Source organism: Acidovorax sp. Root219, from assembly GCF_001428665.1.
Taxonomy (GTDB): domain Bacteria; phylum Pseudomonadota; class Gammaproteobacteria; order Burkholderiales; family Burkholderiaceae_C; genus Acidovorax.
This window is the reverse complement of sequence record NZ_LMIJ01000011.1, coordinates 779,161-832,684: the sequence shown is the minus strand read 5'-3', so window position 1 is coordinate 832,684 and position 53,524 is coordinate 779,161. Positions and strand designations below refer to the sequence as shown.

The window sequence follows — 53,524 nt, the reverse complement described above, 5'->3', positions numbered from 1 at the left end:
ATCCTTCCCCCACGGAGAGAGACAAGCACCATGTTCCCCAAGAATGCCTGGTACGTCGCCTGCACCCCCGACGAGATTGCCGACAAACCCCTGGGCCGCACCATCTGCGGCGAGAAGATGGTCTTCTACCGCCCGGCACCCGACCAGGTCGCCGCGCTCGACGACTTCTGCCCCCACCGCGGCGCGCCCCTGTCGCTGGGCACCGTCTGCGATGGCCAATTGATGTGCGGCTACCACGGGCTGCGCGTGGGCTGCGATGGCAAGGCCGTCTCGATGCCGGGCCAGCGCGTGCAGGGCTTTCCGCGCACGCGCAGTTTTCCGGTGGTGGAGCGCTACGGCTTCATCTGGGTCTGGCCCGGCGATGCCGCGCAGGCCGACCCGGCGAAGATCCACCACCTCGCATGGGCCGAGAGCCCCGAGTGGGCCTACGGCGGCGGGCTGTACCACATTGCCTGCGACTACCGGCTGATGGTCGACAACCTGATGGACCTGACGCACGAGACCTATGTGCATTCCAACAGCATCGGCCAGAAGGAGATCGACGAGGCGCCTTGCAAGACCCGCGTCGAGGGCGACGAGGTCATCACCAGCCGTTTCATGGAAGGTATCCAGGCGCCCCCGTTCTGGCAGATGGCGCTGCGCATGAACGGCCTGCCCGACGACCAGCCCGTGGACCGCTGGCAGATCTGCCACTTCACGCCACCGAGCCACGTGCTGATCGAAGTGGGCGTGGCGCTCGCCGGCCACGGCGGCTACGAAGCCCCGGCGGACAAGAAGGCGTCGAGCATCGTCGTGGACTTCATCACGCCCGAGACCGAGACCTCGATCCACTACTTCTGGGGCATGGCGCGCCACTTCAAACCCGACGATCCGGCCCTCACCGCGCAGATCCGCGAAGGCCAGGGCAAGATCTTTTCCGAAGACCGCGAAATGCTGGAGCTGCAGCAGCTGAACCTGCTGCGCCACCCCGAGCGCAAGCTGCTCATGCTCAACATTGACGCAGGCGGCGTGCAATCGCGCAAGGTGATCGACCGCACCCTGGCGGCGGAGCAGGCAGCATGACGACCGCGCAGGAAACCCTGCAGGTGCGCGTGGTGCGCAAGCAGGCCGAGGCCGAGGGCATCGCCAGCTTCGAACTGGCCCGCACCGATGGTGCGCCGCTGCCGGCCTTCAGCGCCGGCTCGCACATCGACGTGCACGTGCCCGGCGGCCTCACACGCCAGTATTCGCTGTGCAACAGCGCAGGCGAGCAGCACCGCTACCGCATCGCCGTGCTGCGCGACGCAGCCTCGCGCGGTGGCTCTGCCGGCATGCACGATGCCGTGCACGAAGGTGACGTGATCACCATCAGCACGCCGCGCAACCATTTCGAGCTGCACCCCGCGCAGCGCACCCTGCTGCTGGCGGGTGGCATCGGCGTGACACCGCTCTTGTGCATGGCAGAGCGCCTGGCCAACACCGGCGCCGACTTCACGCTGCACTACTGCACCCGTTCATTGGCACGCACGGCGTTCACCCAGGAGATTGCCGCATCCGCCATGGCGCCCCACGTGCAGGTGCACACCGACGAGGGCGGGCCCGAGCAGAAGCTCGACCTCATGGCCGTACTGGCCGACGTCGCACCGGACGCGCGCCTGTACGTCTGCGGCCCCGCCGGCTTCATCGACCATGTGGTGAACACCGCCCAGAACCTGGGCTGGCCGGCGGACCGCATTCACCTCGAATACTTCGGTGCGCCGGCACAGGACACCTCGGGCGATGGCGAGTTCGAGGTGCGCATCGCCAGCACCGGCAGCACTTACACCATACCGGCCGGTATCTCCATCGTCGATGCGCTGCGCCCCCAGGGCGTGGACATCATGACCTCGTGCGAGCAGGGGGTGTGCGGCACCTGCCTTACGCGCGTGCTCGAAGGCGAGGTGGACCACCGCGACATGTACCTCACCGAGGAGGAGCGGGCCAGCAACGAGCAGTGCATGCCCTGCTGCTCGCGGGCCAAGGGCAAGCTGCTGGTGCTGGATCTCTAGAAGCTACTCAGCTTCGGCCGCGCGGATGGTGTCGCGGCCATGGCGGTCCTTGGCCCGTCCCAGATCGGTGTCGAGCGCGCGCGCCAGCTTGTCGGTGGCACCGATGAAGGCGTTGGCCATCTTGTCGGCCTCGTCCGTCACCGTGACGGGTTGGCGGCCCGTGACGCGAGCCTCGATACGGCAGCGCTTGTCCTTGGCGCCGGACTTGCCGGCATCGACATCGGACAGGAATACCTCCAGCCGCGTCACATGGTCCTGGAAGCGCGCCAGGCGGGTCTTGGCTTCGTCTGTCACCCATTGGGCCAGGGATTCGCTGCCGTTGATGTGGTCGTCGGTGTTGACTTGTACTTGCATGCGGGGCTCCTTGGGGTGGTTGCGAGAAAAAGGCGGCGGCGACAGGCCGCAGCCATGGCCCCATGGTGGCACCAAAGGCGCCACAGCGCGAATCGGCCGGGTAAGAACCTGTTAAACACAGGTTCTTACAACTTGTCCAGCGCGACGGCGGTGGGCCAGGGCATGCCCGAAGGCAGCGCCGCCGCCTCGGCCACGCGGTTCTGCAAGCGCAGGGCGGCTGGGTCGCCGGGACAGCGTTGCAGCAACTGGTCGAGGAGAGCCGCAGCCGTGGCCGCATCGCCCCCGTGGAAGGCATCCAGGGCTGCGGCAGACAGCGCGCAGACCTCGCGGTCCGCGCATAGCGTGAAGACGCGTACCGACTCGGCCCGGCCCTTGACGATGACCTCGTCCAGCACGCGCACGGGCAGGGTGGCCGGCAGTTGCCGCGCCGTGGCCTGCGACAGCAGGATGCCCGTGCCGAAGGCCTTGTTCGCGCCCTCCAGGCGCGCCGCAAGGTTCACCGCATCGCCGATCACCGTGTACGAAAAGCGCTGCTGCGAGCCCACGTTGCCCACCACCACCCGACCGGTGTGCAAGCCGATGCGCATTTGCAGCGGCGGCAGGCCGCGCGCGCGCAGACCGGCCACCAGCGGCTCCATGGCCTTTTGCATGTCCAGGGCCGCGTGCACCGCATGCTCGGCATGCTGCGCATCGTCGAGCGGCGCACCCCAGAAGGCCATCACGGCGTCGCCTATGAACTTGTCCACCGTGCCGCCGCTGGCGTGGATGATGGGCGTCATGGCGTCGAAGTAGCCGGAGAGCAGTTCCACCGTCTGCTCGGCGCTGAGCTGCTCGGACAAGGTCGTGAAATTGGCCAGGTCGGTGAACATGATGGTCACCTCGCGCACCTCGCCGCCCAGGCGCATCAGCCCGGGCTCGGCCACCAGGCGCGCCACCACGGCGGGCGGCACGTACTGGGCGAACATGGCGCGGGTCTGCTGGGCTCTTTGGCGCACCGTGGCGTAAATGACCAGCGCGGTAGCGCTCGTCAACCCCAGGGCAGCAGCCATGGGCATCAACGGCGGCCACCACAACCGTGCGTAGGCGAACAACAGCCACGAAGCGAGCCCCATGGCCACCACCAAGGCCGCCATCAGCACGATCGCCCAGCCCGTGTGCAGGCGTCGACCGGCCCATACCACCAGAGGGATCATCAGGAGCACCAGCACGGGCGTCCAATGGCCAGGTGCGCTGCGCAGGCCATCGCCCGCAAGCAGGTTGTCCAGCTGCGTGGCCTGCAGTTCCACGCCGGGAAAAAGGCGATCGCCCCCGACAGAACCGAAGGGCGAATTGAACAGGTCCGCGCGCGCATTCTCAAGCTCCGATGCGCTTAGCGCGGACCGCCCGACCAGCACGATCTTGCCCTTGAAAAAGCCAGGCGGCAGCAGCCCGGGCTCCAGCGCCTGGTAGTACGAGCGCGTGTCAAAGGTGCCGCGCGGGCCCCGGTAGGCCAGCCACTCGGCGGGCCGCAGGTCGTTGGCCCCAGCGCCCGCCACCCGGCGCGCCAACTGCATGGCCAGGCTGTCGGACTCACCGAAGGCGCGGCGCACCACGAAGTCGTCGTCGGGCTGCACCAGCGCGCTGCCCGCCCGGCCGCCCGCAGCCAGCAACCGCTGCAGTGGCGGCACATCGGTCCACAGCGTGGAATTGCCGCTGTCGATCTTCTCCCGCGCCGAAGCCAGGGCCACGGGCGCGGCAACGGCCACGGCGCGCTCCAGCGCCGCGTCCTCCTCTTCGCTGGTCGGGTCGGCAAACACCACGTCCATGCCGATCGCGGCAGCCCCGTCCGCATGCACACGCTCGATCAGGCGCGCATGCAGGCTGCGTGGAAAGGGCCAGTGCTGCTGCAGCTCCTGGAAGGTGGGCTCATCGATCGCGAGGATCACCACGGGATAGGCGCCCCGCTGGGGCGCCGAAAGCGCTGTGAGCACGTCGAAGGTCTTGAACTCCAGCGCATGCCAGGGCCGGGTGAACGTGGCAGCCCAGGCGAGCAGCAGCACCAGCGCGCTGGCGGCGAGCGCCAGGACCGCTTCGCGCCATGCACTCCTAGAAACGGTAGCGCGCATCGATCACGTACCGCACGGACTGGCGGTCGGAACGGTCTCCGAACAGGTTCAGCACCCCCGCGCCCACCACCCAGTGCTTGTCCTGCGTTTCCCAGTAGCCCGCGATGTCCAGGTTCCAGCCCGGCGGGCGGCGCGTGAGGTTCTGCTTGTCCTCGAAGCGCTCGGACCGGTAGACCGCCCGGGCGCTCAGGTACACACGCTGCGCGCTGGCCCAGGTAGCCCCGATCACCGCCGAGTGGCGCGGTATGTAGGGGATGCGCAGGTCGCGCACCAGGCTGTTGCTGGTGCTGTCCAGGTACTGGCTGCGGCTGTGCTGGAACAGGTACTTGGCATAGCCCGACCACTGGCGGCTGAACATGCGGTTCACGCCCGCGCCCAGGGCCTGCAGGCTGCCCTCCTCGAATCCCGGGGTGCCTTCGAGCACATCGGTGGTCGACAGGTTGATCATTTGCGCGTTGCGCATCTCCTCCAGGAAAGGCATGCTGGGCGTGCGCAGGTCCACCCCGATCACGCCGGGGTTGCGCACGCGCAGGTGGTCGGCGCGCAGGCTCACGAAGGTGCGTTCGTCGACCTCCATGCCCAGCTGCGCCACCGTGCGCCGATGGCGGCCACCGGCCTCCACCAAGCGGTCTTCGACCGGAATGCCGGCCGTCTCCACGCTGGTGAGCGTGGACGCACTCAGCGGGCGCAGCCAGTCCTGGTAGGCCATGCGCAGCGTGCTGCCCACCGCCGGGGTGAACACCAGGCCCACGCGCGGGGTGGCCACCCGCTGCGTGTCCGCGCGGCGCGCCTGGCTCGATTCGCTGACGTCCCGCACCAGCAGGCCCACCGCATTGCCCCCGCGCACCCGGTGGCGGATCTGCTGCAGCCCCAGCGCACCATCGAGCAGCAGGTCCGGCGTGAACTGCTGGCTGCCGGCCAGGGTCAGACCGGTGTAGCGCCGGTCGATCTCGTTGACGCCGGCAAACACCATGATGTCGGGGGCCACGGCGCTGTCCCGGCGGATCAGGGGGCCGTAGCCGCTGACTTCGCTGGATTGTTTTTCCGCCACATGCTCCAGCGTCACGCTCAGGCGCTGGCCGGGCTGCGGGTCCACCGTGTGGCGCAGCTGCAGATCGGTGAAGGCCTTGTCGGGCGAGGCCTTGAGGCCCATGAGGGCCGCCAGCGGCTGGAACAGAAACAGGGTGGGGTAGTTCTCGGAGCGCGTGTGCTCCGTGCTGCGCCCCAGCTTGAGCCAGGTTTGCTGCACCGGGCTCCAGCGGTAGGACAGCCCCGCCATCCCCAGGCGCACCCGGTTGCTTCCCGTGGTCTGCAGCACGTCGGACCCATCGCCCCAGAGGTCCAGCCGGTTGCGCCCCTGCAGCGACACGTCAAACTGGTTGGCATACACGAACAGGTTCAGGCGCTCGGTGGGCTGCATGCCCAGCCCCAGCGTCAGCACGTCGGCCCCCACGTCGGCGCCTCCCGTGGAGTCGTGAAACGCCGGTACGTTGAACACCCCCACGTCGATCGGAAAGCGCTTGCTGCGTGCGTTCTGCGCCTTGAAGAACCAGGACACCGGCACCTGGCTGTTGTCCATTCCATTGAGCGTGAGCGAGGGCGCGCGCATGCGGTAGAACTCGCGGTCCAGCATCATGCCCAGAGCACCGTGGCTGCCCGGCCGCTGCAGCAGCGAGGAATGCAGCTGGCTGGCGCCAAAAGCCATGGGGTCGGTCAGAAAGCCCTGGAACAGGGCCGAGTTCTTGTTGAACTCGCCACGGTAGCGGTCGGCCAGGAACAGGTGGCTGCCGCCCCAATACGGCGAAAAGCTTTTTTGCGCCAGCTCCAGTGCCCAGTCCTCCATGCCGAAGAAGGCCAGCGAAGCGCCCAGGTTGGCGCTGCCCTTCTGGTCATTGGCCACCTGGTTGAGCGACTTGAGGTAGGGCATGCGCTGCACGGCCGCGCGGGCGGACTCGACGGCATCGCCGGGCTGGAACAGATCGGTCTGGATCTGCGCCAGCAGCAGGTAGGGCAAGGGGTCCTTGTCGTCGAGGGCACTTGCCTGGCGCAGCGTGGCCAGCGCATCGGGCGTGCGTCCGAGCTGGTAGTAAGCCACCGCCGTCCAGACCTTGGCACGCGCATAGCGCGGCTCCATCACGCCGGCGCGCAGGAAGTCGCCGAGCGCGGCCTGCGGCCTGCCCTGCTTGAGGTGCATCAGCCCCTGCCCGGTGAGCGCCACATAGTCGGCAGGGTTGTCGCGCAGGGCGACTTCAAACGCCTGCCCTGCCTCGGTGAACTGGTTGACAAAGGTTTCGAGCGTGCCCCGCTCGCCCTGCGCCCCCGGCGTCTGCGCATCGAGTGCCAGCGCCTGGCCCAGTGCCTTGCGTGCAGGGCCGGTCTCCTCGCGCTCCACATGTGCGCTGCCCAGACCCTGCCAGACCCGTGCGTCGCCGGGCATGCGCGCCGTGGCCTCGGTGTAGGCCGCAATGGCCGCCGGCCCATTGCCCTGGCGGCGGGCCAGCTCGGCGCGCACCAGCGCCAGGCCCCCGTCGCTTGCGTCGCTGGTTTCCGCCAGCGTGGCCTGCGCCTCTTCGACCCTGTCAGTGAGCAATTGCACGCGCGCCAACTGGGCCACCAGGGCCGGATGGGCAGGCCAATGCTGCGTGAGCGCCGTGCGCAGGGTGTTCACGGCCGCAGGTCCATCGCCGTCGAGCAGTTGCAGATCCGACTGCATGAGCCAGGCGGCCAGCACGGGCGGCTGGCCCGCGCCGTCGACCTGCTGCGCAAGCCGGGCGCGGGCGGTCTGCAGGTCACCCGCCTGCAGCGCCACGGCGGACTCCATGGCGGCTGCCCAGACGGCGGGCACCTGGCTGCGCACCTGGGCCAATGCGGCGGCTGCAGCGGCCGCATCGCGGGCAGCCAGCGCGCGCCGCACCGGGTCCAGCGCGGCAGGCATGCCACCATCGGTATGGCCCTGCGCCGCGAGCGAAGGCAGCGGATCGGCGCGCAGCGCATTCACCCACTGGATGCGGTCGCGCGGCTGGCTCAGCACCATCTTCACCGGGGCCTGGCCCACATCGGCGTAGGCGGCCTCGTTGGCGGCCACCGACACCTGACCCTGGGCGTTGCCGAACTCCACCGTGCCCGAGAGCACGGTGATCAGCGTGCGGCCATCGCCAGCGACCTCGATGTCCCAGTCCGTGCCACGGATCGCGGCCGTGGCGGCGGGCGTTTCCAGCGTGAGGCGGCTGCCGTCGGCGCGGCGCGTCTGCGTCCAGGCCCGGCCGGCGCTGAGCATCAGCGTGGTCATGGGCTGCGCAGGCGTGGCCACCGCCTTGACCTGCAGCACCGTGTTCTGGTGCAGGCGCAACTGGGTGTCGTCGGCAAACAGCAGGGCCATGCGTGCGGCGTCGCGCGTGCGCACGAAGTCGCCGGGCGCCAGCGCCTGGGCCTGGCGTGCCGGCTTCCAATCCGGCGTGGCCGCAGCGCGCTGGTCGCCCGGGCCTTGCAGGCCCACGATCTCGGCCGCCGCACCCGGCGGCACGGCGGCATGGCTCGGGGGCCAGGCCAGGGCCAGGAACATGGTGAGCGCGGAAAGCTGCATCGAGGGGTGGCGCATGGAGAAGCCTTGTTTTCCTATGGGGCGGGCAGCGGCCGACGCAGGTGCGGCCACGAACGGGCAGGCCGCAGCCCGTCACACCCGGTTACCGAAATTATCGGGAACGAGGGCGGGCCGCAGCACACCAGGCACCAACGGCAACCCGCCATTTCATGAAGAAAGCCACATTTCATAGCACCGGGTGGCGCAGCCACAGGCGTGCACGGCCCTTTCCTACAGACGGCGCAGGGTGCGGGTGCTACAACGTAAATACCTATTGCCTTGCATGCGCAGCCTCTGGTGCACATGCCTATGGAGCCCCCACCCATGCCCGCCGCCCCCCGCCTCAAGATTGGCCTGTCCGCCTGTTTCCAGCATGCCGACCCCACCCGCTCCCTGTTCACCAACAAGACCCTGCAGTATGTGGAGCAGTCCATCGCGCACTGGCTGATGTCGGCCGGGGCCATGGTGGTGATGGTGCCCTGCCCCACGGGCGAAACAGCACGCGGCGACGTGACGCTGGCCCACTATGCCGATTGGCTCGATGGCGTGGTGATGCACGGCGGTGCGGACGTGTGGCCGGGCAACTACGGCGAGGAGCCGCTGCGGGAAGAATGGGTGGGCGACCGCGTGCGCGACCTGTACGACCTGGCGGTGGTCAAGGCTTTTGCCGAAGTGCGCAAGCCCATCTTCGGCGTCTGCCGGGGCCTGCAATTGATCAACGTGGCCTTCGGCGGTGCGCTGTACCAGGACATCGAGTTCCAGCACCCCGGCGCCCAGCAGCACCGCAACGCCACCACCTACGACCAGCATTTCCACGACATCGAAATCGTGCCCGGCACGCGCCTGGCGCAGCTCTATCCAGAAAAGCCCCGGGCACGCGTCAACAGTATCCACCACCAGGGCATCAAGCGCGTGGCGCCGGACTTCGAGGTGGAGGCCCTGAGCGAACCGGATGGCGTGCCCGAAGCCATTCGCCTCAAGCCTGCCCCCGGGCGCGGCTACATCGCCGCCACGCAATGGCACCCCGAGTTCCACAAGGTGGGCTCCGATACGCTGGACGACACCGCCATCCTCGAGGATTTTCTCACTGCATGCACCAAGGCCAAGGCGCAAGCGCCGGCGGAGCCCCATGCCTCGCCCTTGCGTGACCGCGCCACCCGGCTGCTGCGGCGGGCGCTGCGCAAGGACCGGCAGAAGGCCGGGGAGCAATGATGGCGGGGCTGCGCCACTGGCCGCTAAAAAAATAGCAAAAGCGCCCAATTGTTCTCACCTGGCGATGCCTGCGGACCGCCGGCATCTTCTGCCGCAGCCCAACATCCTGGATACTTGGCGCCTGTTGAGCCCCTATCCAGCGAGAAGCGAGCCCGCACCATGAGTATCTTCGACCGCCTTCTGGGCGGTATGCGCAAGACGACGGACCGTCCAGACGCCCCCCCCGCACGTGCCGCAGACCCCCTGGAGCGGCGCAAGCACAGGCGTGTCAATGCGCGAAAAGGCACCAGGGTGCTGATCATCGACGACTCGCCGACCGTGGTCGCCGTCCTGCGCAAGACGCTGCTCTCGGCAGGCTATGAAACGCGCGAGGCGCTGGATGCAGAGAAGGGCCTGGCCCTGATCGCCGAGGAACCACCCGACCTGGTCTTTCTCGACATCATCCTCCCGGGCATGAACGGGTTCAATGCACTGCGCACCATTCGCAGGCTGCCTGCCTCGCAGCACATCCCGGTGATCATGATCAGCGGCAACGAGCACGCCACCGAGCAGTTCTATGCCAATCGGATCGGCGCTGACGATTTCATGAAAAAGCCGTTCTCGCGCCATGAGATCTTCGCCCGCATCGAGGCCTTGCTTGACGCGCAGCTCATTCCCCGGCGCAGTGGTGGCGCGCCGGGCGGTGCCGCCACAGACGTGCCGCCCGCCCCGTTCTGATCCCCCAGCAGCCCTGAGCGACCCCGCTTTGCTCTGACCGTTCTGACAGCCGCCGCAGCCGACCCACAACCCCAGGCTGATCAACGCCCACACATCACACGTTCGCCGCCCTTCGAGGAACAGCAGCGCGTGCGCCTCCAAAGTGCCTTCGCACCCACCTGGGTAAAAAAAAGCTGGACGCTCGGCCAATAACGGGGCAAGGTGCTCTCGTAGCTTCGGCAGACGGTCCCGGTCACAACGGGTCTCCTCTGCTTTTCTTCCGGCTTTGAGAGGAGGACACCATGCGAGCAACCGAGCGAAATCGACCGAGGCGACACCCGATGGAGAGCCTGCGCCCATCCCCTGCCAGCGCGTGCGCACCCCACCGAAAGCGCTACGCAGCGGCACTGGCCCTGGCGGCCGGCATGCTGGCATGGCCGACGCTGGCAGGCACACTCACCGGCACGCTGCAGTCGCAGATTCAGCTCACGGCGGGCTGCGTGATCGCGGGGAGCTCCGGCAACGCCTCCGGCGTGAACTTCGGCCTGCTGGACTTCGGCACCAGGCCCAGCACCTTCACGGGCATCGTCAACGCCACGGCCTCCGGCGGCGAGAGCGTCTCGGGCCCCACGCAGATCGTGTGCTCACCCGATGTGCTGGGGATCAGCATCCTGGTGGGCCCGGGCTCTTACGCTGGCCAGGGGGGCTCCATCGGCGCCGGCAGCCGCGCCATGCGCAACGGTAGCACGGCGGCCTACATCCCGTATGACGTGTTCCGCGACCCGGCGCACAGCCAAGCCTATCCGACCGGAGCGGCGATCACGGGGATCACGGTGCCAGCCAATGGCGTGGCCTTTGCGCTGCCCATCTATGGCCAGATCAACAAGTCAGACCCCTCGGCGCTGCCGGCGGGCATGTACACGGATACGCTGCAGATCACGCTGACCTACTGATCTCCGGGCGCCGGACCACCGGTCGCAACCACCAGGAGACAGAGGCAGCAGGGGAATGGGTGTGCGAAGAGCGCGGGAGCGCCAATGAGGATTTGCATTCGATCGTATGACTAGGCGGGAGCCGCAGACAGTGCTGTAGCACGGCAAGGCGAACCAACGACGTTAGACGGTTGAAGGCAAATCCGCATCACACCACAGGCCGTGGCGGGCGGCCGAGGGAGCATCATCCATGGTTCAAGAAATGCATGCGCGTGCAGGAAGAGGCTCGCGCGCCAGAAGCCAGGCCAGCCCGCAGGTGGCCATCGTGCTGCCGTTGCTGTGCACGTCACTGGCAGCGATGGCCGCGACGGCGCCCACCAGCCCCTCCTTTGCGGTGAACGCCTCCGTCGTGAGCGGCTGCATCGTGTCCGGCAACTCCTCGCAGGTGACGGGCGTGCCCTTCGGCTCGGTCAACTTCGGCACGCACTCCGCGGTCAGCACCGGCACGGTCACCGCCATGGCCAGCAACGACATGGGGATGCAGGCCCAACTGGTGTGCACGGCCGGCACGGCGGCGCAGGTCAGCGTGAACGGTGGGCTGAACCTGCAGGGCGCACAGCGCCGCCTGTCCAACGGGGCCGGCCAGTTCATCCCGTACACGCTGTCGCTGGTGGCCGGCACGGTGACCGCCCTGGCGCCCAACGTGGCAGTCGGCATCACTATGGGCACAACACCGACGGCCCTGCCCATCCGGGGCAATCTGGTCCTGCCCGGCTCCGCCGCCATGGCCGGCACCTATGTGGACACGGTGCAGGTGACCGTGACATGGTGAGCACGCACCACCTCACGGCTTTCCCTTCTGCCGTCGCCTGGCTGCGCACCGCGCGCTGCATGGCCTTCGCGCTCGCTGCCTGCGCTGGCTGGGCGCATGCAGCCACCCCGCTGATGATCTGGCCGGTCGATCCCGTGATCACCGAGGAACAGCAGGCCGTGGCCGTCTGGCTGGAAAACCGCGGCACCGCCGCCGTCTCTCTGCAGGTCCGGGTACTGGACTGGAGCCAGACCGATGGCGAGGAATTCTTCTCGGCGCAAAAGGACGTGGTGGCCAGCCCGCCCATCAGCCTGGTGCCGGCCGGCAAACGGCAGATGGTGCGACTGATCGCCGCCCGGCGCCCACCCACGGGCCTGGAGGATGCCTACCGGGTGGTGATCGACGAGCTGCCCGCCCCCGGCGACCCGGCGCAAATGCCTGCAGGCGCGGAAACCGGCATGGGCATCCGCCTGAACGTGCGCTACGCCATCCCGTTGTTCGTCTATGGCGAGGGCGCGCAGCCGTTTCGGCCGACCAAGCCCCTGCTGGCTGGCGGCAAGGGCAAGCCCTTGCCGCCCTCCCTGACTTGGCAGGCCACGAAGCAGGGCAACCGGCACCAGCTCGTGGTGCGAAACCAGGGGGCGGGCCACGCCCGCCTGACCTCCGTGCAATGGAATGCCGGCAGCCGGGGCGCCATCTCCATCAATGAAGGACTCATGGGCTATGTGCTGCCAGGCAGCCAGATGCAGTGGGAGCTGGAGGCGCCACCGCCGGCCAACCCGGAGCTCAAGGCCACGATCAACGGGGTTGAAACCCTGGTTCCCCGTGCACCGCGATGAACGCCCTGGCTTCTTGGCCCGCGCGGGCCGCGCCCTGGTGCTCGGTGCCTTCCTTCCTGCGCAGCTTTCTGCGGGCACTTATCCGCCGCCGCCCTCGGCGCCGGATGCAGCCGCGCAACCCGTGGTGCTGTACCTCGATGTCGAGGTCAACGGCCAGGCGTCCGGGGCGCTGGTGGAAGTGCTGCAGCGCGGCCCCCATTTCGAGATCGAAGCGCAGACCTTGCGCCAGATGCATGTGCAAAACGGCCAGCCCGCGGGCGCCCGGGTCGCGGTGGATGCGCTGCCCGGCGTCACGGCCGACTACGACGCCCTGGGCCAGCGGCTGCGCCTGTCCGTGCCCGCACAGTGGCTTCCCATGCAGCGCCTGGCCGACGAGACGCCCGAGGAAACACCCACCAGCGTCACCGGCAGCGGCATGCTGTTCAACTATGACCTCTACACGAGCCACTCGCGCGCGCAGTCGCTCACCTCGCTGTGGTCCGAACAACGCTACTTCAATCCCCGCGGCGTAGCCTCCAACACCGGCATCGTCCGCCTGCATTCCAGCGGCGCAAGCCGCGGCTACATACGCTACGACACGCGCTGGACGAGCGTGGACAACGCCAGGGCCACGGAGACCACCTACGGAGACCTGGTGACGGACTCGCTGCCCTGGACCACCTCCGTGCGCATGGCCGGCGTGCAGTGGGCGCGCAACTTCGGCGTGCGCCCCGACCTCATCACCTATCCCCTGCCCGAGTTCGCCGGCCAGGCCGCCCTGCCTTCGGCCGTGGACCTGTTCGTCAACGGCTTCAAGGCCGCCAGCCACCGCGTGGCCCCCGGGCCGTTCACGCTGGGCGAGCTTCCTGTGGTCAGCGGTGCCGGCACGGCCTCGGTAGTGACCACCGACGCCCTTGGGCGTCAGGTCCAGACAACCATTCCGTTCTATGTGAACCGGGAGCTGCTGCGCCCCGGCTGGACGGACTACTCCCTCTCGTTGGGCACCTTGCGCAGGGCCTATGGGCTGCGCAGCTTTGCCTATGGCCGGCCGATTGCCGCAGGCGTGTACCGCCAGGGCCTGTCGGACCGCGTCACCCTGGAAGCCCAGGCGCAGTTGGGCAAGGGGCTTGGCGTGGTGGGCATCGGCGGCATGGCCGGCCTGGGCATGCTGGGCATCGCCAATGCCTCCCTGACACGCGGCACCACGGCGCGCTCTGGCAGTGGCTGGCAGTATTCCGCAGGCTGGCAATACCATACGCCGCGCGCAGGCTTCTCCTACCAGCAGACCGGCCGCGACGCGCGCTTCGGCGACGCCAGCACCTATGCCGACGACGGCTACCAGCTGTCCCTGCGATCACGCCAGTTGAGCGTGAGCTGGAACCTGGGCACGGGCTCGGTCACGGGGGGCTGGCTGGACATGCGCAATGCCAGGAACGAGCGCAACCGCCTGGCGTTCGCCAGCTACAACCTGCCGATCGCAGGCAACACCTTCCTCTCGGTCACGGCGGGGCGTACGGTGGAAACCCGGGAAAACCAGTTGCGGCTGCAGCTCACCTATTTCCTGGGCGACCGCTCTACGGCCCAACTGGCCACGTCGAAGAACCGCGAATCCACCCAGACCTATGCCAGCTACCAGCGCACCATGCCCACCGAAGGCGGCTATGGCTGGAACGTGGCGCAGACGCTCTCGGGCGGCCCCCAGCGCTACAGCCAGGCCGCTCTGCAGTACCGCAACAGCACGCTGAGTGTGGAGGGTGGGGTCAGTGCCAGCCCTGGCCAGACCATGCAGTGGGGCACGCTGTCGGGCTCGCTGGGCAGCATCGACGGGCACCTGTTCGCGGCCAACCGCGTGTACGACGGCTTCGCGCTCGTCTCTACCCAGGGCATGCCCGACGTGCCCATCCTGTACGAGAACCAGTTGGCCGGCCACACCAACGCCCAGGGCTACCTGCTGGTGCCCAGCGTACCCGCCTACTACCCGGGGCGCTACGCGGTGGACCCGCTCACCCTGCCGGCCGACGTGCACATTCCGGCGCTGGAGCGGCGCATGTCCGTCTCGCGCAATGCCGGCATGCTGGTGGAGCTGCCGGTGCTCAAGCTGCGCACGGCCACCATCACGCTGGTGGATGCGCAGGGCACGCCCATGAAGGCCGGCAGCGCCGTGCTCCACACGCCGGGCAACATGCAGACCGTGGTGGGCTGGGATGGCGTGGTCTACCTCACCGTGCTGCGGCCCCAGAACGCCCTGCAGGTGCGCACCCCCGAGGGCGAGCTTTGCAAGGCCGACTTTTCCGAAGCGGCGTATGCGTCATCGCGTGACCTGATCGTCCGCTGCCTGCCCACCACCCCGCGCCCCCAGGAAGGAGCTGTGCGATGACAACCCTCTACACCCTGCTGCAGCGCTGGCGCAGCCTGTGGGCCTGCCTGGTGCTGGCCTCATGCCCGGTGCAGGTATTGGCCATTTGCGCCGCTACCGAGACCAGCGGTGCGCTGGGCACCCACCCTTCGCAGCGGGTGCGCAGCGGCTCACCCATCACCACCACGGCAGACTTCAAGCTCGGCTGCGGATCGGTGGTGCTGGCGCTGTTTGCCACGCCTACGCTCAAGGCCAAGATCACCACCGCCACCTCCGGCCTCACGCTGAAGAACACGCTGAACAGCGCCATCACCATTCCCTACCAAATCAGCCCGGTGGGCGGCGGTACCTTCACCTCCGGGCTGTTGATACTTGACCTCAATGGCATCAACGCGGTTTCGCTGCTGAGCAACAACAGCGCCACCATCGGCATCAAGATCAGCACGCTGGCGGGCGCCAACGTGCCGGCAGGCACCTACACGGACAGCATCACCGTCAACTGGACCTATGCGAACATCTGCGAAGGCATTGCCGTGGGCTCTGCCTGCGTGGGCAACGTGCGCAACGGCAATGAGGATCGCACCCTGACCGTGACCCTGGTGGTCATCAACGATTGCACCATCACGGCGCCGGACATCCAGTTCGGTTCGGCGCCCCTGCCCAGCGGATTCAGCGCCGTCTCGCAGAGTATTTCCCTGCTGTGCACCAAGGGCATGACCTACTCGGTGGGGCTGGACATGGGCGGCCAAGCCAATGGCACGCGGCGGCAGATGGCCAGTGGCAGCAACCGGCTGCAGTACAACATCTTCAAGCCCGATATCAGTGTCTGGGGCAGCGTCGGCACGGCGCGCGCTGCGGGCCTGGGCATGGCCGACGGCCTGACCCTGCAGGTGATGCCCTACACCGCGAGCGTCTATGCGGACCAGCCGAACGTGCCCGTGGGCACCTACACCGACAGCGTAAAGGTGGACGTGGAGTTCTGAACGGCACCGCCGGGCAACGCCCAATACCCCTGCACTGGTCAAACCGCGCAATTCACTGTAAATTCATACAGTGAATTTACAATCCAAGCTGGCCATGCTGGCCGACGCCGCCAAGTACGACGCCTCCTGCGCTTCGAGCGGCGCCGCACCCCGCGATTCGCTGGGCGGGCGCGGCATGGGGTCCACCGAGGGCATGGGCATCTGCCACAGCTATGCGCCCGACGGGCGCTGCATCTCGCTGCTCAAGATCTTGCTGACCAACTTCTGCCAGTACGACTGCCTGTACTGCGTGAACCGGGTCAGCAGCAATGTGGCCCGCGCCCGCTTCACGGTGCAGGAGGTGGTGGACCTCACGCTGGACTTCTACCGGCGCAACTGCATCGAGGGGCTGTTCCTTTCGAGCGGCATCATCCAGAGCCCCGACTACACCATGGAGCAGGTGGTGGAGGTGGCGCGCGTGCTGCGCGAGGAGCACGATTTTCGCGGCTACATCCACCTGAAGACCATCCCCGATGCCTCGCCCGAGCTCATGGAGCGCGCCGGCCGCCATGCCGACCGGTTGAGCATCAACGTGGAGCTGCCCACGCCCGAAGGGCTCACGGCCCTGGCGCCGCAAAAGGACGGCGCGGCCATTGCACGCTCGATGGCGCGCATGGCGGTGCACATCGAGGACGCGCGGCAGGCGCGCAAGGAGCAGGCTGCCGCCAAGGTAGTGTCCATGCCCGCTTCGGTGCGCGCCCGCCGGGCCCCGGCACCGCACTTCGCGCCGGGCGGCCAGAGCACGCAGATGATCGTCGGCGCCGACGCCACCGACGACCGCACCATCCTGGCCACCAGCGCCGGGCTGTACGGCGTGCACCGGCTGCGGCGCGTGTACTACTCGGCCTTTAGCCCCATCCCCGATGCGGCGCGCGCGCTGCCGCTGATTGCACCGCCCACCGTGCGCGAGCACCGGCTCTACCAGGCCGACTGGCTGATGCGCTTTTACGGCTTCGCACACGGCGAGATCGTTCCCGCAGGCCAGGACGGCATGCTGGCACTGGACATGGACCCCAAGCTCGCCTGGGCGATTGCGCACCGCGAGCGCTTTCCTGTGAACCTGAACACCGCGCCGCGCGAGCTGATGCTGCGCGTGCCCGGCTTCGGCGTGCAGACGGTGGACCGCCTGCTGGCCGCGCGCCGCGTGCGCAGCCTGCGGCACGCCGACCTGGCGCGGCTGCACGTACCGCTCAAGAAGGTGCTGCCCTTCGTGGAAGCGGCCGACTACCGGCCCGGCCGCACGCTGGATGCGACCGATCTGGCCGCCCGCATGGCCCCGCCGCCGACGCAGCGCGGCCTTTTCGATTGAGACAAGCCACCATGGCACTGCACACCATCACCCTCGCACATGCCACCGACTGGCCGGGCTTTCGCCAGGCCGCACGCACGCTAGTGCAGGCCGGGGTGCCGCCACAGGAGGTGGAGTGGTTCACCGCGCAAGGCGCTGCACAGGACCTGTTCGCCGCGCCCGCACCATCGGGCCTGCCCCTGGATGCGCTGCCACGGCAGGCAGGAGGCCCGGCGCCGCGGGTGCCCGAGGATTTTCTGCGCCTGTGCGAACGCCTGGTGCTGCACCGCAACCCGGCGCGCTTTGCGCTCATGTACCGGCTGCTGTGGCGCATGTCCCACGAACGCGGGCTGCGCCACGACCCGCTCGATACCGACCGCATGCAGGCCCACCACATGGTGCGCGCCGTGGCGCGCGACATGCACAAGATGCACGCCTTCGTGCGCTTTCGCCCGGTGACCGACGGCGAGGGCCGCACCGTGCAGGTGGCCTGGTTCGAGCCCGACCATTTCATCACCGAAGCCAATGCCGGCTTCTTCGTGCGGCGCTTCACGCAGATGCACTGGGCCATCCTCACGCCCGATGCCAGCGTGCGCTGGGACGGCGCGCAATTGCACACTGGCCCCGGCGGCCAGCGCAGCGACGCACCACCGCCCGATGCGGGCGAGGCCCTGTGGCTCACCTACTACCGCCACATCTTCAACCCCGCTCGCCTGAAGACCGACATGATGCGCAAGGAGATGCCGCAGCGCTACTGGCACAACCTGCCCGAAGCCGCGCTGATCACCGAACTGACGCGCGGTGCCCACGAGCGCAGCGCGCGCATGGTGGAGGCCGAGGCCACCACGCCGCGCAAGGCCATCGCACCCCTTATCCCGTCACACGCGCACGCATCGCGCTGAACTGCGGCGCCAGCTCGGCCGCCGTCCAGCGCCAGGGCAAGGCGTTCGCGCGCCAGATGCCGCCCAGCACCTGCAGCCGCAGCACGCGCTGCGCGCCGGGCCAGCGTGCACGCGAGGCCTCGTCCCAGAGCAGCTCGGCGCGGGCGGCCACATGCAGCAGGCCACCGTCCTCGTAGTCCACCCACAGCAGCCCGGCCTGCGGGTGCAGCGCGAGGTTACCCAGAGTGTTGAAGAACAGGTTGCCGGGGTAGTCGGGCAGTGTCAACGCCAGTCCCTGCTCCGTGTGCTCGGCATGAACGAAACCCGGTTCGCCGCCGCGGTGCGACACGTCCACGCCTTCGTTGCGCCGTGTGCCCGGCTGTGCGGCCGAGGCACTGGCGATGAACATCGTGTCGCTGCGCGCAATCAGGCCCAGCGCGGCGGCATCGAGCCCCGCGCCCAGCACCTGGGCCGGTGCCGGGGGCGTCACCACCGCGCGCAGGCAGGGCGCTCGCGCCTGGATGTACTTGGGGCAGTTGCCAAAGCTCTGCGCCACGCCCACTTCCAGCCCGCGGGCACCGAATGCAGCCACCCGTCCGTTCATGCGGTTGCGCCGGCGGGTGTGCGGCTCCAGCCCGAGCACGCCCACCGGCGCACCAGGTACCAGCCGGGCCAGCACCGGGTCGGCGGCATCGGGCGCCACGGCCAGGTGCATGGACCCGGCATCGGGCGTGTGCACGAAACCGGGCGGCCCGGCCACCATGGTCGCCCAGGGCTGGCCATGATCATCGAGCGCGCCCAGCAGCAAGGTGGGCAGTTTCTCGAACAGTTCGCGGTGCTGGTCGGGCATCTGGTCGCGCAGCACCACGGGCCCGACGGCGGCCATGCGCTCGCGCACGCCCACACGCTCCTGCAGGGCCTGCTCGCCCACGTGAAAGGCGGCGGCGGGCGCGGCGCTCATGCCGGCACCGCAGCGTCAGGGGCTGGCAGGCGGTCGGCCAGGGGCACATAGCCCGGCAGAGCCTCGACCCGCGCGACCCAGGCGGCGATGCGTGGGTACGCCGCCAGCGAGAGCCCGCCGATCGGCGCCTGCGAGGTGTAGCTCACCATGGCGATGTCGGCCAGCGTGGGAGCGCCACCGCCCAGCAGCCAGTCGCGGCCTTCGAGCGCGGGCTCCATGAAGTCGAACAGCCGGCGGCCGATGGCCAGTGCCGCCTCGCTGGGTTCGCGGCCTGTGATGGCGGCAAAACGTGCGCTCGATGCCCCGGGCGCCAGCATGCCGGCCGCCAGGCTGAACCAGCGCTGCAGGGCGGCCTGGCCCACCGGGTCCTGCGGGATCCAGTGGCTGCCAGGTGCATAGCGCTGCACCAGGTAGACCAGGATGCCGTTGCTGTCGGACAGCACCAGATCGCCATCGACCAGCACCGGGATCTGGCCCAGCGGGTTGCGCGCCAGGTGGGCGGCCTGGCGGTGCTCGCCGGCGATCACGTCCACATGGACCAGCGCATGGGGCAGGCCGAGCATGGACAGCATGAGCTCGACCCGGTGGCTGTGGCCCGAGATGGGCATGCGGTAGAGCGTGAGGGGTGCGGAGGGTGCCATGGTGGAAGGTCCTTGTCAGAGGGGGAAACACAGAGGACTCCACGATATCCATTGCCAAACCTGCCGTGAATAGCCATAGTGCGGCAATCAAAATTGCGGATGTCGCAACAATGGACCATCTTGACACCCTGCGCTGCTTCGTCGCCGTGGCCGATGCGGGGGGCTTTGCCGCCGCCGCGCGGCGCCTGGGGGTGTCGGCCACGGCCGTCACGCGCGCCATTGCGGCGCTGGAAGCGCGCCTGTCGGTGCTGCTGTTTCAGCGCAGCACGCGCACCGTGCGGCTGACCGAGGCGGGCGAGCGCTTCTTGGCCGACTGCCGCCCCATCCTCACCGACCTGCAGGAGGCCGAGCAGGCCGCCAGCGGCGGGCAGGCCGAGCCCCGGGGCCTGCTGGCCATCACCGCGCCGCAGATGTTCGGCATGCGGCATGTGGCGCCCGTCGTGCAGGCCTTCCTGCACGCGCAGCCGCGCGTGCAGGTGCGCACGCTGTTCGTGAACCGGCTGGTGCACCTGCTTGAAGAGGGCATGGACGTGGCGATCCGCATCGCCCACCTGCCGGACTCGGGCCTCACCGCCGTGCAGGTGGGTGCGCTGCGCCGGCTGGTGGTGGCCTCGCCCGCCTACCTGGCGCAGCACGGCGAGCCGCGCCACCCCGATGAACTGGTAGCTCACCGCGCCATCGGCTTCTCGTTCGACAACAACAGCGTCTCGCCGTGGAAGTTCAAGGGGGGCGTGGTGGGCCAGCCGCATTTCAGCTGGATCAGCAACAGCAACGAGGTGGACATCGCCGCCGCCGAATCGGGCCTGGGCCTCACGCGCTGCCTCGCCTACCAGGCGGCGCAGGGCGTGCGCGCGGGCCGGCTGCGCGTGGTGCTGGCCGCACACGAGCCGCCGCCCGTGCCCGTGCACATCGTCTACCCGGCGGGGCGGCGCGCGCCGGCCAAGGTGCGGGCCTTCGTGGAATTCGCGCGCGAGCGGCTGTCAGCCGAGCCCGTGCTGCAGGGCCGAGGCCTCACCCGAAGGGCCTGAGAACAGGTTCTGAAAAGATCTGCCGATAGCGCGAGGGCGCCGGCAACCGGTGCAGGCGGAAATGCCGGCGCAGCGATTCGGGCGAGCCCAGGCCAGCCAGGTCGGCCACCGCGTCGATGGGCATGGTCGGGTGGGTTTCCAGCAGTTCCTTGGCGATGGCCACACGCTCGCGCACCAGCCAGTCCTGCGGCGACAGGCCCGTGCTGTCCTTGAAGCGGCGCTGCAGTGTGCGCCGGCTCATCTGCGCAAACGCCGCCATGGAATCCACCGTGTGCGCCTGGCGGGCGTTCTCGCGCAGCCAGTCGAGCAGGCGCGCGATGCTGCTCTCCTCGGCGGACGGCATGGGCCGCGGCACGAACTGCGCCTGCCCGCCATCGCGGTGCGGCGACATCACGAGCCGCTGCGCCACGGTGTTCGCCACGCGCGCGCCATGGTCGCGCCGCACCAGGTGCAGCAGCATGTCCAGGCCCGCGGCGGAACCCGCTGAAGTAATGGCCTGGCCTTCGTCCACATACAGCGCCGAGACATCCACCGTGATGTCGGGGAACTCGCTGGCCAAGCGCTCGGCATGGCGCCAGTGCGTGGTGGCGCGCCGGCCTGCGAGCAGCCCCGCATGCGCGAGCACGAACACGCCCGAGCAGATGGAGCAGATGCGCGCGCCGCGCCGCCAGGCACGCTGCAAAGCCCGCAGCAGCACCTCGGGCGGGCGCTCGGCCGCATCGCGCCAGCCGGGCACCACGATGGTGTCGGCGCGCGCCAGCATGGCCAGGCCATGCGGCGCCTGCACCTGCACACCGCCCATGGCGCGCAGCGGGCCGGGCTCCACCGCGCACACGGCGTAGCGGTACCAGTCCACCGCTTCCAGCTCGGGCCGCTCCAGCGCGAAGAGCTCGACCGCGCAGCCGAATTCGAAGGTACACAGGCGGTCGTAGGCCAGGATCGCGACAAGGTGGGGCATGGCGCAATGTTACCGAAGATTGTCATTGCGGCCACTGGCCGGAGTGGCCCCCCCTGGCGACACTGGAGGCATCTGAAACGCTATTCAAGGAGCCAGTTGCCATGACCTCTTCCCCCAGCGCCGTGGGCGCCATCCCCGCAGCCCACAGCACCGCAGCGCTGGCGCATTTCGAGGCCGCCTTCGCTTTCGAGACCGATTGCTGGGACGTGCACGACGCCATGGACCGCGGCGTGCAGGACTTCGTGCTGCTGGACGTGCGCAGCCACGCGCTGTACGAGGCCGGCCATGTGCTTGGCGCGGTGAGCCTGCCGCACGCCAAGATCATCGAAGCGAAGATGGCCGCCTATGCGCCCGGCACGCTGTTCGTCGTCTATTGCGCAGGCCCGCACTGCAATGGCGCGCACCGCAGCGCCGTGCGGCTGGCGCGGCTGGGCCGGCCGGTGAAGCTGATGATCGGCGGGGTGACGGGCTGGCTCGACGAAGGCTTCAGCCTGGAAAAGGGTGCGCAGGGCGGTTGAACGCCCGGCAGGTCAGCCCGGCGCGTAGAGCACGTCCGAGCGCAGCACGTACTTCGTGCCCTCGGTGACGGCCTGGCCTTCGTGCCAGGTGTCGTGGATGAAAAGCAGAGCCGCACCGGTGGCTGGCTGCACCACGAAATCCCTGAAATCGGTGTCCCCGCCCGCAAAGCCCGCATTGAGGTAGACCAGCAGCGTGAGCCGGCTGGTCATGCCCGCTTCGGTCCAGGGCCCGTCCTTGTGCATCTTGAAGCGCTGGCCCGGGGCATAGCGGTAAAAGCGCAGCTCCTTGGGCAGGCCTTGCGCCTCTTCTCCATCGAGCAGTGGCAAGGCCACGCCCTGCAACCGCTGCCACAGGAGGGCCACCCAGGCGGCGGACTCGACCAGCACCCGGTCGTTGTTGCGCACCAGGGGCATGGCCCTGGGACCACCGGCCGTGCGCACGCCGGCGGCCTCGAAGCCCTCGCGCTCGGCCAGCGCGATGAGCTCATCGCACTCGCCACCCGACAGGAAGCCGGGGATGGAAAAGGCCCGGTCTGAATGCGCAACCGCCTGCAGGCCAGCCATCGCAAGGCTCAATGGTGGTGGCCGTGGTCGCCGTGCACATGGCGGTGGGCGATCTCCTCGGCGCTGGCGGCGCGCACGCTCGCCACCTTGCACGAGAAGCGCAGCGCCTGGCCGGCCAGCGGGTGGTTGCCGTCCAGCAGCACTTCAGGGCCCTTGATCTTGACCACGTTGAACACGGCGGGCTGGCCATCGGTGCCAACACCCTGCAGTTGGCCGCCGACCTTCACGCCCGGGGGGAACTCTGATTTGGGGATGGTGCGCACCAGGCCTTCGTCGCGTGCGCCAAAGGCCTCTTCCACGGCCAGGTCCAGCGTGGTGCTGAAGCCGGCGGCCTGGCCTTCGAGGGCGGCCTCGACCTTGGGGAAGATGTTCTCGTAGCCGCCGTGCAGGTAGGACAGGTTGCCCGCGTCCAGGGGCTTGCCCTCGGGCGTGGTGACCTTGTAGGCGATGGTGACGGCGGTGTCTTTGGCGATGTTCATGGATGGCGCGCTTTCATGCAAGGAATAGCAGGGGGCGGCATGGCCGCTGCCCTGCGGATCGGAATGCAGGATTGTCCACGACCCGAACCACCCCTGCCCAAGCAGGGGTGGCGCCCCTCAAACGGCCGCAGGCACCTCGTCCTCGGCCTGGCCCGGGTAGCGCGCAAAACGCCGTGCCTCGGTACCGTGCACCGGGTCGCTGTCGGGCCAGGGCCAGCCGCCGAACTGGGTGCGGCGGTAGTCCTGCATGGCCTGCATGATCTCCTGCTGCGTGTTCATCACGAAGGGGCCGTACTGCGCCACGGGTTCGCCGATGGGGCGGCCCTGCAGCACCAGGCACTCGGCCACGGTGGCGCCGGTGTTGGTCAGCAGCCATTCCTGGCGGGCGTCTATCTCCAGCGCGGCATGGCCCTGCACCTCCTGCGGGCCCACGCGCAGGCCATCGCCCACGAAGAAGTAGAGCATGCGGCGCGTGCCCGCACCCAGCGCGGCCGGCATGGGCCACTGGGCACCGGGGTCCAGGCGCAGCGTCCAGATCGCCACGTCGGCGCCGGGCTGCGAGGCCCAGGACTCGGGTGGCGGCGCCAGCGGTTCCGGCGCAGCGGGCAGGGCGCCGGCCACCACGGTGGCGGTGGTCGTGCGGCCGGCCTCGTCGTGGTGCACCAGGCGCGGGATGCGCTCGTTCCAGAGCATGGTGAAGTGCGGCTCCACCATCTTGTGGCGTGCAGGCAGGTTCAGCCAGATCTGGAACAGCTCCAGCGGGTTCGGCTCGGTGGCGCTCAGCAGCGGGAACATCTCGGAATGCACGATGCCCTTGCCGGCTGTGACCCACTGCACATCGCCGCCGCCGAAGCGCGCGGCGGCACCCAGCGAGTCGGAATGGTCAATGAGCCCCTTGCGCACCAGCGTCACGGTCTCGAAGCCTCGGTGCGGGTGGCCGGGAAAGCCGGGCACGGTGTCGCCGTGGTACATGCTCCAGCCGTCCTTGCGGCTGAAGTCGCTGCCGATCTGGCGGTCGTCCACCGGCACGGCCGGGCCGAAGGCCGCGTTGCCGGCAGGGTAGGCGTCGTCGTGGTGCGCGCAGAACAGGAACGGGTCGAGCGTAGGCCACAGCGGGCCGAGCGGCTGGCTTTGCAGGATGGGCGTGGGGTGGTTGTTCGACATGGGGCCTCCTTCGGTGGTGCGCCGTCGTGATCGTGAGCGGCATGCCCGCAACAGATGGGGACATTGCAGCGCCACAGAAGTGCCAGCGGTGGAACGGTGCGGTGCATGCCGCAGGACAATCTGCGGGCTGACCGCGCGATTCTAGGGACAAGCGCACCGGCCCGCTGGCAGCGCCCTCACTTCACGCGAACACCGTTTGCGCGCCCTCGGCGGGCAACGCAGCGCCAGCCCGCCCAGAGCGGCGGCCACGCCCGCCGCCACGCCATGTCGGGTGCAGGCTCAGGGGGCCTTGCGGCGGTATGTCGCCTTCATGAATTCCTTCCAGCTGCCATCGGGCTGCTGGGTGGAGGAGGTCAATGTGCGCTCGTTGGGGCCCAGGAGGGTGATGGTGTCGCGGTATTTAGCGGTGCTGCCGTCGCCGGCGAAGCTCGGGCCTTCGGTCTCGAGCGGGAGCACCTTTTCGGTGGCATCGAGCGTGCCGCAATAGACCCACATATGGGCCATCATCGAGCCGACCCAGGTGCCGATGAAGACCGCCTTCTCGGGGTCGTAGCCCAGGGTGATGAGCATGCGCGCGTCGCCGCCGCCGGGCATGGTGCCCGTGCCTTCGCCCAGCACCCAAAGCTCCCCGAGCTGGCGCACATGCTCGGTGCCTGTGCTGGTCATGGGCGGCTCACCGGGCCCAGCGTCGCAGGTGGATTCGCAGGTCCAGTCGCCGAGCAACTGCTGCAGCCAGCGGTGCTGCGCCTGGGGTTCGGGATTCAGCATGGGGAGTCTCCTTGGGGGCTGGCTTACATGGCCAGGCCATCGTGGTGGTGCACGGGGATGGCGTCGAGGTCCACGCCGTCGAGCGTGCGCAGGTTCACGGCCGCCATCTTGTGGCCTGCGGGGTGCGTGCCTTCGCCATGGGTATGGATGCCGCAGGCCGGGCAGAAGCGGTGCTCTATGACGTGCTTGTGGAAGGTGTAGCTGGCCAGGTTCGCCTCGGGGGTGGTCAGCCGCAACTGGCCGTGCGGCACGAACCACAGCAGCGAGCCGCGCCGCCGGCACATGGTGCAGTTGCAAGCCAAAGCGCTGTCGATGGTGCCTTCCACTTCGAACGCCACCTTGCCGCAGTGGCAGCGTCCCCGGTACCGCACGGGTCCAGCTCCTGGTGCGGAGGCGTCCGTCATTGGGGCACCACCACCATCCACGACACGCCAAAGCGGTCGGCGACCATGCCAAAGGCGGGCGAGAAAAAGGTCTTGCCCAGCGGCATCTGCACCTGGCCGCCCGCAGCGAGCGCATCGAAGAGGCGTTTGGCCTCGGTCTCGGTTTCGGGGCTCAGCGACAGCGAGATGCCCTGGAAGCTGGGCTTTCCCGAACCCATGCCGTCCGACGCCATGACCTGGGTGTCGCCCACGTTGAACGAGGCGTGCATGACCATCTCGGGCTGGGGCCCTGCGCCGGGGCTGCCGTCGGCAGAACAGCCCGGGCCGGCGGCGGGCTCGGGGTTGTCCTTGTAGCGCATGAGCATGGTCACCTCGGCACCCAGGGCGGTGCGGTAGAACGTGAGGGCCTCTTCGCAGCGGCCTTCGAAGAACAGATACGGCTCGACTTTCATGGCGGATCTCCTTGGGTAGGTGGGTCAAAAGCGGACATCCATGCATTGTGGACACCGTTCACAAACAATACCAAAGATAATGAACAGTGTCCACATTGAAATCCCGATGTCCGTAACCACCCGCAACAGCGCCACACCAGGCAGCCCATCCTCGCCGCGCAGCACCTACCGCCATGGCGACCTGCGCCGCGCCCTGCTGGACGCCGGCATCGAACTGGCGCGCCAGGGAGGGCCCGACGCCGTGGTACTGCGCGAAGCCACGCGCCGCGCAGGTGTGGCGCCCAATGCCGCCTACCGCCATTTCGCCAACCGGCAGGACCTGCTGGCGGCGGTGCGCGCCGCCGCCGTGGCCGCCGTGGCCCAGGCCATGGAGGCCGAGATGGCCGACGTGCCCACGGGCGGCACGCCCACCGAACAGGCCCATGCCCGGGTGCGCGCCGTGGGGGCCGGCTACATGCGCTTTGCCCATGCGGAGACAGGGCTGTTCCGCACCGCGTTCGGCGGCCAGTTCAGCGTGGAGCAGAACCCCGACCCCGCCATGGGCGGCCTCACGGGCCTGAACCCCTTCGAGCACCTGTCGGCCGCCCTCGACGACCTGGTGACCGCAGGCGCCCTGCCACCCGAGCGCCGCCAGGGCGCCGAGTACCTCGCCTGGTCTACCGTGCACGGCATGGCCCTGCTGAGCATCGACGGGCCCTTGCGCGGCACGCCCGCCGACATGCTGCAGCTGCTGGGCCAGCGGCTGCTGGACATGGTGGAACGCGGTTTGTAGCGCGGCTCAGCGCAGGCCGTAAAGCCGCGCCGTGGCTTCGATGCGCTCCACCAGGGCGCGCCGCAGCGCGGCCGGCCGCAGCACCTCCACCTCGGGCGACTGGCGCATCAGCTGGCCGCAGGCGTGGGCCACCGATTCGATGGGAATCGTGAGCGCCACCCGCCCGTCCTTGCGGCGCGAGGGCAAGGCGGCGGCCACCGCGCGCGCAACGGCACTGCTCAGTGCGGCAAGGCCCTTGAGCCCCGCCGGCGTGGCCAACAGTTCGGCCTCGCCGGTGTACAGGCCCGATTCGAAGCGGCGGATGGACTCACCCCAATACCTGGGCAGGTCAAAGCGCGCCGGTCGCCGCACAGGCGTGGTGAGCGCCGCCGCCGCGCGGATGTTGGACACGCGGTAGGTGCGCGGCCCTGCGCCGTCGGAGGCCTTGTCCGCCGGCTGCGCTACCAGGTACCAGACACCCGCCTTGAGCACTAGGCCCAGCGGGCCCACGGCGCGCTCCACCGTGTCGGCCCAGCTCTCGTAGCGCAGGGCCAGTTGCTGGCCGCTCCAAACGGCGGCAGCGACGGTGGCCAGGTGGGGCGTGGGCTCGCTCTCGCGGTACCAGTCCACCGGGTCGAGGTGCAGGCGGTCGCTCACGCGCTGAGCGTCTTCGCGCCAGGGTGCAGGCAGCGCGGCCAGCAGCTTCAGGCGTGCGCCTTCCACGTCATCGCCCAGGCCCAGGTCGCCGGCCGGGCCAGGCAGGCCGCTCAGGAACACGGCCTGTGCCTCGGACGGAGTGAGCCCCGTCAGCGTGGTCTTCCAGCCCGGCAGCAGCGCAAAGCCGCCATGGCGCCCGCGCTCGGCAAAGATGGGAACGCCCGCCGCCGTGAGCTGGTCCACGTCGCGGTACAGCGTGCGCACCGAGACCTCCAGCGCATCGGCGAGCGCCTGCGCGCTCATGCGCCCCCGGGTTTCGAGCAGCATCTGGATGGACAACAGGCGGCTGGCACGCATGGAGAAAAAGGAACGGAAAAGCGACTGGTACCAGTATGCAGCGAATACCTGCCATGCCTTGGCAGGTATTGCGCCGCAGACTGCGGGCTTCTCTCTTTTTCTTGATCCAAGGAAGCCCCGCATGCCCACCACCCCCTCGATTGCCGACTGCGCCATCGTCGAACTGCGCCAGTACACCCTGCACCCCGGCCAGCGCGATGTGCTGATCGACCTGTTCGACCGCGAGTTCCTCGAAAGCCAGGAGCGCGAAGGCATGCGCGTGATCGGCCAGTTCCGCGACCTGGAGCGGCCGGACCTGTTCGCCTGGTTGCGCGGCTTTGCCGACATGGCGGCGCGCCAGCGGGCGCTCGAAGCGTTCTACAGCGGCCCGGTGTGGGCTGCGCATAGCAACGCAGCCAACGCCACCATGGTCGATTCGGACAACGTGCTGCTGCTGCGCCCCGCATGGCCGGGCGCCGCGGCGGACCTGCCTGCCGAACGTGCGCCCCCCGGTGCCAGCGGCCCGGCCCCGGGCCTGCTCGATGCCACGGTGTTCTACCTCAAGGAGCCTGCAACGCCCGCGCTGCTGGACCACTGCCGCGAGCGCATGGACCCCACGCTGCGCGCGGGTGGTGCGCGCCATACCGCCTGGTATGCCAGTGAAGCGAGCCCCAACACCTTTCCCCGCCTGCCGGTGCGCGAGGGCGAGCCCGTGCTGCTGGGCCTGGCGCTGTTCGACGATGCCGGCGCGCTGGACGCCTTTGCGCAGGGCGGAGCGTGGCAACGCGATGTGGCACCGGGCCTGGCGCCCTGGCTGGCGCGTGCGCCCGAAGCCCACCGGCTGCAGCCCACGGCGCGTTCGGCACTGCACGCATGACGCACACCCATCCCGGAGACACCACATGCCGATCACCCCACCCACTGGCGATGTCCACGATTTCGACTTTCTCATGGGCCCCTGGCGCATCCGCAACACCCGGCTCGTGCAGCGGCTTGCGGGCTGCACCGACTGGGAAACCTTCGAGGCCACGGGCACCGCGCGCCCCTTGTCGGGCGGCATCGGCAACTGCGATGACTTCATCCCCGAGGCCTGGAATGCCGGCTACGTGGGCATGGCCCTGCGCCTGTTCAACCCCGAGGCACGGCGCTGGAGCATCTACTGGCTCGATAACGTGACGGGAGGCCTGGACACGGCCACGGGCCTGCTACGACCACCTGTCAGCGGCGGCTTCGCGGGCACGGACCAGGGCGTGTTCTTTGGCCAGGAGCTGTTCGAGGGCCGGTCGGTCCTGGTGCGCTTCGAGTGGACGAAGAACCTCGCCACCGGCACTCCGCGCTGGCAGCAGGCCTTCTCCGACGACGAGGGCTGCACCTGGGAGACGAACTGGGTCATGGAGTTCTCGCGCCCACCGGCGTAATCAGCGCGCGTTCTGCATCACCTCGGCCAGCCAGTCCACGAACACGCGCACGCGCGGCGAGAGCTGGCGGCTGTGCGGGTAGAGCACGGTCACCGGCATGGGTGCGGGGCGGCAGCCGGCCAGCACCTCGACCAGGCTGCCATCGGCCAGCTGCGGCTCCAGGTGGTAGCGCGGCACCTGGATGATCCCCAGCCCGGCCGTGCAGCAGGCCACATAGGCAAACGCATCGGTCACGGACACCGCGCCCTTGAGCTGCACGCTGCGCGGCACGCCATCGACCACGAAGTCCAGCGGCATGGGCTTGCCCGTGCGCGACGGCAGGTAGTTCACCGCGCGGTGGCCGCGCAGTTCCTCTACGGTGCGCGGCACGCCATGGCGCGCCAGGTACGCGCGGCTCGCGCAGGTCACCTGGGCCAGTTGTGCAACCCGGCGGCCGACCATGCTGGAGTCGACCAGTTCGCCGCCGCGCATCACGCAGTCCACGCGCTCACGCACCAGGTCCACCAGGCGGTCGCCCATCCCCAGCTCCAGCTCCACGCCGGGGTAGCGCGCAAAGAACTCGCCGATGCGCGGCAGCACGAAATAGCGGGCCAGGGTACCCTGCAGGTCCACGCGCAGCTTGCCCTTGGGGTGCTGGCCGGCCGTTGCGAACGCCGCCTCGGTCTCATCAAGGTCGGCCAGCAGCTGCTGGCAGCGCGCGTAGTAGGCCTCGCCGTCCTGCGTGGGCGCGACATGGCGCGTGGTACGGTGCAGCAGGCGCGCGCCCAGGCGCTTTTCCAGCTGCTGCACGGCCAGCGTCACCGTGGCGCGGGGCAGTTGCAGGTCTTCGGCCGCCTGCGTGAAGCTGCCCAGCTCCACGATGCGGGTGAACAGGCGCATGGCGTCAAATCGGTCCATTGGCAGCAGGTCTAGATTGTTGGCGATTGTTGAACAGTTATGGCAATTCAAGGGGCTTTATCAACCCCTGCGCCAACAGAACAATACACCCATCACCACCGTTCAGGAGTTTTCATGGCCGCCAACGACACATCCACCCACCGCCCCGTCGCCATCGTCACCGGGTCTTCGCGCGGCATCGGCGCCGCCATTGCCCAGCGCCTGGGGCGCGACGGCTTCAACGTCGTGGTCAACTACGCGGGCAGCGCCGCCGAGGCCGAGGTGGTGGCCCAGTCGATCACCGCTGCGGGCAGCCAGGCCATCGCCGTGCAGGCCGACGTGGCCGATGCCGCCGCCGTGGCGCGCCTGTTCGATCAGGCCAGCGAAACCTTCGGACGCATCGACGTGCTGGTGAACAACGCGGGCGTCATGCCCTCGCACACGCCGCACCTGGCCGATACCGACGACACCACCTTCGACCGGCTGATCGCCATCAACCTCAAGGGCAGCTTCAACACCTTGCGCGAGGCCGCGCGCCGGCTGGAGCCGGGCGGGCGCATCGTCAACTTCTCCACCAGCGTGGTCGGCACCGCCATGCCGGGCTACGCGGTATACGCCGCCACCAAGAGCGCAGTGGAAACCATGACGCTGATCCTCGCCAAGGAGCTGCGCGGCAAGAACATCACCGTGAACGCCGTGGCCCCCGGCCCCACGGCCACCGCCCTGTTCCTCGACGGCAAGACGCCCGAGCTGGTGGAGCGCCTGGCGCAGATGAGCCCGCTGGGCCGCCTTGGAACGCCGGACGACATCGCGGGCACCGTGTCCTTTCTGGTCGGGCCCGATGGCGCGTGGATCAACGGACAAACCTTGCGCGCCAACGGCGGCATGGTGTGAAGCNGAGTCGGGAGGGGGACGCCCCCAGTGCGGCGGGGCGGCCCTTGCACGGGGGCACTGGCCTTGGCCGCGCCAGTTCCACACGCTGCAGACGGCAAGTAACGTATGGGTTCAGGCTGCGGCTTGCACCGGGAAGTCCGTGGAGGCTGCCAGGTCACGCCAAGCGGCGGTTTCCTTTTCCACAAAGGCGTGCTTGTCGGCAATGGTCTGCAGCGTGTCGGTGCCCAGGGGCAGGCGCAGCGGCGGCGTGGGGCTGGCCACCAGCTGCATCATGGCCTGGGCCAGGCGCACAGGGTCGCCGGGCTGGTTCAGGTTGATGCGGCGGGCCACCTCGCGGATCGCCCCGGCGCTCTTTGCATAGTCCTCCAGCACCAGCGGGGACACCGAGAGCGAGGCCGTGTCGAGGAACTCGGTGCGAAAGTAGCCCGGCTCCACCACCGTGGCATGGATGCCCAGTGGCGCCAGTTCGGCGTGCAGCGCCTCGGTGATGCCTTCCACCGCGAACTTGGTCGAGCAGTACACCCCGAAGCCTGCAGCGGACTGCACCCCGCCCAGCGACGAGATGTTGATCACATGGCCGGCGCGGCGCGAGCGCATGGAAGGCAGCACGGCGCGCGTCACGTTCAGCAGGCCGAACACATTGGTCTCGTACAGGCGGCGCACCTCGTCGGCGGTGGCCTCTTCCACCGCACCCAGAAGGCCGTAACCCGCGTTGTTGACCAGCACGTCGATGCGGCCGAAGCGCTCCAGCGCCGCGCCCACGGCGTGGCGGGCCTGCGCCTCGTCTGTCACGTCCAGGGCCAGGGGCAGCAGCGCATCGCTGGCGCCCAGGCGGCGCGCGATGGACTCGGCACTGCGTGAGGTGGCGACCACGGCATCGCCCTGGGCCAGCGCGACCTCGGCAATGCGGGCGCCGATGCCACGCGAGGCACCGGTGATGAGCCAGATACGGGGAAAGGAGGGCGAAGCGTGAGCGGTCATGGCAAAAGTCCTTGGAGAGAATGAATTTGGGGTTCTGGCAAACGCGGGGCGTTGCCATGGGGGAGAACTTTAGGCACACCATTGCCATCGCACTAGCCCATAATCACTCGCTTCATTCACAAGCAATTCTTGTCAATCAACGGGAGTTTCGCCATGGCCATAAACGAACTGCGCGCTATCGCCACCTTTGCCAAGGCGGCCGAGCTGGGCAGCCTGCGCCATGCGGCGTCGGCCCAGGGCATCACGCCGCAGGCGGCCAGCCTGGCGCTGGGGCAGCTCGAATCGCACCTGGGAGTGCGGCTGTTCCACCGCACCACCCGCAGCCTGAGCCTGACCGAGGAGGGGCGCCAGTTCCTGGACGCCGCCCAGCCCGGCCTGGCCACGCTGCAGCGGGCCGTGCACGGCGCCCGGCGCGGGCGCGAGGAGATCGCCGGGCCGCTGCGCATCACTGCGCCGCGCTCCATGATGCTGGAAGTGATCTGGCCCGTGGTCGACGAATTCAGTCGCCGCTACCCACTGGTGGAACCCGATGTGCAGCTCGAGGACCGCATCGGCAACTGGGTGGAGGACCGGGTGGACGTGGGTTTTCGCTCGGGCTACCCGCCCGAGGGCGGGGTGATTGCCCGGCGCCTGCTCTGGCTGCAGCTGGTGGTGTGCGCCACGCCGGACTACCTGGCGCGCCATGGAACGCCCACGCGCATCGAAGATCTGGCACAGCACCGCTGCAGCGGCTTTCGCCACCCGACCACGGGCAAGCCCATGCCCTGGGAGTTCCGCGTGGGCGAGGACATCGTGGCCCACGCCATCCCGCCCGCCTTCTGCGCCAACGACATCGAGCTGGAGGCGCGCGCCGTGCTGGGTGGCCATGCCATCGGCCAGTTGGTGGGTGTCACGGCCGCCCCGCTGGTGCGCAGCGGGCAACTGGTGCCGGTGCTCACCGACTTCGTCCCGCAGCACCTGGGCCTGTACGTGTACTACGGCAGTCGTGCGGCGCAGCCAGCGCGGGTGCGCGCCTTCATCGACCTGGCGGTGGAAATGCTGGCAGACAACCCGGTGTTCAGCCTGAGCGCGCAGGAACTGGCCGCAACAGCCCGGAAACCCCGGCGGCGACGACAACCCGCCACCTGAACCGGCCTTGCACACGGTTCTTTCGCTGCGGAAAGGGGCAATTGTTCACGGTTTGGCAAACAGTCCGTTGTGAAAAACGGTATTTATCGTTTCGGGCTTCCACAATACATTCGGTTCACTTCCCCAGGCACGAACCGGACAACGCCCCATGACCACCTTTGCCACCACGGTCCAGACGCAGATCAAGGCCTCGCCCGCGCAGGCGTTCGGTCACATCGCGCCCATCGACCCCACCACGCTGTTCACCGGCTACGGCCCCCTGCCGGCGGTGACGGGCACGCGCGACCAGACGGGTGCCTGGGATGCCCCAGGGCAGACGCGCACGGTGGCCATGTCCGACGGCAGCAGCGCGCAGGAAGGGCTCAAGCACTACCGCCCGGCCCAGTACTTCGCCTACACCGTGAGCGGCTTCACGGGCGTGCTGCGCTGGCTGGCCACGGGGGCGGACGGCGCCTGGTGGTTCGACCCGCAGGCCGGCGGCACGCAGACCACGGTGCGCTGGCGCCATGCCTTCCATGCCCGCTCGAAGTGGGCCGCACCGGTGCTGTGGCTGCTGGCCAGCGTGCTGTGGCGCGGCTACATGCGCAAGGCGCTGCGCTTGGCCAAGGCGCAGATCGAGACGGCGCCCCGCACCCCCGTGGGAGCACTGTCGGCCTGACCAGACAGTCTGTCAGATGGCCTTGGCTTCGAAGAAGGGCTTGCCCTGAACGGCTGAAGGGCTGACGGTGAAGGTCTTCACAGGCTCCAGGCCCCTGTTCTGGCCTGGCTTGAGCGGACGTGGAACACCGGGCTTCAATGCGGGATCGATGCAGCCACTGCGCACCGCCTTGAGCACCTCGGGGTTCAAGGGCCGACGCTGGCCCAGGCGGCTGCCGGACAGGAACAGCATCTGGCCCTTGAGCTCGGCCCGCTGGTCCATGAGGGGCATGGCCTGCAGTTCGTCGAAGCCTACGCGCACGGAGTTGCCGCTCTCCAGCCGGTACTGCACCACCTTCACCACCGGCGGCTTGCCGGGGCTCTCTTCCACGAGGTCACCCAGGTAGAAATAGCGCACCGACTCGGCAGGCATGGCGGGCAGCTTGTAGCTTTCGGACCAGTTGCTGTTGCCCTCGGAGAACAGGGGGCGCAGCGTGGCGGGGACCTTGTCGTCCGCCGACACGGCGAACACCGGCGCGCGGGCATTGGACAGCGTGTAGCCATGGAAGTCGAACTCCACCATGGCCCCTTGCGCCTCCACCTTGCTGGAAAACGCGGGGAACAGGGTTCGCTCCTGCCGTACCTGTTGCAGCCGGATACCGCCGCCCTCCGCCTTCCAGCGGCCTGCGGCCAGCAGGTCCAGCGCACCGCCCGTGAAGGCAAAGCAGTAGGTGTTGTCGTCCAGCAGCGCCAGCTGGGCCACGGTGTCCACCGAACCGCCCCGGTACTCGCCCACGTAGCCGGACTCGGCGGGTGTGACGGCATGGGTGGTGACGGCGGCCATCAGGGCGGCCGACACCACTGCGGTGGTGCGCGCATGGCGCAAGGGGCGAAGGAGGTGGTGCACGGGAAGGTCCCAGATGGATTGGTAGGCCACTATATAGGCCCGGGCCAGCGCCCCCCTCAGAGGGAAATCGCGAAGCGACCCGGAGGGCGCCTGTTCACGCGGCGAAACCACCATCGATCAGCAGGCTGGCGCCGGTGACCATGCCGGCCTCAGGCCCGGCGAGGTAGGCCACCATGCCAGCGATCTCGGCCGGGTCGGCATGGCGGTTGACCGCCATCATGCCGTGCATGTCGCCGGCCATGGGGCCGTCAGCGGGGTTCATGTCGGTGTTCACCGGGCCGGGCTGCACGTTGTTCACGGTGATGCCGCGCGGCCCCAGGTCGCGCGCCAGGCCCTTGGTGAGCCCGACGATGGCGGCCTTGCTCATGCCGTAGACGCTGAACCCCGCCCAGGGCAGGCGATCGGAGTTGGTGCTGCCGATGGTGATGACGCGGCCATAGGAGCCGCCCTGGCCCATGTGGCGCACGGCGGCCTGGGTGGCCACGAACACGCCGCGCACGTTGACGGCGAGGGTGCGGTCCAGGTCTTCCAGCGTGACGCTGCCGACCTCGCCCATCACCGCCACACCGGCGTTGTTCACGAGGATGTCCAGGCGGCCCAGTTCGCGTGCGGCACCATCGATGGCGGCCGTGAGGACCGCCGCATCGGCGCTGTCCGCCTGCAGAGCCAGCGCGCGGCCGCCGGCAGCCTCGATCTCGGCAGCCAGGGCCTTGGCGGGTGCACCGTTGCTGGTGTAGGTGAAGGCCACGGCAGCGCCATCACGCGCCAGGCGCCGCACGATGGCGGCACCGATGCCGCGCGAACCGCCGGTAACGAAGGCGGCCTTGCCAGCCAGGACGCCGGTGGTGGAAGCAGGGGAGACAGAAGAAGCGACAGACATGGTGAAACTCCGGTAAGTGAACCAGTGAATGCACTGGCAACAACTGCAGTGTCTGGGAACCATTGCATTGCTGGTAGCCATGAATGAGCTGTACTGATTTCAACCACGGGTTGAAAATAACAAGCATGCAACCGCTCAGCCACCTCGAATCCTTCGTGAAGTCCGCCGAGTCCGGCAGCTTCTCGGCCGCTGCCCGGCTCATGGGCCTGACCCCTGCGGCCGTGAGCAAGAACGTGGCGCGGCTGGAGGCCAACCTCTCCGTGCGCCTGTTTCAGCGCAGCACGCGGCGCCTTGTTCTGACCGAGGGCGGCCTGCGCCTGTTGCAGCAGATCAGCACTCCGCTGGCGACCCTGGCAGACGCCGTGGAGCACGCGGCCGAGACCGACCGCCAGCCGGCTGGCACGCTCAAGGTGAGCATGGGGCAGGCCTTCGGCCGTGCCTACCTGGTGCCGTTGCTCGGCGAGTTCCTCGCGCGCTACCCGGCCATCCAGCCCGACTGGCGCTTCGAGAACCGGCAGGTGGACCTGATCGGCGAGGGCTTCGATGCGGGTATCGGCGGCGGGCTGAACCTGAACCCCGGCATGGTGGCGCGCACGCTGGGCACCATCCACATCGTGGCCGTGGCGTCACGCGCGCAGTTGCAGGGCCGCAAGGCACCGCGCCATCCCTCCGATCTGGCGCAGTGGGACGGCATTGCGCGCCGCTCGATCCAGACCGGGCGCATCCACGTCACCACGCTGCGCAACAAGGCGGGCGATGCGGCTGCGGCCGAGCTGCGCCCGCGCATCGTCTTCGACGACCCCGAGGCCATGTGCCAAGCCGCGCTCATGGGCCTGGGCGTGGCCCTGCTGCCCATGCCCTTTGCCCAGCCCTGGCTGGCCAGCGGCGACCTGGTGCGTCTGCTGCCGGGCTGGTGGTCCGATGCCGGGCCCACCTCGCTGTACTACCCGGACAAGAAGCTGCTGCCCGCGCGCACCCGGGTGTTCGTGGACTTCATCATCGAGCAGTTCGGGCAGCGCGGGTTTGCGCAGCGGGTGCGGGGTGATCTGGCGCTGGCCGCCCCTGCGCCGGCCTCGCCGAGGCGCAAGGCCTAGGCGGCTGGCGCGCACGGCCTTGCGCACAGCGATTCGGGGCGCAAAGGCCCAGGCCCGTCACGGGGCCTGCTTGTTCACAAACGCGATGGACAGGCCCCTGGGCGTCACGGTGATGGCACCGGGCTGCATTCCCAGGCCGTGGAGCACGCCCAGGTCCTGCGGGCGCAGCCGGTGCAGCACCACCTCGCGCAGCGACTGCTCGGCCAGGGCAGGGCCATAGCTGTTGAGCATGGCCACCACCTCCGGCCGCAAGCTGGGGAAATCCAGCCGCCCCACGCGCAACTGGTGGGCACGCAGGCTGCGGTCGCTGGCCTCGTAGCGCAAGGCGAACTCCACCTCCAGGGTGCCGCCATGGCTGCGCCGCAGCGCCGGGCCTGCGGCCTTCAGCGCGAATGCGGCGCCCAGGCGATTGCTCTCGGGCAGCAGCGACAGGCGTGGCACCTGCACATCCACGTCCACCAGGCCCGCCATGGGATAGCGCAGCGGAAAGCGTTGCGCCACCGCCTCCTGCAATTGCTCGGCAGAGACGGTGTAGGCCGGCTGGGCCTGGGCGCTGCGGACGGCCACCAGCGCAAGGCTACCAAGTGCGCCATGGCGCGCCCCTGCAGCAAGAAAGGATCGGCGATGCATTCGTTGGCTCCTTGAGGGTGTGGCAGTGCAGCGGTTGGCAATAATGGCCAGATGAAACCCGCAGCGCCCGCCCATACATGCCAGGTTTTCGGCTCGCCCTGGGAAGGTGTGTACAGCACGCACATCGAAAGTTCCCGCCACTATGGCAGGCATTGGCATGCCGTCTATGGCCTGGGGTTGCTCGACGATGGGGCACAAAGCTCGGCCAGCGGACGCGGCCCGGTGGATGCCTATGCAGGCGATTTGATCACCACCAACCCGGGCGAGGTGCATGACGGCCAGCCGCTGGGCGGCCCATCGCGCCGCTGGCGCATGGTTTACCTGGAGCCCCAGGTGCTGCACGCCATGGCCGGCGACCTGGCCACGGCATCGCCCCAGGGGCTGGCCCTGGCCCGCCCGGTGATCCAGCACGATACGGCGCTGCGCGACGCCCTGCACCAGTTGCTGCAGCGGCTGGCGCACGGCGGTACCACGCCGCAGCACAGCACGGGCGTGGCCGCCCTGGCTTGCGAGGAAGCCCTGGTGCACACCTGTGCCCTGCTGCTGTGCCGCCATGCCAACGCGCAGCGCCTGCATGCAGCCGGCGCCGACGTTTCGGCCGAGGTGCGCCGCGTGCGCGACTGCCTGGCGGATACGTCGCAGGCACCGCCGACGCTCACCCAACTGGCCGCCATGGTGGGTCTGGGCAAGTACCAACTGCTGCGCCGCTTCACCCAGGCCTATGGCCTGCCGCCCCATGCCTGGCTGCTGCAGCAGCGCGCCGAGCGTGCCCGCAGCCTGGTGCTGCGCGGCGCCAGACTGGCCGATGCCGCAGCCGATTGCGGCTTTGCCGACCAGAGCCACATGACGCGCGTCTTCGCGCGGCAGTTTGGCTTCACGCCCGGTGCCTGGCAGCAGGCCACGGCGGGAAGGCGGCGCTGGCCGCTGCCGCAATAACGTTCAAGACCCTTCGCGCCCGGGAATCCACACTGCCTGCAGTTTGACAACACAGGCAAGGCGGTATGCGATGGGAATCTCGGAATCATGGAAAGGCCAGCTGCTGTGCAGCCTGGCCATGGTGCTGGTGGGCAGCACGGTGGTGGTCAGCAAGGTCATCGCACAGGACATCGAGCCCTTTGAGGCCACCGTGCTGCGCCATGCCCTGGCCCTGCCGGTGTTTCTGGCGCTGATGCGCTGGCACGGCCAGCGGCTGCCACGGGTAGGCCGGCGCGATGCGCTGCTGCTCACCGTGCAGGCGGCGGCGGGCAGCGTGGGCTACTCGGTGCTGCTGATCCTCGGGGTGTCACTCGCCAGTGCCTCGGATGCGGGCATCGTGGCGGGCACGCTGCCTGCGGCGGCCGCCCTGTTCTCGGCACTGCTGCTGGGCGAGCGGACGGGCCTCAGGCTGGTGCTGTCCATTGCACTGGCCACCGCAGGGGTGATGGCCGTGGCTCTGGCGCCCGAGAGCGCACCCCCTGGAGGCGCCAGCACCCGGCTGGCGGGCATTGCCCTGGTGCTGGCGGCCGTAGCCTGCGAGGCGGTGTTCATCCTGGCCAACAAGCGGTTGTCGCAGCCCATCCCGGCGCTGGCCCTGTCCACGCTGATGTCGGCGGGGGGTTTGCTGCTCTCGGCCCTGCCGGCATGGCTGGTGGCACAGGCATCGCCCTCCACCTTCACGGTACCTGCGCTGGCCGGGGTGCTGTACTACGCCTGGGTGCCCACCGTGGGCGGTTTTCTGCTGTGGTACGCGGGCAGCGCCCGCACCAGTGGCGTGCGCGCATCGCTGGCTACTGTGTGGCTGCCGGTAGCGGCGCTGCTGCTGTCGGTGGTGTTCCTCGGTGAATCCATCCGCAGCTGGCAGTGGCTGGGCCTGGGCTGCGTGGTGGCGGCCCTGCTGCTGGCCTCGCTGCCCGCGGCGCGGGGGCCCGGGGATTGAAGACGCGCGCTCAGCGCCCTACAACGGACCAGCCTGCGTGCAGGTTGGTCTTGTCGTTCTCATACTCCCAGGCGGTGCCGCAGCGGTCGCACTGGTAGCGGGTGAACGTGACCTGGCCATGGTCGCGGTCTTCCTTGCGGTTGCCGCGCTGCACCAGCTCGGCGTGGCCGGGGGCGCGGCGCCAGTTGCGCTGGATGCCCTTGCAGGAATCGCACAGGTCCATGGGCTTGAGCTCGGTCTGCCGTTCGTGGGGTTTGTTCATGGGAAAGCCTTGCCGTTCTTGGAATGGGGGGTGGTAGAAAAGTGGGGCACCGGGGCAGGGCCAACCCCGCTATTGTCCCACCGCACCGGCGCCTTGCAGCATCTTGGCCATGCGCGCATTGGCCAGAACCACGCCACGGCGCTCCACCTGCTGGCGCATTTCCACTGCAAAACCGCATTGTGCGAAGAACGGCTCGGCCGTGAGGCTCACGTCGGCCCACAGGCGCCCAATGCCGCGCAACGCTGCCTGGGCGTGGATGTGGGCCATCAGTGCACGCGCCACGCCTTGGCCCGCATGGGCCGGGGAAACGAAGAAATGGTCGATGTAGCCCGTGGCCTGCAGGTCGGAGAAACCGGCGATGTCCGTGCCGGTGTCCGATGCGGCTTCAGCAACGAAGGGCTGGTTGGCCTGTAGCCGTGCGGTCCACTGCTCCAGGTCGTACGCCATTGGCGCCCAGGCATCACGCTGCTCCTGGGAATATTGCGCGCCGGTCAGTCCATGCACGGCGGCATGGAACAGGGCACGCAATCCAGGTGCGTCGCCCGGGTGGAAGTGGCGGATGTGGATGGGCATGGCGGCGAGGGCTAACAAATGGCAAGGGGCGCCGATTGTGCCCGAGGCCGGTCCCTAAGTCGGTGTCGCCATGCGCAGGCGGCGCGCCGTCTCTTCTGCGCGAGCGTCCTCGATCTCGCGCAGCACGCCCTGCATGTCCACATCGGTGTGCTCGGGCGCATAGATGCCGGTGAGCGGCGTCTCGTTGGTCAGCAGCCCGCTCTGGTACAGGCTCCAGATCTCGGGGCCGTACTGGGTGGCCAGCAGCTCGGGCGCGAACTGGCCGAAGAAGTCGCGCAGGTTGGCCACGTCGCGCATCAGCATGCGCGGCGCATGGTTGTTGCCGGCCGCGTCCACGGCCTGCGGCAGGTCGATGATGACCGGGCCGTCCAAGCCTTCTTCGCCATCGGCACCGGGCAGGTGCGCCAGCAGGATGTTGAACTCCGACAGATCGCCATGCACCACGCCCGCGCAGAGCATACGCACGACCTCGGCGATCAGCGTGGCGTGGTGGGCCCGGGACTGCTCGGGCGTGAAGGCCACGTCGTTCAGGCGCGGCGCCGCATCGCCGTGCGCGTCGGTCACCAGCTCCATCAGCAGCACGCCATCGTGGAAGTTGTAGGGCTGCGGCACGCGCACCCCGGCAGCGGCCAGGCGGTAGAGGGCATCCACCTCTGCGCTCTGCCAGGCGGCCTCCTGCTCCTGGCGGCCGAACTTGCTGCCCTTGGCCATGGCGCGGGCCGAGCGCGAGTTCTTGACCTTGCGGTTCTCGGTGTAGTCCACCGCCTGGCGGAAGCTGCGGTTGTTGGCCTCCTTGTAGATCTTGGCGCAGCGCGTGTCGTCGCCGCTGCGCACCACGAAGACCATGGCCTCCTTGCCGCTCATGAGCTGGCGGACCACGGTGTCGATCAGGCCTTCCTCGATGAGGGACTGGAGTCTGGGGGGTGCTTTCATCGGGCCTGTGCTGAAGATGGGATACCTCCCCATTGTCGCCGGGCAGGCAGCAGCCCTTGCTCCCGCCGTCCCAACGGCCCCACGGAGCGGCCTGGCCGTGCACGACAATCGCTGCACACCGCCCACCGCCAGACACCTCCAGGACACCACGCCGTGCACCATTTCGCGATCCCCTTTTTCAGCCCGGCATGGCAGGGCGCTGTGCTCGCAGGCCTGTCGGCATTGGCCTTGGCGTCGCATGCGGCACCGGGGTTCCGGGAGGGGGCCTATGCCCAAGCGCCCGGCACTGCGGCAGTCTGCGTCAGCCGCAAGCAGATGGACCAGCTCACAGCCCCGACCTGGAAGCTGGCGATGAAGGAACGCGGCATGGACTGCACCGTCACCGAATCGGCGAAGCCCATGGTGGGCCACGAGACCTGGAAAGCCGCGTGCACGGACCCGCGCAGCAAGGACGCCCGGCACCAGTACCAGTTCACCGTGCATGCCAACAGCGAGCAGATCGTCATCGACAGCCGAATGGCAGACGCTGCGGGTGACCTGGAGATGAAGAACGCCTTTCTGGGCACCTACCAGGGCGCCTGCACGGCCAACATGCCGCCGCTGGACGAATGGGCGTACCTTGATGGCACCTATGGCATGGGTGCCCCGGCACAGGCCGATGGCGCGCGCAAGGCGGTGGCCATCGAGCTGATCCGCTGCGGCAATGTGTTCAACGGGCTGTCGCTGACGGTGGCCAAAGGCAAGCAGGAGGGCATGCGCACCGCCGCCGCGGCCATGCTCTAAGCTGCCGTGGAGCTGTATCCCGCAGAAGGCAGCTTCCATAGGGACGAGCTCAAAAAGTCGGCACCCCTCGTCTCGGCTGAACTTGTCGGATCCTCGGCAGAAAAGAAGTTTGCGCTGTACGAGTCGTGCAGCGCCTACCTGCAGCCCGACGGCATTGCCCAGTCGGTCAAGGAGCGCAGCACCGCTGCAAGCGCCACGAAGTAAAGGCTGGCGAGTCAGGCCCGCGCTGGAAGGCGCAGCGTCTCCAGGCGCTGGTGCACCTCGTCGCCCAGGTCCACGGGCAACTGGTGCTTGGACTGCAGGTAGTGGTTGGTGTACACGTCGAGGTAGGCCTCGAGCGTCTGCGCGGCGTGGGTCTCACCCGCCAGCTCCATGCACAGCGCGGCCACTTCGGAAGTGCAGAAATGGTCTTCGCGCGTGGAGCGGCGCAGGCGGTAGCGCGAGAGCTGCTCGGGTGCGAGGCTGAGCACCGGGAATGCATCAATGTAAGGGCTCTTGCGGAACATCTTGCGCGCCTCGGGCCAGGTGGCGTCGAGCAGGATGAACAGCGGGCGCCTGCCGCCCTGCACCGACTCCACCGCCGTCACCACGCGCTCGGGCGCCACGAACTCGCCGGGAAACACCACACAGGGCTGCCACTGCGGATCGGCCAGCAGGGTAAGCAGGGCTGGGTCGACCTCGGTGCGCGCCCAGCCGAAGGCCCAGGTGTCGGCCACCACGTCGGCGATCAGCCAGCCGGTGTTGCTGGGCTTGAGCGGCTCGATGTCGGCCATCAGCAGGCACACGCCTGCCTGCGGAGTGAGCAACGGACGCAGAGCGCACAGGCAGTGGCTGGGCACCAGGCGGCAGCCCGGGCAGCGCTCGCCGCGCGGTCCGCCCCGGGCGAGAAAAGGCTTGGCCGCACGCGCCAGGCGCGCCGCACGCAGGCGCGACACGGCGTGGGGCATCGCCGGCACGGGCATGGCAGCCGTCACTGGCCGCCCGCGTGCTCAAGCGCAAACAGCGGCAACTCGGTCTTGGGGCTCAGCCACACACCGCCACCCAGCTCGGTGAAGCCCTCGGCCAGCGTGCGGCGGTACAGCTGCGCAGGGTGGCGGAACATGCGCGGGTCGGTCAGCGTCTCGTCCACGATGTCCTGCTCCCAGTCTTCGCGCGTGACCGCCTCCACGTACAGGGCACCGCGGCTGAGCCGGGCCAGGTTGCGCAGGGCCGTCTGCACGTCGGTCTCGTTCAGGTAGGGCAGCACGCCCTGGCAGATCACCAGGTCGTAGGGCGTGCGCGCCTTGTAGTCGACCACCGAGCCCTGCTCCCAGCCAAAGCGGCCGCACAGATACTCGCTGAATTCCACGCCGTGAAAAGTCGCTTGCGGAAAGTGGCGCGCGACCAGGTCGCGCCACAGGCCGATGCCGCAGCCCACATCCAGCACGCGTTTCACCGGCACGCGCAGGTACTGCAGGTAGCTGCAGACGAAGGCACCAAGCCGCTCGGTGTGTGCGGGGTCCACCACGCTGGTCTTCTTGTTGAAGTAAAAGCGCTCGTAGTACGCCGCATCGAAACCATCGGCGTCGGCGCTCTGGCCTGCACTGCTTGCAGATGTCACTGCCATTCCTTGTTCCTTGGCGGAGGGACCGCCTTGCGCTGGAGTATCGCCGAGGGTGGCCACCCGCCGTGGTTCGCACTCCCTGCGCCACGGCACAATGGGACACAGCCCTTCATGGATCACGCCTGACCGCCGATGCACCTGATCAATTGCCGCTCCCCGCACCTGTCCATTGCGAGGCACTGCACGCTCTTGTTGCTGGTGTGGTCGCTGATGCTGCTGGCCGCCTGCTCCAGGCCACCGCCTGCGAACGCGGCCCAGGCCTTCTCGTGCGAGGACACTCGCCAGCTGCGGGTCTGGCGCGCCCGCATCGGAGACAATTTCGCGGCCGTGGAACACCTGACCAGCACACACGATACCGAGGCGGCGGACCCTCTTGCCACCATGCGCCGGATGCGCGACCTGCATCTGCAATTGCGCCAGTATTTCCTGACCGAACCCATGCCCGACTGCATGCAGCACGCCGTGCGCATCTACGTGGACGGACTGGAGCCCCTGGCGCGCAGTGGCGAGCGAGACAAGGACCTGCTGGCCTCGATGCGCAACGTGGGCACCACGGTGGATCGCTTCACCGAAGCGGTGAGGGCGGCGAAGCCGCAATGGGCCCGAGAGGCCCAAGAGGCCCAGAGAGCGGCGTCCATGCCGCGCTGAAACAGGGCCTGGCGCCTGTTGCTACTTGCCCGGGGAGGCCGTCCAGACGGGATTGAGCAGGCGTTCCAGCCGCGCATAGGAGGCTTCGAGCCGCACCAGTGCCTGGTCGATAAGCTCGTTGGTCATGGTGATCTTGGTGCCGTTGGTCTCCACGGGCTTGCCCTTGGAAACGGCCACCAGCGAATCGCGGAACTCCTTGTCCCGGGCCAGCACGGAGTCGGTGGCCAGGTTGCGCATGCGCATCATCTCCAGGCGCGTCTTGAGGGCCGACTCGTAGCTCTTGTCCACCACCGGCTTGCGCTGCTTGATGCTGGCCTTGTAGCTCACCACGGTGGCGCGCTCGAGCTCGATGTTGTTCTTGAGCGCAAAGGCCACGCGCTCCATGGCGCTGCGGCTCACTGCGGCCTCGGGGTCCTGAAGGCCGGACCAGAATTCACGGTGCACCTCTTCGGTCAGCACGGCACCTTCCTTGAACATGGACATGATCACGGTCTGGCGCTCGGCGTCGGTCTGCGCCGCCATGGCCACCGGGGACAGGGCGGCAAACGACAGGGCAAGGACCAGGCCGGCACGCAGGCATTGCTTGCGGAAATTCATTCGGAGATTCTTTCGAGAGTCGGTCAGCGAGAAAGTCGTGCACTATGCCACCGCTGCAGTGGCTGCGAGAGCGACTCAAGTATCCGCGTGTAACGAACTCCCGCGCAGCCGATGGCCCTCACGCAGCAGGCTGCAGGTACTGCTCCACCAGTTGCCGCTGCGCCGCAGCATCCACCCCGAGCACGTCCACCAGGTAGGTCTGCACGCCGCCATAGTCCTGGTCCACCATGTGCAGCGCAGCGTCGAGAAATTCCTCCTGCACGCGCCACAGCACGGCCAGCACCTCCTCGGGCGCGTGGCTGCCCATGCCGGCGGGGCGGCGGTAGAGGTTGTTGGTGAGCAGGTAATCCTGCATCACGGTCTCGCGCGGCACGCCCAGGGCCATCAGGATGAGGGCGGCTGCAAAGCCGGTGCGGTCCTTGCCGGCGGTGCAGTGGAACACCGTGGGTGCGTCGCTGGCCAGCAGCAGGCGGAACAGCTCGGCAAAGCGCGGTGCGTTCTCGTGCACGAAGCCGCGGTAGGTGTCCTGCATGAGAACCACGGCGTCCTGCGCGGTGAGCGCACGGCCGGTGGCCTGCAGCTCCAGCGCGCGCTGCACCACGGTGGGCTCGATGACCAGCGGGTGGTAGGCCACGCCGGGGATCGCATAGGCATAGGCCGCGCCCTCGGCCTTGCCGCGAAAGTCGATGGCGCGGGTCACGCCCAGTTCGGCCAGCAGGGCCTGGTCGGCCGGGGTCAGCCCGGCCAGGTGGTCGGAGCGGAAGATGCGGCGCCATTTCACGGTCCGGCCACCCTGCCCGGCATAGCCGCCCAGATCGCGGAAGTTGGTGGCGCCGGCCATGGGAAGAGAACGGGCGGGGTCTTGTTGCATGGCAGTTCGGACAGGAAGGGCTGGGGAGGGTGCCTGAGCTTATACGACACCCAGGCCCCCTGCCTGTCGCGCAGGCAGTAGCCCTGCGGCTCAGGACCACGGCCTGAGAGGGCGGCCTTTAAAGTGCGCGGCGGCTCGCGTAGCGCACCACCGTCACGCCCGCACGCGCCTGTCGCACCGAGGGCATCACCAGCACGCAGTCGTCGTAGGGCGTGGTGACGGGCACACCGTCGTTGTCGCCAATCACGGTACCGGCCTTGGCGATCACTTCCAGGCCCGTGTAGGGCTCCACGAAGCGGAAGGCGCTGCTGGTGGCCACCACCGGCCCGGTGACTTCGAGCGCCCACTGGCGCGGCGCATCGGGCAGGCGCCAGCCGGGAAACTGCCGGGCCAGCGCATCGGCATCGAGCACACCCGACTGTTCGATGAAACGCACGCACTGGTCCTGCGCCACGGCGCGGCTCGCCGGGTCTCCATGGAAGCCGCATTCGATGAGCAGGGAGCGGGTGTCCCCACCCTGGCCCACGCCATCCCCGTCACCCAGACCGAAGCGCCCGTAGTCGCGCATGCGCACGCCGTCCTTGTGACCGGCATCGACCACGATGTGCTCGGGCGAGCGCATGGCACGCGCCAGTTGCAGGTTGCGCGGCTGTATGCCGGTGAGCAGGAGCGGCGCCGAGGGCTCGTGCATGGAGTGGATGTCCAGCAGCCAGTCGGCCTGGGCCACGAAGGGGCGCAGGGCTGCGGCACGGCGGCGCTCGATGGTGTCGCCAGCGTCAATGCGCTCGTCGAGCCATTGGCGGTTGAGGTCTTCGTCGGTGAAGCGCGAAGCATCGTGGCTCAGCGGGTCGAACCGGTCGAAGGCTTCGAGGTTGCAGAACGCCAGCGTGAGCTTTCCGCGTGCGGGGCGCAGCCCGGCTTCCAGCAGGCCCTTGAGGGCCCAGGCACCGCACAGCTCGTTGCCATGCACCAGGGCGCTGATCATCACGTGGCGGCCGCCCAGGCCCGAATCGAAGTGCCAGACGCCTTCGGTGCCGGTATTGCCCGCGCGCCAGGCGCTGATGTCGGGCGCGGGCAGTTCGAAGACCAGGGGCTGCGGGGATGTCGTCACTGCAGTCATGCCCATCATTCCTCGATCTTGGCGAACTCGACGATTTTCTTGTACTTGGCCACCTCGGCCGCCAAGTACTGGTCCAGGTTCACATTCGTGGCCGCCACGGTGGAGCCGCTGGCCTCCATCTTCTTGCGGAAGTCGGGCGATTGCAGCGTCTCGTTGAGCGCCTTCTTGATCTTGTCGAACACCGGCTTGGGCAGGTTGGCCGGGCCGAGCAGGGCGAACCACACGCCGATGTCCACACTCTTGAACTGGGGCGATTCGGCCAGGGCAGGGATATCCGGGGTCGCAGCGGACCGCTTGGCCTCGGTGGTGCCAAGCGCGATCACCTTGCCACTCTTGATGTGGGGCAGGCCGCTGGAGAGCACGAACACGCCGTACTCGAGGTTGTTGCCCAGCAGGTCGTTGGTCAGCGGCGCCACGCCCCGGTAGGGGATGTGGGCCATGAAAAGCTTGCCCTGCTCCTTGACCATTTCACCGGCCAGGTGCAGCGAGGTGCCCACGCCCGAGCTGCCGTAGCTGTACTTGCCAGGGCTCTTGGCCACCTTCTGCGTGAATTCGGCGACGTTTTTCACGCCCGCACCGGTGGATGCCACCAGCACCAACGGCTGGGAGGCCACGAGACCGATGGCCGTGAAATCCTTGACGTCGTACTTGACCTTCTTGGTCACCAGCTTGTTGATGGCAATCTCGTTGCTGGCACCGACCAGCAGCGTGTAGCCATCGGGTGCGGCGCTGGCCACCTTCTGGGCACCAATGGAGCCGCCGGCTCCGCCGATGTTCTCGATCACCACCGGCACGCCCAGCTTGGCGCCCAGTTCCTGCGCCACCGCACGCCCTGTGAGGTCGGTACTGCCGCCCGGCGGATAGCCCACGACGATGGTGATCGGCTTGGAGGGGAAAGCGTCCTGCGCCAGAGCCGGGGCCACGGCGAAGCAGGAGGCCAGGGCACACAACAGTGCGGTGCGGCGAGCGAAATGGGTCGGGTTTTTCACAATGGGACTCCTGATCGGGTGGGGTTTGGGGCTTGGTATGTAAGCCATTGTGAGAAAGTAGCCATGCCATCATGGTGCCGAAATGGCACCGATCCGTGCCGTCTTGGCTCGACTGCAGTTGCGCTCAGCGTTGCGCGAACGCCTGCCAGAACGCCTCGGCCAGCGGCATCAATCGGCGCTTGGGGCGGTACAGGCGCACATCGAAGCGCACCTCCATGCGCGCATCGCCTGCCAGCGCCAGGCGCTGGGCCTTGCAGTCGGCATGCACCAGGGACCACGGCAGCCAGGCCACACCGACCCCACGCAAGGTGTATTCGTACAGGGCATCGGGCGAGTCGCATTCCACCACGCGCTGCAGTCGGGGCGCATGGGGGTGGTTGGCCAGGTGGTCCTCCACCAGCCGGCCCAGGGCAAGCTGTGGCGCATAGGCCAGGTAGGCCGTGGCGGGACCTTCGGGGTCAAAACGGTGTTGCGGTAGGCCCTGGGTGGTCGCGCGCGACACAGGCACCATCCGGTCGCTGGCCACCGTCACGTGGCTGAACTGCCGGGCATCGAGCCGCACGGCCAGGGCGGTGTGGTGGTAGACCAGCGAGAAGTCGGCCTCGCTGCGTTCGAGCTGGGCCACCGTCTCGGCCAGGGAGCCGGTGCGGATGCACAGCTCGCTGGCGTGCAGTGCGCGCGGCAGCCGTACCAGCCAGTCGGCCAGCAGGGTGCGCGCCAGCGTGCGGCCCGTGACGATGGTCACGGTGCGCGCTGTGCGCCCGGCCATGCTCTGCATTTCTTCGTGCGACTGGGCCAGGCTGCGCGCCATCTGGCCGGCCGTCTCCAGGAAGCGCTTGCCGGCAGCGGTCAGTGTCACCGGGCCGCCACCCTTTTCTACCAGGGGGGTTCCGGCCCATTCCTCCAGCGCCCGGATGCGCCGCCCGAAGGCCGGGTGAGTGACATGCCGCAGCTCGGCCGCGCGCGTGAAGCTGCGCTCCTGCGCGAGCACGATGAAATCCTCCAGCCACTTCAGTTGCATCGAGGGATCCTTGCGGTCAGTGCGCGCCGGGGGCGCGCAGGGCGATCAGCCGCGGGCCGCTTCCAGCACCGCCCGGGTGCGTTCGGCTTCGGTGCGCGCCGCGGCGGCAAAGTCCTCGCCGCCCGAGGCATAGAGGATGGAGCGCGACGAATTCACGATGATCGGCCCGCCCTCGCGCAGGCCGGCACGCACGGTGGCCACCGCGTCGCCACCCTGGGCACCGACGCCCGGGATCAGCAAGGGCAGCGTGGGGGCGATGGCGCGCACGCGCTCGATCTCCTGCGGGTAGGTGGCGCCCACCACCAGGCCGAGCTGGCCGTTGCGGTTCCACGGGCCCTGGGCCAGGCGCGCCACATGCTCGTACAGCAGTGGCTGGCCTTCCACGCTGGCCAGGCGCTGGATCTGCAGGTCGTCCCCCCCGGGGTTGGAGGTGCGGCACAGCAGGAAGGCACCCTTGCCGTGGTAGGCCAGGTAGGGTTCGATGGAATCGAAGCCCATGAAGGGCGACAGCGTGACCGCATCGGCACCGTAGCGCTCGAACGCCTCCTTGGCGTACTGCTCGGCCGTGGAGCCGATGTCACCGCGCTTGGCATCCAGGATCACCGGAACATGCGGCGCGTTGGCACGCATGTGCTGCATCAGGCGTTCGAGCTGGTCTTCTGCTCCGTGGGCGGCAAAGTAGGCGATCTGGGGCTTGAAGGCACAGGCCAGGTCGGCCGTGGCATCGACGATGGCAGCGCAGAAATCGTAGATCTTGCGCGCATCGCCCTGGAGCGCGGCGGGAAAGCGGGTGGGCTCGGGGTCCAGGCCCACGCACAGCATGGAGTTGTTCTGTGCGGATGCGTCGCGCAGCATGTCTAGAAAGGTCATGGGGCCCGATTTTAGGCGGGCCCGACCCGGGAAAGGGCTGGCGGTGGTGCCTTCATCCCTGCGAACCCCTCGCACGGGCGCAAAAAAAGGCCGTCGAAACGGCCTTTTTCAGCGCGCGATAAGTGCAACCAGATTCATTAATTTGTAACTGCGCGTTTTTCCAATATCTCGAAAGCCGGCAGCGTTTTGCCTTCCAGCACTTCCAGAAACGCGCCCCCGCCGGTAGAGATATAGCCCACCTGCTTCTCGATACCGTATTTGGCGATGGCGGCCAGAGTATCTCCGCCCCCGGCAATGCTGAATGCGGGCGATTCGGCAATGGCAGCGGCAATCGCGCGCGTGCCATTTTCGAAGGCAGCGAACTCGAACACCCCCACCGGTCCGTTCCAGACGATGGTGCCGGCCGACTTGAGTTTTTCGGCCAGGCGGGCGGCCGTTTCGGGTCCGATGTCCAGGATCAGGTCGTCGGCACCGACGTCGGCGGCCGCCTTGACCGTGGCGAGAGCATCGGCAGAGAAGGCCGTAGCCGTGACCACATCGGTGGGGATCGGCACGTCGGCGCCACGGGCCTTCATCGCAGCCATGACGGCGCGGGCTTCTTCCACCAGGTCGGGTTCGGCCAGGCTCTTGCCGATGGGCAGGCCCGCGGCCAGCATGAAGGTGTTGGCGATGCCGCCGCCCACGATGAGCTGGTCCACCTTGTCGGCCAAGGCCTTGAGGATGGTGAGCTTGCTCGACACCTTGGAGCCCGCCACGATGGCCACCAGCGGGCGCTGGGGCTGGGCCAGGGCCTTGGTCAGCGCGTCGATCTCGGCCGACAGCAGCGGGCCGGCGCAGGCGATGGGCGCGAACTGGGCGATGCCGTAGGTGGTGCCCTCGGCACGGTGGGCCGTGCCAAAGGCGTCGTTCACGAAGATATCGCACAGTGCGGCCATCTTGCGCGCCAGCTCTTCCTTGTTCTTCTTCTCGCCCACGTTGAGGCGGCAGTTCTCCAGCAGCACGATCTGGCCGGGGGCCACGCTGACGCCGTCGACCCAGTTGGAGACCAGGGGCACCTCGCGGCCCAGCAGTTCGCCCAGGCGCGCGGCCACAGGGGCCAGGGTGTCCTCGGGCTTGAACTCGCCTTCGGTGGGGCGGCCCAGGTGGCTGGTGACCATGACGGCGGCGCCGGCGTCCAGCGCCATCTGGATGCAGGGGATGGAGGCGCGGATGCGCGTGTCCTCGGTGATGGCGCCACGGTCGTCCTGCGGCACGTTCAGGTCGGCACGGATGAAGACGCGCTGGCCTTGGGCCTTGCCCTGGGCGCACAGATCGGAAAAGCGGAGGATGTTCATGCGAAAAGGATTCCTGGATGGGGGCACTGAGATCAGGGCCGCCATTTTAGGCGGGCGTCCCGCCCGCCCCTGCCGCCTCCCTGGCCTACCAGCCCCAGCCGATGTGCAGCGGCAGGTACACCACCATGCCCACGACGATGGTGCCCAGGATGCCGCGCTTCCAGAAGTAGTAGGCGCTCGCCAGCAGCACGGCCGGCAGGCGCGCGTCCTTGAAGGTGTCGAGCAGTTCGCCCTGGGTCATGAGGATTTCGGGCGCGATCACGGCCGTGAGCGCGGCCAGCGGTGCGTACTTGAGGCCGCGCTTGAGCCAGTCGGGCAGGGGCAGCTCGCGCTCGGGGATCATGAAGAAGGCGCGCGACACCACTGTGATGATGGCCAGGCCAAGGATGGCGATGGTGGTCTCGATCCAGTGGCCGCTCATGGGTGGCGCTCCTCGCGCAGGGGCACCACGTCGCCATCCTTCATGTGCTGGCGCTCCTCGGGCGGCATGACGCTGTTGGCGGGCACCAGCAACATTTCGGGGTGGCGGTTCTTGCGGCGCCGGTCCACCGCCTCGATCATCAGCCCCACCGCCACGGCAGCCGCAATGGCCACCAGGATGTTGAGCTTGAGCGGCAATGCAAAGGCGGCCACGGCGGCCGTGGCCGCCACGCCGGTGGCCAGCCAGGTGGCCCGGTCGAACAGCAGCGACAGCAGCACGCCCAGCAGCGCCAGCACACCCGCAAAGCCCAGGCCCCAGGACAGCGGCACGGCATTGGCCAGCAGGATGCCGGCGATGGACGGCACCTGCCAGGCGATCCAGTTGGTGGTGGCCGCCCCCCAGAAGTAAGGCATCTGCTCGGGCTGGGGCCTGGGCTCAGGAAAGCGCTTCATGAAGGCCACATAGATCACGTCACCGCTGAAGTAGCCAATGGCCAAGCGCTCGCGCAGGGGCCGATGGGCAAAGTAGCTGCGCCACATGCTGCTGAAAATGACGAAGCGCAGGTTCACGCACGAGGCCGTGAGCCAGATCACCCACAGCGGCGCTCCCACGGTAAGCAGCGGGATCACGGCCAGTTGGGCGCTGCCCGCATAGACCACCAGCGACATGAACAGCGCCAGCGACACGGACATGCCGCTCTTGACCATGGCCACGCCGGTCACCAGGCCCCAGGCGGCAATGCCCAGGGAGGTGCCCGCCATGTCCACGGCAGCCAGGCGGAAATGGGGATCGCGGACCGTGCGGGAGACCTTCTGCGCCAGCGTGCTCATGGCGTGCCGCTGGCGTCAGAGGCACTGCCCAGCACGGCGCCGGGCTGCAGCTCGTCGAAACCGCGCAGGAAATCGGCGGCCGCCAGGCGCTTGCCGCCTGCGCGCTGCAGGGTGGTCAGGCGCAGGCAGCCTATGCCGCAGGCCACAATGACACCGGAAGCATCGGCGGCCAGGACCTGCCCGGGCACGGCACCTGCGGGTGCATCCATCGACTCGGGCGATGCACCCCACAGCTTGATCGTTTCAGCCCCCAGACGGGTGCTGGCACCGGGGAAGGGATCGAAGGCGCGGATGCGCTGGTCTATGGCCTGGGCCGGCAGCGACCAGTCGACGCTGCTCTCGGCTTTTTCGATCTTGTGCGCATAGGTCACCCCCTCGGCAGGCTGCACCACAGGGGCAAGGCCACCGCAGGCGGCCATCTCCAACGCTTCCACGATCATCCGTCCACCCAGGTCCGCGAGCCGGTCATGCAGCGCAGCGGTGGTGTCGGTGACGGAAATGGCCGTGCGTTCGGTCAACAGCATGTCACCCGTGTCCAGCCCGGCATCCATCTGCATGATGGTGACGCCGGTCTCGGCATCCCCGGCCTCGATGGCGCGGTGGATGGGCGCCGCACCACGCCAGCGCGGCAGCAGGCTGGCATGGATGTTCAGGCAACCCAGGCGCGGCAGGTCCAGCACCCATTGGGGCAGGATCAGGCCATAGGCGGCCACCACCATGGTGTCGGCCCGGGCGGCCAGCAGGGCCTCGCGCGCGGCGGCGGCATCCTCGGGGTACTTGCCGTCCAGCCGCAGGCTCCTGGGCTGCGCCACGGCGATGCCGTGGTCCAGGGCGCACTGTTTGACGGGGGAGGCCTGCAGTTTCATGCCCCGGCCGGCAGGGCGGTCAGGCTGAGTCAGAACCAGAGGGACGGTGAAGCCGGCCTTCAGCAAGCGCTCCAAGGCCACGCGGGCGAACTCGGGCGTGCCGGCAAAAATGACGTTCATGGGGCTTTTCTGCAACAAAGACGATCAGTCTCGTCCTTTGTCGGTATTGGGAATGTCGTCGGTGAAGCCGATGCGGCGCACTGTGCCGGCAGGGTCCAGATGGACATGGGCAAAACGCGGATCGGCCCCCTGCTTGAAGCGGTAGGTCCAGATGTCACCGTCCCAGCGGGCCACCCGCTCCACGCGCAGCGGCGGGCCAAAGGTGCGCTGCAGGTCGGCCAGGGTCCATTGGTCCAGCGGGATGCTTTCGAGCCGGGCCTGGGTCAGGACCTGCTCGGTGCGCACCAGGCGGCCAGTGGCGTCGAAATCCAGGTTGTACACCTCGGTGCCGGCAGGCAACTGCGAATACAGCAGGCGCTCGCCCTGCGGCAGGGCGTGGACCGCAGTGGGTGGCCCCAGGTGCGCCACGACCTGGGCGCGCGGGGTGCCCAGGGGCTCGCGCGAGGGCACGGCGCACGCGGCCAAGCCCGCCACCAGCGCCAGCGCTGCGGCGCCGCGCAGGAGGCGGGGCGGACGCATCAGCGGGTCTCCCGCTGCTGCTTGACCATCTTGGTCTTGATGCGGTTGCGCTTCAATGGCGAT

60 protein-coding genes (1 of these 60 cut by a window edge) are annotated in these 53,524 nt (G+C 68.6%); 25 read left to right on the top strand and 35 right to left on the bottom strand.

What is annotated here, in order from left to right; all coding sequences use genetic code 11:
• Positions 1–30: 30 nt before the first annotated feature.
• Together ASE28_RS14545 and ASE28_RS14540 are read left to right on the top strand one after the other, a co-directional pair.
• The gene (locus tag ASE28_RS14545) at positions 31–1,062 is read left to right on the top strand and encodes an aromatic ring-hydroxylating dioxygenase subunit alpha (protein ID WP_057267191.1); all 1,032 of its coding nucleotides are present in this window, start codon (positions 31–33) and stop codon (positions 1,060–1,062) included.
• Complete coding sequence (locus ASE28_RS14540; protein WP_057267188.1) at positions 1,059–2,027, top strand: PDR/VanB family oxidoreductase; 969 nt, start codon at positions 1,059–1,061, stop codon at positions 2,025–2,027. Before ASE28_RS14545 ends, ASE28_RS14540 begins: the two co-directional genes overlap by 4 nt.
• A 3-nt stretch (positions 2,028–2,030) precedes the next feature.
• Here the strand turns inward: ASE28_RS14540 and ASE28_RS14535 are convergent, their stop codons facing one another.
• The 3 genes from ASE28_RS14535 to ASE28_RS14525 all read right to left on the bottom strand — a co-directional run bounded on the left by ASE28_RS14535 (position 2,031) and on the right by ASE28_RS14525 (position 8,084).
• Positions 2,031–2,381, bottom strand: coding sequence for an HPF/RaiA family ribosome-associated protein (locus tag ASE28_RS14535; RefSeq protein ID WP_057267186.1), 351 nt, complete (start codon positions 2,379–2,381; stop codon positions 2,031–2,033).
• Positions 2,382–2,506: 125 nt separating this feature from the next.
• The gene (locus ASE28_RS14530) at positions 2,507–4,486 is read right to left on the bottom strand and encodes an adenylate/guanylate cyclase domain-containing protein (protein ID WP_057267185.1); all 1,980 of its coding nucleotides are present in this window, start codon (positions 4,484–4,486) and stop codon (positions 2,507–2,509) included.
• On the bottom strand, positions 4,467–8,084 hold the full coding sequence (locus tag ASE28_RS14525) for a TonB-dependent receptor domain-containing protein (protein ID WP_057267182.1): 3,618 nt from the start codon (positions 8,082–8,084) through the stop codon (positions 4,467–4,469). Before ASE28_RS14525 ends, ASE28_RS14530 begins: the two co-directional genes overlap by 20 nt.
• 306 nt (positions 8,085–8,390) lie before the next feature.
• Here ASE28_RS14525 and ASE28_RS14520 point away from each other — a divergent pair, with 306 nt between their 5' ends.
• The 9 genes from ASE28_RS14520 to ASE28_RS14480 all read left to right on the top strand — a co-directional run bounded on the left by ASE28_RS14520 (position 8,391) and on the right by ASE28_RS14480 (position 18,103).
• Positions 8,391–9,278: a gamma-glutamyl-gamma-aminobutyrate hydrolase family protein gene (locus ASE28_RS14520; protein ID WP_157412373.1), complete on the top strand. Its 888-nt coding sequence runs from the start codon at positions 8,391–8,393 to the stop codon at positions 9,276–9,278.
• A gap of 291 nt (positions 9,279–9,569) precedes the next feature.
• The gene (locus ASE28_RS14515) at positions 9,570–9,995 is read left to right on the top strand and encodes a PleD family two-component system response regulator (RefSeq protein WP_235514307.1); all 426 of its coding nucleotides are present in this window, start codon (positions 9,570–9,572) and stop codon (positions 9,993–9,995) included.
• A 320-nt stretch (positions 9,996–10,315) separates the two neighbouring features.
• Entirely contained in the window at positions 10,316–10,927 is a 612-nt protein-coding gene (locus ASE28_RS14510) for a spore coat U domain-containing protein (protein ID WP_235514298.1), read from the top strand.
• 229 nt (positions 10,928–11,156) lie between these two features.
• Positions 11,157–11,738: a spore coat protein U domain-containing protein gene (locus ASE28_RS14505; RefSeq protein ID WP_082608063.1), complete on the top strand. Its 582-nt coding sequence runs from the start codon at positions 11,157–11,159 to the stop codon at positions 11,736–11,738.
• The gene (locus ASE28_RS14500; protein WP_057200705.1) at positions 11,732–12,556 is read left to right on the top strand and encodes a molecular chaperone; all 825 of its coding nucleotides are present in this window, start codon (positions 11,732–11,734) and stop codon (positions 12,554–12,556) included. Before ASE28_RS14505 ends, ASE28_RS14500 begins: the two co-directional genes overlap by 7 nt.
• Positions 12,525–14,912: a fimbria/pilus outer membrane usher protein gene (locus ASE28_RS14495; RefSeq protein ID WP_235516120.1), complete on the top strand. Its 2,388-nt coding sequence runs from the start codon at positions 12,525–12,527 to the stop codon at positions 14,910–14,912. The genes ASE28_RS14500 and ASE28_RS14495 overlap by 32 nt, the downstream gene beginning before the upstream one ends.
• A complete protein-coding gene (locus ASE28_RS14490) occupies positions 14,909–15,874 on the top strand; it encodes a spore coat U domain-containing protein (RefSeq protein ID WP_057267176.1) in 966 nt (321 codons plus the stop codon). The genes ASE28_RS14495 and ASE28_RS14490 overlap by 4 nt, the downstream gene beginning before the upstream one ends.
• A 70-nt stretch (positions 15,875–15,944) precedes the next feature.
• Positions 15,945–17,222, top strand: coding sequence for a putative DNA modification/repair radical SAM protein (locus ASE28_RS14485; protein ID WP_057267175.1), 1,278 nt, complete (start codon positions 15,945–15,947; stop codon positions 17,220–17,222).
• Between the two features lie 11 nt (positions 17,223–17,233).
• Positions 17,234–18,103 carry a TIGR03915 family putative DNA repair protein gene (locus tag ASE28_RS14480; protein WP_057267173.1) on the top strand — a complete coding sequence of 290 codons (870 nt, stop codon included), beginning with the start codon at positions 17,234–17,236 and terminating at the stop codon, positions 18,101–18,103.
• On the opposite strand, the gene ASE28_RS14475 is transcribed toward ASE28_RS14480, so the two are convergent.
• Positions 18,072–19,043, bottom strand: a complete 972-nt coding sequence (locus tag ASE28_RS14475) for a pyridoxamine 5'-phosphate oxidase family protein (RefSeq protein WP_057267172.1) — start codon at positions 19,041–19,043, stop codon at positions 18,072–18,074. The genes ASE28_RS14480 and ASE28_RS14475 overlap by 32 nt on opposite strands.
• Positions 19,040–19,684, bottom strand: coding sequence for a glutathione S-transferase family protein (locus ASE28_RS14470; RefSeq protein ID WP_057267170.1), 645 nt, complete (start codon positions 19,682–19,684; stop codon positions 19,040–19,042). Before ASE28_RS14470 ends, ASE28_RS14475 begins: the two co-directional genes overlap by 4 nt.
• 110 nt (positions 19,685–19,794) lie before the next feature.
• Here ASE28_RS14470 and ASE28_RS14465 point away from each other — a divergent pair, with 110 nt between their 5' ends.
• Positions 19,795–20,712 (top strand): LysR family transcriptional regulator, encoded by a 918-nt coding sequence (locus tag ASE28_RS14465; RefSeq protein ID WP_057267168.1) that lies wholly within the window; start codon positions 19,795–19,797, stop codon positions 20,710–20,712.
• Here the strand turns inward: ASE28_RS14465 and ftrA are convergent.
• Positions 20,696–21,670, bottom strand: a complete 975-nt coding sequence (ftrA, locus tag ASE28_RS14460; protein ID WP_057267166.1) for a transcriptional regulator FtrA — start codon at positions 21,668–21,670, stop codon at positions 20,696–20,698. The two genes, ASE28_RS14465 and ftrA, sit on opposite strands and share 17 nt — an antisense overlap.
• Positions 21,671–21,771: 101 nt before the next feature.
• Between ftrA and ASE28_RS14455 the strand changes: the two genes are divergently transcribed.
• Entirely contained in the window at positions 21,772–22,188 is a 417-nt protein-coding gene (locus tag ASE28_RS14455; RefSeq protein ID WP_057267164.1) for a rhodanese-like domain-containing protein, read from the top strand.
• Positions 22,189–22,200: 12 nt separating this feature from the next.
• On the opposite strand, the gene ASE28_RS14450 is transcribed toward ASE28_RS14455, so the two are convergent.
• From ASE28_RS14450 to ASE28_RS14425, 6 genes are all read right to left on the bottom strand, one after another.
• A complete protein-coding gene (locus ASE28_RS14450) occupies positions 22,201–22,752 on the bottom strand; it encodes a 2OG-Fe(II) oxygenase (protein ID WP_164470715.1) in 552 nt (183 codons plus the stop codon).
• 8 nt (positions 22,753–22,760) lie between these two features.
• A complete protein-coding gene (locus tag ASE28_RS14445; protein WP_057267162.1) occupies positions 22,761–23,231 on the bottom strand; it encodes a peptidylprolyl isomerase in 471 nt (156 codons plus the stop codon).
• A 117-nt stretch (positions 23,232–23,348) separates the two neighbouring features.
• Positions 23,349–24,395, bottom strand: coding sequence for a pirin family protein (locus ASE28_RS14440; protein ID WP_057267158.1), 1,047 nt, complete (start codon positions 24,393–24,395; stop codon positions 23,349–23,351).
• A gap of 279 nt (positions 24,396–24,674) precedes the next feature.
• Positions 24,675–25,163 carry a DUF1579 domain-containing protein gene (locus tag ASE28_RS14435; protein ID WP_057200693.1) on the bottom strand — a complete coding sequence of 163 codons (489 nt, stop codon included), beginning with the start codon at positions 25,161–25,163 and terminating at the stop codon, positions 24,675–24,677.
• Between the two features lie 23 nt (positions 25,164–25,186).
• Positions 25,187–25,534: a GFA family protein gene (locus ASE28_RS14430; RefSeq protein ID WP_057267155.1), complete on the bottom strand. Its 348-nt coding sequence runs from the start codon at positions 25,532–25,534 to the stop codon at positions 25,187–25,189.
• Between the two features lie 29 nt (positions 25,535–25,563).
• A complete protein-coding gene (locus ASE28_RS14425; protein WP_057200691.1) occupies positions 25,564–25,998 on the bottom strand; it encodes a VOC family protein in 435 nt (144 codons plus the stop codon).
• A 106-nt stretch (positions 25,999–26,104) separates the two neighbouring features.
• On the opposite strand from ASE28_RS14425, the gene ASE28_RS14420 reads away from it, so the two are divergent.
• A complete protein-coding gene (locus ASE28_RS14420; protein ID WP_057267153.1) occupies positions 26,105–26,770 on the top strand; it encodes a TetR/AcrR family transcriptional regulator in 666 nt (221 codons plus the stop codon).
• A 6-nt stretch (positions 26,771–26,776) separates the two neighbouring features.
• Here the strand turns inward: ASE28_RS14420 and ASE28_RS14415 are convergent, their stop codons facing one another.
• Complete coding sequence (locus ASE28_RS14415) at positions 26,777–27,763, bottom strand: YafY family protein (protein ID WP_057267151.1); 987 nt, start codon at positions 27,761–27,763, stop codon at positions 26,777–26,779.
• A gap of 121 nt (positions 27,764–27,884) precedes the next feature.
• On the opposite strand from ASE28_RS14415, the gene ASE28_RS14410 reads away from it, so the two are divergent.
• Together ASE28_RS14410 and ASE28_RS14405 are read left to right on the top strand one after the other, a co-directional pair.
• Positions 27,885–28,619, top strand: a complete 735-nt coding sequence (locus tag ASE28_RS14410; RefSeq protein ID WP_057267149.1) for an NIPSNAP family protein — start codon at positions 27,885–27,887, stop codon at positions 28,617–28,619.
• Between the two features lie 25 nt (positions 28,620–28,644).
• Positions 28,645–29,160, top strand: a complete 516-nt coding sequence (locus ASE28_RS14405; RefSeq protein ID WP_057267146.1) for a hypothetical protein — start codon at positions 28,645–28,647, stop codon at positions 29,158–29,160.
• Here the strand turns inward: ASE28_RS14405 and ASE28_RS14400 are convergent, their stop codons facing one another.
• Positions 29,161–30,057: a LysR family transcriptional regulator gene (locus ASE28_RS14400; RefSeq protein ID WP_057267144.1), complete on the bottom strand. Its 897-nt coding sequence runs from the start codon at positions 30,055–30,057 to the stop codon at positions 29,161–29,163.
• 114 nt (positions 30,058–30,171) lie between these two features.
• On the opposite strand from ASE28_RS14400, the gene ASE28_RS14395 reads away from it, so the two are divergent.
• On the top strand, positions 30,172–30,930 hold the full coding sequence (locus ASE28_RS14395) for an SDR family oxidoreductase (RefSeq protein WP_057267142.1): 759 nt from the start codon (positions 30,172–30,174) through the stop codon (positions 30,928–30,930).
• A gap of 111 nt (positions 30,931–31,041) precedes the next feature.
• Here ASE28_RS14395 and ASE28_RS14390 read toward each other — a convergent pair whose 3' ends face one another.
• Positions 31,042–31,911: an oxidoreductase gene (locus tag ASE28_RS14390; RefSeq protein ID WP_057267141.1), complete on the bottom strand. Its 870-nt coding sequence runs from the start codon at positions 31,909–31,911 to the stop codon at positions 31,042–31,044.
• Between the two features lie 153 nt (positions 31,912–32,064).
• Between ASE28_RS14390 and ASE28_RS14385 the strand changes: the two genes are divergently transcribed.
• Both ASE28_RS14385 and ASE28_RS14380 read left to right on the top strand, forming a co-directional pair.
• The gene (locus ASE28_RS14385; protein ID WP_057267138.1) at positions 32,065–33,039 is read left to right on the top strand and encodes a LysR family transcriptional regulator; all 975 of its coding nucleotides are present in this window, start codon (positions 32,065–32,067) and stop codon (positions 33,037–33,039) included.
• A gap of 148 nt (positions 33,040–33,187) precedes the next feature.
• The gene (locus ASE28_RS14380) at positions 33,188–33,697 is read left to right on the top strand and encodes an SRPBCC family protein (RefSeq protein WP_057267136.1); all 510 of its coding nucleotides are present in this window, start codon (positions 33,188–33,190) and stop codon (positions 33,695–33,697) included.
• A gap of 12 nt (positions 33,698–33,709) precedes the next feature.
• Here the strand turns inward: ASE28_RS14380 and ASE28_RS14375 are convergent, their stop codons facing one another.
• Both ASE28_RS14375 and ASE28_RS14370 read right to left on the bottom strand, forming a co-directional pair.
• The gene (locus ASE28_RS14375) at positions 33,710–34,582 is read right to left on the bottom strand and encodes a hypothetical protein (RefSeq protein ID WP_057267314.1); all 873 of its coding nucleotides are present in this window, start codon (positions 34,580–34,582) and stop codon (positions 33,710–33,712) included.
• A gap of 94 nt (positions 34,583–34,676) precedes the next feature.
• Positions 34,677–35,462 carry an SDR family oxidoreductase gene (locus ASE28_RS14370; protein ID WP_057267134.1) on the bottom strand — a complete coding sequence of 262 codons (786 nt, stop codon included), beginning with the start codon at positions 35,460–35,462 and terminating at the stop codon, positions 34,677–34,679.
• Between the two features lie 125 nt (positions 35,463–35,587).
• Between ASE28_RS14370 and ASE28_RS14365 the strand changes: the two genes are divergently transcribed.
• Positions 35,588–36,556 carry a LysR family transcriptional regulator gene (locus tag ASE28_RS14365; protein ID WP_057267132.1) on the top strand — a complete coding sequence of 323 codons (969 nt, stop codon included), beginning with the start codon at positions 35,588–35,590 and terminating at the stop codon, positions 36,554–36,556.
• Positions 36,557–36,613: 57 nt separating this feature from the next.
• Here the strand turns inward: ASE28_RS14365 and ASE28_RS14360 are convergent, their stop codons facing one another.
• Positions 36,614–37,186: a hypothetical protein gene (locus tag ASE28_RS14360; protein ID WP_057267129.1), complete on the bottom strand. Its 573-nt coding sequence runs from the start codon at positions 37,184–37,186 to the stop codon at positions 36,614–36,616.
• Positions 37,187–37,237: 51 nt separating this feature from the next.
• Between ASE28_RS14360 and ASE28_RS14355 the strand changes: the two genes are divergently transcribed.
• A complete protein-coding gene (locus tag ASE28_RS14355) occupies positions 37,238–38,122 on the top strand; it encodes an AraC family transcriptional regulator (RefSeq protein WP_057267127.1) in 885 nt (294 codons plus the stop codon).
• Between the two features lie 70 nt (positions 38,123–38,192).
• A complete protein-coding gene (locus ASE28_RS14350) occupies positions 38,193–39,101 on the top strand; it encodes a DMT family transporter (protein ID WP_082608061.1) in 909 nt (302 codons plus the stop codon).
• 10 nt (positions 39,102–39,111) lie between these two features.
• Here ASE28_RS14350 and ASE28_RS14345 read toward each other — a convergent pair whose 3' ends face one another.
• The 3 genes from ASE28_RS14345 to ASE28_RS14335 form a co-directional block, all read right to left on the bottom strand.
• A complete protein-coding gene (locus ASE28_RS14345; RefSeq protein WP_057267125.1) occupies positions 39,112–39,363 on the bottom strand; it encodes a hypothetical protein in 252 nt (83 codons plus the stop codon).
• A gap of 69 nt (positions 39,364–39,432) precedes the next feature.
• Complete coding sequence (locus ASE28_RS14340; RefSeq protein WP_057267123.1) at positions 39,433–39,936, bottom strand: GNAT family N-acetyltransferase; 504 nt, start codon at positions 39,934–39,936, stop codon at positions 39,433–39,435.
• A gap of 54 nt (positions 39,937–39,990) precedes the next feature.
• On the bottom strand, positions 39,991–40,869 hold the full coding sequence (locus ASE28_RS14335; RefSeq protein ID WP_057267121.1) for a PA4780 family RIO1-like protein kinase: 879 nt from the start codon (positions 40,867–40,869) through the stop codon (positions 39,991–39,993).
• A 153-nt stretch (positions 40,870–41,022) separates the two neighbouring features.
• On the opposite strand from ASE28_RS14335, the gene ASE28_RS14330 reads away from it, so the two are divergent.
• Both ASE28_RS14330 and ASE28_RS14325 read left to right on the top strand, forming a co-directional pair.
• Positions 41,023–41,652, top strand: coding sequence for a hypothetical protein (locus tag ASE28_RS14330; protein WP_057267119.1), 630 nt, complete (start codon positions 41,023–41,025; stop codon positions 41,650–41,652).
• A 6-nt stretch (positions 41,653–41,658) separates the two neighbouring features.
• Positions 41,659–41,856, top strand: a complete 198-nt coding sequence (locus ASE28_RS14325; RefSeq protein WP_057267117.1) for a hypothetical protein — start codon at positions 41,659–41,661, stop codon at positions 41,854–41,856.
• A gap of 11 nt (positions 41,857–41,867) precedes the next feature.
• On the opposite strand, the gene ASE28_RS14320 is transcribed toward ASE28_RS14325, so the two are convergent.
• Together ASE28_RS14320 and ASE28_RS14315 are read right to left on the bottom strand one after the other, a co-directional pair.
• Positions 41,868–42,614 carry a tRNA-uridine aminocarboxypropyltransferase gene (locus ASE28_RS14320; protein ID WP_369818180.1) on the bottom strand — a complete coding sequence of 249 codons (747 nt, stop codon included), beginning with the start codon at positions 42,612–42,614 and terminating at the stop codon, positions 41,868–41,870.
• A gap of 8 nt (positions 42,615–42,622) precedes the next feature.
• Positions 42,623–43,258, bottom strand: coding sequence for a trans-aconitate 2-methyltransferase (locus ASE28_RS14315; RefSeq protein ID WP_057267114.1), 636 nt, complete (start codon positions 43,256–43,258; stop codon positions 42,623–42,625).
• Positions 43,259–43,387: 129 nt separating this feature from the next.
• On the opposite strand from ASE28_RS14315, the gene ASE28_RS14310 reads away from it, so the two are divergent.
• Positions 43,388–43,903 (top strand): hypothetical protein, encoded by a 516-nt coding sequence (locus tag ASE28_RS14310; RefSeq protein ID WP_157421971.1) that lies wholly within the window; start codon positions 43,388–43,390, stop codon positions 43,901–43,903.
• A gap of 21 nt (positions 43,904–43,924) precedes the next feature.
• Here the strand turns inward: ASE28_RS14310 and ASE28_RS14305 are convergent, their stop codons facing one another.
• The 12 genes from ASE28_RS14305 to def form a co-directional block, all read right to left on the bottom strand.
• The gene (locus ASE28_RS14305) at positions 43,925–44,500 is read right to left on the bottom strand and encodes a hypothetical protein (RefSeq protein WP_057267110.1); all 576 of its coding nucleotides are present in this window, start codon (positions 44,498–44,500) and stop codon (positions 43,925–43,927) included.
• Between the two features lie 118 nt (positions 44,501–44,618).
• Entirely contained in the window at positions 44,619–45,371 is a 753-nt protein-coding gene (locus ASE28_RS14300) for a tyrosine-protein phosphatase (protein ID WP_057200669.1), read from the bottom strand.
• A 118-nt stretch (positions 45,372–45,489) separates the two neighbouring features.
• The gene (locus ASE28_RS14295; protein ID WP_057267311.1) at positions 45,490–46,491 is read right to left on the bottom strand and encodes a succinylglutamate desuccinylase/aspartoacylase family protein; all 1,002 of its coding nucleotides are present in this window, start codon (positions 46,489–46,491) and stop codon (positions 45,490–45,492) included.
• Positions 46,492–46,496: 5 nt separating this feature from the next.
• The gene (locus tag ASE28_RS14290; RefSeq protein WP_369818179.1) at positions 46,497–47,528 is read right to left on the bottom strand and encodes a Bug family tripartite tricarboxylate transporter substrate binding protein; all 1,032 of its coding nucleotides are present in this window, start codon (positions 47,526–47,528) and stop codon (positions 46,497–46,499) included.
• A 76-nt stretch (positions 47,529–47,604) separates the two neighbouring features.
• The gene (locus tag ASE28_RS14285) at positions 47,605–48,501 is read right to left on the bottom strand and encodes a LysR family transcriptional regulator (RefSeq protein ID WP_057267109.1); all 897 of its coding nucleotides are present in this window, start codon (positions 48,499–48,501) and stop codon (positions 47,605–47,607) included.
• Between the two features lie 45 nt (positions 48,502–48,546).
• Complete coding sequence (gene pyrF, locus ASE28_RS14280; RefSeq protein WP_057267108.1) at positions 48,547–49,371, bottom strand: orotidine-5'-phosphate decarboxylase; 825 nt, start codon at positions 49,369–49,371, stop codon at positions 48,547–48,549.
• A gap of 137 nt (positions 49,372–49,508) precedes the next feature.
• Positions 49,509–50,705, bottom strand: a complete 1,197-nt coding sequence (locus ASE28_RS14275; RefSeq protein WP_057267106.1) for a phosphoglycerate kinase — start codon at positions 50,703–50,705, stop codon at positions 49,509–49,511.
• An 85-nt stretch (positions 50,706–50,790) separates the two neighbouring features.
• Complete coding sequence (locus ASE28_RS14270; RefSeq protein WP_057200664.1) at positions 50,791–51,126, bottom strand: AzlD domain-containing protein; 336 nt, start codon at positions 51,124–51,126, stop codon at positions 50,791–50,793.
• Positions 51,123–51,887, bottom strand: a complete 765-nt coding sequence (locus tag ASE28_RS14265) for an AzlC family ABC transporter permease (protein WP_235514324.1) — start codon at positions 51,885–51,887, stop codon at positions 51,123–51,125. Before ASE28_RS14265 ends, ASE28_RS14270 begins: the two co-directional genes overlap by 4 nt.
• Positions 51,888–51,952: 65 nt before the next feature.
• On the bottom strand, positions 51,953–52,942 hold the full coding sequence (fmt, locus tag ASE28_RS14260; protein WP_057267104.1) for a methionyl-tRNA formyltransferase: 990 nt from the start codon (positions 52,940–52,942) through the stop codon (positions 51,953–51,955).
• Positions 52,943–52,966: 24 nt separating this feature from the next.
• Entirely contained in the window at positions 52,967–53,461 is a 495-nt protein-coding gene (locus ASE28_RS14255) for a hypothetical protein (RefSeq protein WP_057267103.1), read from the bottom strand.
• Positions 53,461–53,524, bottom strand: partial view of a peptide deformylase gene (gene def, locus ASE28_RS14250; RefSeq protein WP_057200660.1) — the 3' portion only. 443 nt of this gene lie beyond the right edge of the window; 64 of the gene's 507 nt are visible here — the last part of the coding sequence; the start codon falls outside the window, past its right edge; its stop codon occupies positions 53,461–53,463. Before def ends, ASE28_RS14255 begins: the two co-directional genes overlap by 1 nt.

What these genes read in the sequence shown, in the direction of transcription:
- ASE28_RS14490 (WP_057267176.1), top strand. Translation starts at nt 14,909, where the DNA reads ATGACAACCCTCTACACCCTGCTGCAGCGCTGGCGCAGCCTGTGGGCC.
- ASE28_RS14405 (WP_057267146.1), top strand. Translation starts at nt 28,645, where the DNA reads ATGCCGATCACCCCACCCACTGGCGATGTCCACGATTTCGACTTTCTC.
- ASE28_RS14345 (WP_057267125.1), bottom strand. Translation starts at nt 39,363, where the DNA reads ATGAACAAACCCCACGAACGGCAGACCGAGCTCAAGCCCATGGACCTG.
- ASE28_RS14355 (WP_057267127.1), top strand. Translation starts at nt 37,238, where the DNA reads ATGAAACCCGCAGCGCCCGCCCATACATGCCAGGTTTTCGGCTCGCCC.
- ASE28_RS14270 (WP_057200664.1), bottom strand. Translation starts at nt 51,126, where the DNA reads ATGAGCGGCCACTGGATCGAGACCACCATCGCCATCCTTGGCCTGGCC.
- ASE28_RS14475 (WP_057267172.1), bottom strand. Translation starts at nt 19,043, where the DNA reads ATGAGCGCCGCGCCCGCCGCCGCCTTTCACGTGGGCGAGCAGGCCCTG.
- ASE28_RS14305 (WP_057267110.1), bottom strand. Translation starts at nt 44,500, where the DNA reads ATGAATTTCCGCAAGCAATGCCTGCGTGCCGGCCTGGTCCTTGCCCTG.
- ASE28_RS14530 (WP_057267185.1), bottom strand. Translation starts at nt 4,486, where the DNA reads ATGCGCGCTACCGTTTCTAGGAGTGCATGGCGCGAAGCGGTCCTGGCG.
- ASE28_RS14525 (WP_057267182.1), bottom strand. Translation starts at nt 8,084, where the DNA reads ATGCGCCACCCCTCGATGCAGCTTTCCGCGCTCACCATGTTCCTGGCC.
- ASE28_RS14320 (WP_369818180.1), bottom strand. Translation starts at nt 42,614, where the DNA reads ATGCCCGTGCCGGCGATGCCCCACGCCGTGTCGCGCCTGCGTGCGGCG.
- ASE28_RS14275 (WP_057267106.1), bottom strand. Translation starts at nt 50,705, where the DNA reads ATGAACATCCTCCGCTTTTCCGATCTGTGCGCCCAGGGCAAGGCCCAA.
- ASE28_RS14380 (WP_057267136.1), top strand. Translation starts at nt 33,188, where the DNA reads ATGACCACCTTTGCCACCACGGTCCAGACGCAGATCAAGGCCTCGCCC.
- ASE28_RS14465 (WP_057267168.1), top strand. Translation starts at nt 19,795, where the DNA reads ATGGACCATCTTGACACCCTGCGCTGCTTCGTCGCCGTGGCCGATGCG.
- ASE28_RS14385 (WP_057267138.1), top strand. Translation starts at nt 32,065, where the DNA reads ATGGCCATAAACGAACTGCGCGCTATCGCCACCTTTGCCAAGGCGGCC.
- ASE28_RS14470 (WP_057267170.1), bottom strand. Translation starts at nt 19,684, where the DNA reads ATGGCACCCTCCGCACCCCTCACGCTCTACCGCATGCCCATCTCGGGC.
- ASE28_RS14400 (WP_057267144.1), bottom strand. Translation starts at nt 30,057, where the DNA reads ATGGACCGATTTGACGCCATGCGCCTGTTCACCCGCATCGTGGAGCTG.
- ASE28_RS14420 (WP_057267153.1), top strand. Translation starts at nt 26,105, where the DNA reads ATGTCCGTAACCACCCGCAACAGCGCCACACCAGGCAGCCCATCCTCG.
- fmt (WP_057267104.1), bottom strand. Translation starts at nt 52,942, where the DNA reads ATGAACGTCATTTTTGCCGGCACGCCCGAGTTCGCCCGCGTGGCCTTG.
- ASE28_RS14540 (WP_057267188.1), top strand. Translation starts at nt 1,059, where the DNA reads ATGACGACCGCGCAGGAAACCCTGCAGGTGCGCGTGGTGCGCAAGCAG.
- ASE28_RS14395 (WP_057267142.1), top strand. Translation starts at nt 30,172, where the DNA reads ATGGCCGCCAACGACACATCCACCCACCGCCCCGTCGCCATCGTCACC.
- ASE28_RS14535 (WP_057267186.1), bottom strand. Translation starts at nt 2,381, where the DNA reads ATGCAAGTACAAGTCAACACCGACGACCACATCAACGGCAGCGAATCC.
- ASE28_RS14350 (WP_082608061.1), top strand. Translation starts at nt 38,193, where the DNA reads ATGGGAATCTCGGAATCATGGAAAGGCCAGCTGCTGTGCAGCCTGGCC.
- ASE28_RS14310 (WP_157421971.1), top strand. Translation starts at nt 43,388, where the DNA reads ATGCACCTGATCAATTGCCGCTCCCCGCACCTGTCCATTGCGAGGCAC.
- ASE28_RS14285 (WP_057267109.1), bottom strand. Translation starts at nt 48,501, where the DNA reads ATGCAACTGAAGTGGCTGGAGGATTTCATCGTGCTCGCGCAGGAGCGC.
- ASE28_RS14295 (WP_057267311.1), bottom strand. Translation starts at nt 46,491, where the DNA reads ATGACTGCAGTGACGACATCCCCGCAGCCCCTGGTCTTCGAACTGCCC.
- ASE28_RS14300 (WP_057200669.1), bottom strand. Translation starts at nt 45,371, where the DNA reads ATGCAACAAGACCCCGCCCGTTCTCTTCCCATGGCCGGCGCCACCAAC.
- ASE28_RS14365 (WP_057267132.1), top strand. Translation starts at nt 35,588, where the DNA reads ATGCAACCGCTCAGCCACCTCGAATCCTTCGTGAAGTCCGCCGAGTCC.
- ASE28_RS14290 (WP_369818179.1), bottom strand. Translation starts at nt 47,528, where the DNA reads ATGGCTTACATACCAAGCCCCAAACCCCACCCGATCAGGAGTCCCATT.
- pyrF (WP_057267108.1), bottom strand. Translation starts at nt 49,371, where the DNA reads ATGACCTTTCTAGACATGCTGCGCGACGCATCCGCACAGAACAACTCC.
- ASE28_RS14500 (WP_057200705.1), top strand. Translation starts at nt 11,732, where the DNA reads ATGGTGAGCACGCACCACCTCACGGCTTTCCCTTCTGCCGTCGCCTGG.
- ASE28_RS14335 (WP_057267121.1), bottom strand. Translation starts at nt 40,869, where the DNA reads ATGAAAGCACCCCCCAGACTCCAGTCCCTCATCGAGGAAGGCCTGATC.
- ASE28_RS14265 (WP_235514324.1), bottom strand. Translation starts at nt 51,887, where the DNA reads ATGGCGGGCACCTCCCTGGGCATTGCCGCCTGGGGCCTGGTGACCGGC.
- ASE28_RS14410 (WP_057267149.1), top strand. Translation starts at nt 27,885, where the DNA reads ATGCCCACCACCCCCTCGATTGCCGACTGCGCCATCGTCGAACTGCGC.
- ASE28_RS14390 (WP_057267141.1), bottom strand. Translation starts at nt 31,911, where the DNA reads ATGACCGCTCACGCTTCGCCCTCCTTTCCCCGTATCTGGCTCATCACC.
- ASE28_RS14505 (WP_082608063.1), top strand. Translation starts at nt 11,157, where the DNA reads ATGGTTCAAGAAATGCATGCGCGTGCAGGAAGAGGCTCGCGCGCCAGA.
- ASE28_RS14450 (WP_164470715.1), bottom strand. Translation starts at nt 22,752, where the DNA reads ATGGCTGGCCTGCAGGCGGTTGCGCATTCAGACCGGGCCTTTTCCATC.
- ASE28_RS14520 (WP_157412373.1), top strand. Translation starts at nt 8,391, where the DNA reads ATGCCCGCCGCCCCCCGCCTCAAGATTGGCCTGTCCGCCTGTTTCCAG.
- ASE28_RS14340 (WP_057267123.1), bottom strand. Translation starts at nt 39,936, where the DNA reads ATGCCCATCCACATCCGCCACTTCCACCCGGGCGACGCACCTGGATTG.
- ASE28_RS14425 (WP_057200691.1), bottom strand. Translation starts at nt 25,998, where the DNA reads ATGAAAGTCGAGCCGTATCTGTTCTTCGAAGGCCGCTGCGAAGAGGCC.
- ASE28_RS14435 (WP_057200693.1), bottom strand. Translation starts at nt 25,163, where the DNA reads ATGCTGAATCCCGAACCCCAGGCGCAGCACCGCTGGCTGCAGCAGTTG.
- ftrA (WP_057267166.1), bottom strand. Translation starts at nt 21,670, where the DNA reads ATGCCCCACCTTGTCGCGATCCTGGCCTACGACCGCCTGTGTACCTTC.
- ASE28_RS14440 (WP_057267158.1), bottom strand. Translation starts at nt 24,395, where the DNA reads ATGTCGAACAACCACCCCACGCCCATCCTGCAAAGCCAGCCGCTCGGC.
- ASE28_RS14455 (WP_057267164.1), top strand. Translation starts at nt 21,772, where the DNA reads ATGACCTCTTCCCCCAGCGCCGTGGGCGCCATCCCCGCAGCCCACAGC.
- ASE28_RS14545 (WP_057267191.1), top strand. Translation starts at nt 31, where the DNA reads ATGTTCCCCAAGAATGCCTGGTACGTCGCCTGCACCCCCGACGAGATT.
- ASE28_RS14360 (WP_057267129.1), bottom strand. Translation starts at nt 37,186, where the DNA reads ATGCATCGCCGATCCTTTCTTGCTGCAGGGGCGCGCCATGGCGCACTT.
- ASE28_RS14315 (WP_057267114.1), bottom strand. Translation starts at nt 43,258, where the DNA reads ATGGCAGTGACATCTGCAAGCAGTGCAGGCCAGAGCGCCGACGCCGAT.
- ASE28_RS14415 (WP_057267151.1), bottom strand. Translation starts at nt 27,763, where the DNA reads ATGCGTGCCAGCCGCCTGTTGTCCATCCAGATGCTGCTCGAAACCCGG.
- ASE28_RS14445 (WP_057267162.1), bottom strand. Translation starts at nt 23,231, where the DNA reads ATGAACATCGCCAAAGACACCGCCGTCACCATCGCCTACAAGGTCACC.
- ASE28_RS14370 (WP_057267134.1), bottom strand. Translation starts at nt 35,462, where the DNA reads ATGTCTGTCGCTTCTTCTGTCTCCCCTGCTTCCACCACCGGCGTCCTG.
- ASE28_RS14255 (WP_057267103.1), bottom strand. Translation starts at nt 53,461, where the DNA reads ATGCGTCCGCCCCGCCTCCTGCGCGGCGCCGCAGCGCTGGCGCTGGTG.
- ASE28_RS14510 (WP_235514298.1), top strand. Translation starts at nt 10,316, where the DNA reads ATGGAGAGCCTGCGCCCATCCCCTGCCAGCGCGTGCGCACCCCACCGA.
- ASE28_RS14480 (WP_057267173.1), top strand. Translation starts at nt 17,234, where the DNA reads ATGGCACTGCACACCATCACCCTCGCACATGCCACCGACTGGCCGGGC.